We start from the raw sequence: 56,493 nt of genomic DNA on the forward strand, positions 1-56,493 counted from the left end.
CCGAGCGGTTCACCGGGCGGGCGCTCACTGAGGCGCTGCTGGCGCGCGGGGTGCTCGCCAAGGACACCCACGGCTCCACGATCCGGCTCGCCCCGCCGCTCACGATCAGCAAGGAGGATCTCGACTGGTCACTCGAGCGGCTCCGCGAGGCGCTGCGCTGAGCTGAGCTCAAGGGGCTCGGGTCCGCGCCGTTGGGCTCCTGCTTCGTGCCCGGCCGCAGGCCGGTGGGTGCCTTGCCGCGCCGTTCCCCGCGCCCCCCAGAACAGCAACCCGCCGCACGGGTTCTGCGCGTTCCCGGTCGCAGGTCGGTCGGTGGTTGCTCGCGCCGTTCCCCGCACCCCTCGGGGACCCGTCTGCCCCGACCGCGCCATTCCCGGCGCCAGACCGGTGGTCTGCTTGCCGCGCCGTTCCCCGTGCCCCTCGAACCCCCCGGGGTGACCCTGTCAGCGGGGGGTGGTGAGGAGGCGGAAGAGGGGGCGGGGGAGGTGGCGGAGGGCGGACATCACGGGGCGGAGGGCGGTGGGGGTCCAGACGGTTTCGGCGCGGCGGCGCAGGCCGGACTCGATGGCCGCGGCCACCGCCTCCGGGGTGGTGGACAGGGGCGCCTCGGGGCGGCCGGCCGTCATGCGGGTGCGCACGAAGCCGGGCCGCACGGCCATGACGTGCACGCCGCAGGGGTGCAGCGCGTCCCCGAGCCCCTGGGTGAAGGCGTCGAGTCCGGCCTTGCTGCTGCCGTAGATGAAGTTCTCCCGGCGGGCCCGCTCCCCGGCGACGGAGGTGAGCACGACGAGCGAGCCGTGCCCTTGGCGCTGGAGGGCGGCCCCGCACACCAGGGCGGCGGAGACGGCGCCGGTGTAGTTGGTCTGGGCGACCCGCACCGCCGCCATGGGGTCCTGCTCGTCGTGCGCCTGGTCGCCCAGGACGCCGAAGGCGAGCAGCACGGCGTCGATGTCGCCCTCGGCGAAGACCTTGCCGAGCACCTCCTCGTGGGAGGCGGGATCCAGGGCGTCGAAGACGACCGTGTCCACCTCGGCACCCAGGCCGCGCAGCCGCTCGGCGGCCGCGTCCAGGGCGGGGGAGGGGCGGCCGGCCAGGTACACGCGCCGGGTCCGCCGGGCGACCAGGCGGCGCGCGGTGGCCAGGGCGATCTCGGAGCTGCCGCCGAGCACCAGCAGGGACTGCGGCGCCCCGAACGCGTCCTTCATGAGCGAACTCCCTACGTCACAGGGGCGAGGGGCGCGGGCCTCACAGTGCCAGCCGCCGCGCCAGGTCGGAGGTGATGGCGCCCCGCGGGTCCAGGCGGGCGCGCAGCGAGCGGAAGTCGTCGAGCCGCGGGTACATGGCTGCGAGCACGTCGGGGCGCAGCCGGGAGTCCTTGGCGAGGTAGACCCGGCCGCCGGCGGCGGCGACCTGCTGGTCCAGCTCGTCCAGCAGCGGCGCCAGGCCCGGCAGCCCGGCGGGGATGTCCAGGGCGAGGGTCCAGCCGGGCATCGGAAAGGACAGCCAGCCGGGGTCGCCGTCGCCGAAGCGCTTGAGGACGGCGAGGAAGGACGGGCAGCCGTGGGCGGCCAGGCGCTCCACCACGGCCCGCAGGGTCTCCTCCTGGCCGTGCCCGACGACGAACTGGTACTGCACGAAGCCGGCCCGGCCGTAGATCCGGTTCCACTCGGGCAGGCCGTCCAGCGGGTGGAAGAAGGCGGCGAGGCGCTGCAGCTGCCCCCGGCGCTCGCGGGGCGCGGTGCGGTACCACAGCTCGTTGAACAGGCCGACCGTGGTGCGGCCGAGCAGCCCGTCGGGCAGCAGGCGGGGGGCGGCGGGCAGCCGGCGGGGGCGGAAGGCGAGCGGGTCGCGCCGGGCGCGCGGCGGCAGCGCTTCCAGGGGCGCGTGGTCGCCGCGGGTGAGTACCGCGCGGCCGGTGCGGGCGCCGCGCGCGAGCAGGTCGATCCAGGCGACCGAGTAGCGGTACCGGTGGTCGGTCGCGGTCATCCTGGCCATCAGGTCGTCCAGGTCGGCGGCCCGCTCGGTGTCCACGGTCATCAACGTGGTCCCCACGGACTGCAGCTGGATGGTCGCGGCCAGGACGACGCCGGTCAGCCCCATGCCGCCGGCCGTCGCCCAGAACAGCTCCGGGTCGTCCTGCGGGGTGACCACGCGGGTCTCCCCGTCGCCGGTGAGCAGTTCCAGGGCGCGGACATGGCGGCTGAAGGACCCGGACACATGGTGGTTCTTGCCGTGGATGTCGGCGCCGATGGCGCCGCCGACGGTGACGTACCGCGTGCCGGGGGTGACGGGCACGAACCAGCCCAGCGGCAGCAGCACCTCCATCAGGCGGTGCAGCGAGACACCCGCGTCGCAGGTGATGACGCCGCCCACGGCGTCGATCTCGTGGATGCGGTCCAGGGCGGTCATGTCCAGGACCGCGCCGCCCGCGTTCTGGGCGGCGTCCCCGTAGGCGCGGCCCAGCCCGCGGGCGATGGTGCCGCGCGCGTCTGCGGCCCGTACCGCCGCCACGGCCTCCTCGTACGTTCCCGGGCGCAGCAGCCGGGCGACGGTCGGGGCGGTGCGACCCCAGCCGGTGACGGGCGCGGTGGCCGGCGCGAGCGGTACGGGCATGTCCGGACCGTATCGCCGGAAGGTCGGTGAAATGCCCTTTTTGGTGAGAAAACTGAGCGACTGCCGGTTTTCTCACCGGAACGGGCGAGCGGAAGGCGTGAGGCGGGCGGCCGCACGGTAAGCATCCGCAGTCCGATGGCCGAATCGTACGATTTCGGGCGCCGCCCGCCGCCTGTCCGCGGGCGCGCCGCCCGCTCGCCCGGTCCGGCCGGAGAACCCTGTCGTGCGCCCAGCCGGCGCCCGGCGACCGCTGAGCCCGACGACTGCCGAGGAGGTGCGGCCGGTGCGTTCCCCGGATGGCCAGCTGCTCACCGCGCTGCGCGCCTGCGCCGCCGTCCCCTGCGCCGCCCCCGCCGCCAGGGTGCTGTCCCTGGCCGGCGAGCACGGCGCCCTCTGGCTCGCGGTGGGCGCCGCGGGCGCCGCGGCCGACCCCGACCGCCGCACCGCCTGGCTGCGCGCCACCGCCCTGGTGGCGACCGCCCACGTGGCCGCCATGGCGGCCAAGCGCCTGGTACGCAGGCCGCGCCCCCAATTGCCGCCGGGCACCGCGCCCCTGGTGCGCACCGCCGGCCGGCACAGCTTCCCCAGCGCGCACGCCTGCTCCTCCGCCGCGGCCGCGCTCGCCTTCGGCGCCCTGGCCCCCAGGGTGCCGCTGCGGCCGGCGGCGGCGGCGGTGTGCGCCTCGCGCCTGGTGGCCGGCGTCCACTACCCCTCGGACGTCGCCTTCGGCGCCCTGCTGGGCGCGGCCACGGCACGTCTCGGCCGCGCCTGGGCATTGGCGGCCCTCCCCGGCACCCCTGGCGGCGAGGACGGGCCCGGCATCAAGGGAGCCGGCCAAGGCATCGAGGCCCTCGACGCCCTTCACAGCGCCCTCCGCCGCCATGGCGTCCAAGGCGTCCGGACGCTCCAAGGCGCCCTCGCCGGAGGTGAGCCGCGATGACCGAGCCCGCCGCCGTCATCGAGCAGGCCGCCTCCGCGGCCCCGGTCACCGCCGGCTCCGGATGGTCGGTCGCCGCCGGGCTGGTGCGCACCGCCCGGCCGCGCCAATGGGTGAAGAACGGGCTCGTGCTGGCCGCGCCCTTCGCCGCCGCCCGCCCCCTGGACGCCTATGAGGCGATACGCCTCGCGGCCGTGCTGGTGCTCTTCACCGCCTGCTCGGCCGCCGTCTACCTGATCAACGACGCCCGGGACGCCGAGGCCGACCGGGCCCACCCGGTCAAGCGGCACCGCCCGGTCGCCAGCGGCCAGGTGCCCGTGGCCGCCGCCTATGCGGCCGGCCTGGTGCTCGCCCTCGCCGCGCCCGCAACCGCCGCGCTTGCCTGCAACGGCGACACCGCCGCCCTGCTCGCCGCCTATGTGGCCATGCAGCTGGCCTACTGCATACGGCTGAAGCACATGCTCGTGGTCGACCTGGTGATCGTCACCACCGGCTTCCTGATGCGCGCCATGGCGGGCGGGCTCGCCCTGGACATCACCCTCTCGCGCTGGTTCCTGATCACCTCCGGCTTCGGCGCGCTGTTCATGGTGGCCGCCAAGCGCTACTCGGAACTGGTCCTGATGAGCGGTCAGGACGGCGAGCTGGGCGCCTCGCGGGCGCTGCTCGGCTCCTACACGGTGGGCTACCTGCGCTTCGTGTGGCAGCTCGCCGCAGGCGTGGCGATCCTCGGCTACTGCCTGTGGGCCCTGGAGAGCGGCAGCTCCGCGCACGGCCTGCTGCCCTGGCGCCAGCTGTCCATGGTGCCCTTCACGCTCTCGATACTCCGCTACGCCGTCTTCGCCGACGCGGGCACCGCGGGCGAGCCAGAGGACGTGGTGCTGCGCGACCGGCCGCTGCTGGTGATCGCCCTGGCCTGGGGACTGCTGTACGTGCTCGCCGTGGCCGACTCGTGAGGCGTGCCGGGGCAGCCACCGCCTCGGGGGCACGGCGCCCGCGCGGCCTGCACCGCGAGCTGGCCGGCTTCGCGCTCGCCGGAGGCGCCGCCTATGCGGCGGACCTGGCCGCCTTCCTGTGGCTGCGCGACAGCGCGGGCCTCGGGCCGCTGACCGCCAAGGCCGTCTCCTTTGCCGCGGGGTGCGCCGTGGCCTACGCCGGCAACGCGCTGGGCACCTACCGCGACCGCGCCCCCGGCGGCCGCCGGGCCCGCCGCTACGGGGCCTTCGTCGCCGTCAACCTCGCCGGGGCCCTGGTACAGCTGGCCTGCCTGGCGTTCTCGCACTACGTCCTGGGCCGCACCGCGCCGCGCGACGACGTCGTCTCCGGGCTCGGTGTCGGCATGGCGCTGGCCACCGCGCTGCGCTTCTGGGGCACCCGCACCCTGGTGTTCCGCCGCCAGGACGCAGCGGGCGGTGACACGCAGGCAGGGCCCCGACACGCTGCGGGTGTGCGGGCCGCAAGCGAGGGTAACCGCGCGACATGGACTGGTTGACCCGGCTGCCGTGGATCGGGCCGCGCGTGGCACGGCTGATGCGCACCCACGCCTGGCGGGCCTTCGACCACCTCCAGGAGGTGCACTGGACCCGGCTGGCCGCCGCCATGACGTTCACCAGCTTCCTGTCGCTCTTCCCGCTGCTCGCCGTGGTGGCCGCGGTCGGCGCGGCCACCTTGTCGCAGAGCCAGCTCGACCGGCTGGAGCGGAAGATCGCCGACCAGATCCCCGGTATCGCCGGCCAGATCGACATCGCCGGGCTGGTGCGCAACGCGGGCACGGTCGGCCTGATCAGCGCCCTGTTGCTGGTCCTGACCGGCGTCAGCTGGGTCGGCTCGCTGCGCGACTGCCTGCGCGCGGTGTGGCGCAAGGACAACGAGGAGCGCAACCCGATCGTCGGCAAGCTGCTGGACGCCGGCATCCTGCTCGGCCTCGGCGTGGCCGTCCTGGTCTCGCTGGGCGCCTCCGGGTTCGCCACCGCCGCCGTCACCTGGACCGCCGACCGCGCCGGGATCGACCAGCACAGCCCCGGACGGGCGCTGCTCACCTTCGTCGGCTACCTGCTCGCGGTCCTCGCCGACTTCCTCATCCTGCTCTACCTGCTCACCCTGCTGCCGGGCGTGGACCCGCCGCGCCGCGCCGTGCTGACCGCCGCCCTGATCGGCGCCGTGGGCTTCGAGGTGCTCAAGGTCGCCCTCAGCGGCTACCTGCGGCAGGTCGCGGGCAAGAACATCTACGGCGCCTTCGGCACCCCCATCGCCCTGCTGCTGTGGTTCAACTTCATGGCCAAGCTGCTGCTGTACTGCGCCGCCTGGACGGCGACGCAGCACGGCCCGGCCGGTGTCAGCGGCGTCGGTGCGAGCGCAGCCCCCGCCGCTGACGGGGCACCCGGGACGGGCCCGCAGAGCGGCTCGCACCGCTGGCACCCACCGCGGACGGGAGCGGGCGACGGCGCCGTACGACGATGACCACCACGGCCAGCACCACCAGGGTCGCGGCGGTCAGGCCCACGGCCGCCCACACCCCGCGCGAGGAGGAGGACGCCGTGGTCTCGGCCGCCGCCGAGACCTTCGCGCCCTTGGCGGAGGCGCTGGGCGCCGGGGTGGCGGCGGTGCTCGGGTGCACCTTGCTCAGCGGCGGCACCAAGGTGCCCACCGGCTGCACCGTGGGCGCCGCCTTGAAGCCCCAGTCCAGCAGCGAGGACGCCTCGCGGTAGACGCGGTTGTGGCCCGGCGAGGGGTGCATCACCGTCACCAGCAGGGTGCGGCCGTTCCGCTGGGCGACACCGGTGTAGGTGGCGCCCGCGTCCGTGGTGTCGCCGTTCTTCACACCGGCGATGCCCGGGTAGGGCTTGAGGTCGTAGTCCCCGGCGAGCAGGCGGTCGGTGTTCTGGATCTGGAAGTGCTCGCGGACCGGCTTGCCGTTCTTCGCCTTCTTGTAGTCGCCGGGGAACTCCGCGGTGACCGTGGAGCAGTAGGCGCGGAAGTCGGCGTTCTGCAGGCCCTGGCGGGCGAAGAGGGTCAGGTCGTAGGCGCTGCTGGCCTGGCCGGGCATGTCGTAGCCGTCGGGCGAGACCACGTGGGTGTCGTCGGCCTGCAGTTCGTGCGCCTCGGCGTTCATGTCGGCCACGGTCGCGGCCACCCCGCCGTTCATCGCCGACAGCACGTGCACCGCGTCGTTGCCCGAGCGCAGGAAGACGCCGAGCCACAGGTCGTGCACGGTGTAGGTGAGGTTCTCCTTGATGCCGACCAGGCTGCTGCCCGCGCCCATGCCGGCCAGGTCCGAGGCAGCCACCTTGTGCACCTCGTTCTGGGGGAGCTTGGGCAGCAGCATGTCGGCGAGCAGCATCTTCAGGGTGCTGGCCGGGGCGAGCTTCCAGTGCGCGTTGTGCTCGGCCAGGATCGCGCCGGTCTCCGCGTCGGTGACGATCCAGGAGCGGGCGGTCAGGCCCTTGGGCAGCGCGGGCACCCCCGGGGCGGCGTTCACCTGGGTGCCCGGGAGGCCGAGCCGGTCGCCGCCGACCTTGGACATGGCCGCGGGCGGCACGGGCTGCTTGGGTGTGGCGGGTTTGGCGGGCGCCGCCTGGGCCGTGCCCGCCATCACGGTGCCGCCCAGGAGCACGGCCGCCGCCAAGGAGGCGAGCGCGGCCCGCGCGGCCCTGGGCGCTCTGGAGGCGCGCGGTATTCGCGCCGCCCGGTCGGCCGGCGCCTTCCGGGCCGTCCCGGGAGCCGCCGAGGACCGGGCGGCGCCGGGCACGGGGAGGCGGGTGCGGGCTCGGGTCAGGGCTGAGGACGCGGTCTTGGACACCCGGCGACCGTACCGGGCCGGGTACCGTGCCCGGTACCGGCCCGTGGGACACCAGTGACGTGAGACTGCGCACGCCCCCGGGCGCGGCCATGGGAACGGGCCGCCCATACTGGTACGTATGAAGCTCAGCCGCCGTGTCTCGTGGTTCCTGGTCGCCTTCGGCGCGTGGTCCTGGATGGTGTGGACCACCTTCGTGAAGAACCTCTGGAAGGACGCCAGCGGGCTCGCCTTCCACCACGGCGACCACTCCCACCCGACCGCCTACTTCTGGATCCACCTCACCCTGGCGATCGTCTCCACGATCCTGGGCACCGTCATCGGCGTCCTCGGCATCCGCGGACTGCTCGCCCTTCGCCGCAAGCCCGCGGCGGGCGCAGGAGAGGCGGACGGCGCCGCCGAGGCATCCCCGGCCGAGCGGGACGCGCTGACCCGCTGAGCGGCCGCCAGGGGGCTCAGCGGCGGCCTTTCCCGGCAGGGGCGGGCGGGGCCGGCAGGGGGGTGCGGCCGATGGCGGGCAGGATGAAGTCCTGGATGAGCGACGTGGCGTCGCGGACCAGCGGGCGGAAGGCCCGGTAGCGGCTGACGGCGATCACCCGGGCCACCAGCGGGGTGGAGCGGCGGACGAACTCGCGGGTGCGGGCGGTGTCCTCGGTGCGGTCGAAGACCCAGTACAGGACGACGGCCATCAGATGCAGCCAGAGCAGGTCAGGCAGCAGCTCGGCGAGTTCGGCGTCGAGCTTGGGCGCCAGGTCCGAGCCGCCCAGGACGTCGGCGAACAGGGCCACCGCGGTGGCGCGGGCGGGGTGCGACTCGTTGGAGAACGGGCTCAGCGAGCTGTCGGGGTCGGCCGCGGTGCGGAAGAACTGGGCGGCGAACCCGTGGTACTCGGCGGCGCAGTCCAGCCAGGAGGCCAGCGCGGTCTCCAGGCGCTCGGCGAAGTCGCGCATCCCCTCCATGCGGGCGGTGGCGTCGCGGGCGTGGTCCTGCGTCATCAGGTCGTAGAAGCCCTGTATCAGGAACTCCTTGGACTCGAAGTAGTAGTACGCGTTGCCGACCGAGACGCCCGCCTCCTGGGCGATGGCGCGCATCGTCGTCCTGTCGTACCCGCGCTCCTGGAACAGCCGCATCGCTGTGCCGAGGATCGCCGCCCGGGTCTGCTCGCTCTTGCCCGTCTTCGGGCGGGCCCGGCCGCCGGGCAGTTCCCCGGCGGCCACCGCCGCGGCGGCGTTCCCGGCACCCCCGGCGCCCCCGGTGCCGCCGCCCGGGACGACGGGGCCGGGCGCCGCGCCGCGGTCGTTCGTCTCCTCCACCCGTCGAGCCTATCCGGACCGGCCCCCTCCCAGCCCGCGCACGCGTCCGCACCGGCCGGCGGCCCCCCTCCTGCCGCCGGCCGTTGCGTGCCCGGTGCGCCCGGCCGTCGGAGGCGGTGGCCGAGCCAAAGTTGAACGTGTTCAAAACACTCCGACGCCTAGGAGGCTAGACCTGTTCTTGAACATGCTCAAGTCCTGACACATGCCCAGTTCGCCGATGCGGTAATCGAGTTGGTGCCCGTCGGGGAGTTCTGGGGCGCCCGCCCAGCGTGCGGAAAGGCCGACGAGGTTGTACGTCGTGGTCGGCTGCCGGGCTGCGGCCCGCGCACGCAGAAGGGCCCGGCTCCCACGGGGGGGAGGAGCCGGGCCCGGTCCTGGAGAGGGGTGTTGCGCTCTGCGGTGGAGTCTGCGAGGGCAGCGGGTTCAGTCGGAGGAGAGGGTCAGCTCCAGGTCGATGTCGCCGTCGCCGTCCTCGCCGCCGTCCGGGATCCGGACCGTCGCGGGGAAGGGCGGGTAGCCCTGGGTCAGAAGGGTGTAGCGGCCCGGGTAGAGGTTGTCGAAGGAGTAGGAGCCGTCCGCACCGGTGCTCAGGGTGGCGACCTCGTGGCCGTCGGCGTCCTGCAGGACCACCCGCACGTCCTGCACCGGGCGGCCGTCCGCGCGGCGGACGGTGCCGGCCAGGGTGCCGGTGCCGGTCAGCCGCAGGTCGCAGTCGACCGGGCCGGTGCCCGTCAGCACGCTCGCCGTCTGCGGGTGGTGCCCTGGGGCGTTGGCCACCAGGACGTACGAACCGCCGCGCGGGGCCGGCAGCGCGAAGGTGCCGTCCTGCCCGGCCTGTCCGCGGGCCACCTGCCGCCCGTCGGAGGCGATCAGCGTCAACTCCGAGTGCGGCACCGGCAGTCCGGCCGCCCCTGTCACCCGCCCCCGCACGAGGTGCCCGTCCGCCGAGCCGTCCGCCGCACCCTCCGTGCCCGCGGACCCGCCGACTCCCGCGCGGGCGGCGCCGATCGCCCCACCCGCACCGGGCCCGCCCGCCGCCAGGGAGCCCATGCCGGAAGCGGCGCCGCGCGCGTCGGCTCCCGCCACCGCAACAGCCCCTGCGAAGGCCCCGGCAGCAGCCTCCGTGTCGTCCTCCTCCGCCGGCTCCACCGCCAGGTGCGGCAGGCGGCGGTCGAGCCAGCGCGGCAGCCACCAGTTGGCCGGGCCGAACAGGTGCATCAGCGAGGGCACCAGCACCGTGCGCAGGATGAACGCGTCCAGCGCCACCGCCCCGGCCAGTCCGACGCCGAACATCGCCAGCACCCGCTGGCCGCTGAGCACGAAGGCGGCGAAGACGCAGATCATGATGACCGCCGCCGAGTTGATGACGCGGCTGGTCTCGGCCAGGCCCACTCGCACCGCGCGGGCGTTGTCACGGGTGTGCACCCACTCCTCGTGCATCCGCGAGACCAGGAACACCTGGTAGTCCATCGACAGGCCGAACAGCAGCGAGAGCATGATCACCGGCAGGAAGGCGTCCACCGGCCCGGCCCGTCCGGCGATCGCCCCGCCCCAGCCCCACTGGAACACCGCGACCAGCACGCCGAAGGAGGCCGCGGCCGCCACCAGGTTCATCACGGCCGCGGTCAGCGGCACCACCAGGGAGCGGAAGGCGAAGAGCAGCAGTACGAAGCCGAGCGCGATGATCACGCCGATGAACAGCGGCAGTTTGCCGAACAGGACCGTGGAGAAGTCCTTGAAGATCGCCGTCTGCCCGCCGACGTAGGCGCGCATGGTGCTGCCCCGCTCGGCCGCGGGCACCACGTCATCGCGCAGGTGGTCGATCAGGTCGGAGGTGGCCTTGTCCTGCGGGGAGGTGGTCGGCACCGCCTGCACCAGCGCGACCCCGGTGCCCGGCTTCACCGGCGCCGCGGCGGCGTAGGCGATGCCCGGGGTGGAGCGCAGCCGGGTCACCAGGCCGTTCAGCGCCGCGGTGTCGCGCGGCCCGTGCACCTCGGCGAGGATCGTCAACGGACCGTTGAAGCCCGGCCCGAAGCCGTCCGCCAGCATGTCGTACGCCTTGCGGGTGGTCGTCGTGGTCGGGTTGTTGCCCTGGTCGGAGGAGCCCAGGCGCAGCGAGAGCGCCGGGATCGCCAGCGTGGCCATCACGGCGACGGCCACCAGCGCCAGCCACCGCGGCCGGCGCTGCACGAAGGCCGACCAGCGCGCGGCCGGGCCCGTGGCGACCTCGGTGGAGGGCCCCTCGGCGGCCAGCCGGCGCCGCTGCCGGCGGCTGAGCACCCGCATCCCGAGCACACCGAGCAGCGCGGGCAGCAGCGTCACGGCGGCGGCCACCGTGATCACCACCGTCAGGGCGGCCGCCACCGCCACGCCGTCGAGGAAGGTCAGCCGCAGGGTGAACATGCCCAGCAGCGCGATGCACACCGTGCCGCCGGCGAACAGCACCGCCCGCCCGGAGGTGTTGAGCGCCGTGACGGCGGCCTCCTCCGGGCTCCGGCCGCGCAGGATCGCCTTGCGGTGCCGGGTCACGATGAACAGCGCGTAGTCGATGCCGACGCCCAGGCCCACCAGGGTGGCCAGCTGGGGCGAGAAGTCGGCCACGTCCATGCCGTGGCTGAGCAGGATGATCGCCGAGGAGGAGATGCCGATGCCGAACAGCGCGGTGACGATCGGCAGCAGCATCCCGAAGAGCGAGCCCAGCGCCAGGAAGAGCACCACCGCGGCGGCCGCGATGCCGATGCCCTCGGCGAGTTCGGGCACCGGCTGCTCGGCCTGCGCCGGCTTGTTGCCGCCGACCTCCACGTGCAGGCCGTCGCCCGCGGCGCTGTGCGCGGTGTCGATCAGCAACTGCGCCTGGTCGTTGGACAGGTCGTTGCCGAGCTTGGTGTAGGTCACCCTGGCGTACGCGGTGCGCCCGTCCTTGCTGACCTGCGCGGCGCCGGCCGGCGTGTACGGGCTGACCACGTCGCCGACGTCCTTCTGCGCGGCCACCTTCGCCAGCATCGGCGTGATCCGCGCCTTGACCGCCTGGTCGCGCACGGAGCCGGAGTCGACGTGCCACACCACGGTGTCCGCCTCACCGGACTGCTCGGGCACCGCCTTGTCCAGCAGGTCCAGCACCTTCGCCGACTCCGTGCCCTTCAGGGAGAAGGCGTTGGAGTAGGCGTCGCCGGCCGACCGGCCCGCCCCGCCCACGGCCAGCAGCGCGACCAGCCAGGCCGCGATCACCCACCACTTGTGCCGAAAGCACCAGCGCGCCACACCCGCCACGGTCCAAGCCCCCATCGCTCGACGGCGGCCCGCGGTTCCGGGCCCGCCTTGACTGGCCGGCAGCGGTCAGGTCCTTCGGAATGCCGGTCCGCCTTCAGCGTCGGCGGCACCCCTGGCCCGGACCAAGCCGAACCGCGTTCTCTCAAGGAACTCCAAGGTTCGGCCGCGCGTGACGGGCCGCGGGGCCCGGATACTGGTCCCCATGGACGCCACCGTGCTCATCGTCGAAGACGAACCCGGCATCGCGGACATCCTGCGGATCACCCTGAAGTACAACGGGTTCACGGTGTACGAGGCCGCCACCGGCCGGCAGGCGCTGGCCGCCGCCCGCGAGCACCGGCCCGACCTGGTGCTGCTGGACGTGATGCTGCCCGACGGCAGCGGCTGGGACGTCTGCCGCGCGCTGCGCGAGGAGCGCGCGGCCGAGCGCACGGACGGCGACCCCGGCGACCCCTCCGACCTCGGTGTGATATTCGTCACTGCCCGCGACGCCCCGCGCGACGTCGTCGCCGGACTGGCGCTGGGCGGGGACGACTACATCACCAAGCCGTTCGGCGTGGACGAACTGGTGGCCCGCGTCCACGCGGTGCTGCGCCGCACCCGCCGCCGCACCCCGCCGGCCGCCCGGGTGCTGCGCCACGGCGACCTGGAGATGGACGAGGCCACCTACACCGTCACCCGCGCCGGCAACCCGGTCGAGCTGACCCCCACCGAGTACAACCTGCTGCGCCACCTGCTGCGCAACGCCGGCCGCATCCTCACCAAGGAGCAGCTGCTGCAGCATGTGTGGCGGTACGAGAGCGCGGTGTCCTCCACCGTCGTGGAGACCTACATCTCCTACCTGCGGCGCAAGCTGGACCGGTGGGGCCCGCCGCTGATCGAGACCCGGCGCGGGGTCGGCTACGGCATCTGCCCGCCGCGGCCGGCCGCCGAAGGCCCGCGGTGAAGGGGCACCCGCGTCCGCGGCCGTGCGGCTTCTGGCCCCGCCCGCGGTCGCTGCGCGGCCGCTTCACCATCGCCAATGTGCTCTTCCTCGCCGTCGGCCTGGTGCTCGCCGCCGCGGCCAGCATCGCCGCCACCGACATGGTGCTCGTCGGGCAGATCGACGACTCGCTGAAGTCCTCCAACTCCGCGCTCGGCCGGGTCGGTGTCGGCACCGGCGGGATGCGCCAGCTGTGCACCCTCGCCAACCTGCTGCAGGTCGGCAAGGCCGACAAGGCCGGCAGCTCGGTCGCCGACGCCTTCCAGCAGGACCTGTTCGTGGTCCTCGACCGGCACGGCAAGCCGGCCGCGATGTGCAAGGGCCAGGGCGGCGAACTCGGCAAGCCGGTCAGCGCCGACCAGCACAGGATGGCCGACGCGGTGCCCGACCCCGCGCGCCTGGCCGGCTCCGGCAAGGCGTCCACCGTGCGGTCCGGCATGACCGAGTACCGCGTGATGGCCACCCGGCTGCCCGACGGCACGCTCCTGGTGCACGGCATCCGGCTCAGCGGCGTCAAGCACGCCCTCGGCAAGCTCCTGATCTGGGAGGCCGCCGCCGGAGCGGTGCTGCTCGCCCTGCTCGCCACCGGCTCGCTGACCGCCGCACGCCGGCGGCTGAGCCCGCTGGAGGACATGGTGGCCACCGCGACCGCGATCGCCGAGGGCGACCTCTCGCGCCGCATCCCGCGCTCCCGGCACGGCTCGGAGGAGGTCGAGCAGCTCAGCGCGTCCTTCAACACGATGCTCCAGCAGATCGAGAGCGCCCTGACCGACAGCGAGCAGGCCACGGCCCGGCTGCGCCGCTTCCTCGCCGACGCCTCGCACGAACTGCGCACCCCGCTCGCCTCGGTCCGCGGCTATCTCCAGCTCTACGAGAAGGGCATGCTGGCGGCCGACGAGAAGGAGCGGGCGCTGAGCCGGGTCTCCGCCGAGGCGCTGCGGATGAGCCGCCTGGTGGACGAACTCCTCGCGCTCGCCCGCCTGGAGGACCGCCCGGCTCTCGCCTTCGCCCCCGTGGACCTGGTCGCCCTGGTCCGCGACGCGGCCGCCGACCTCGCCGCCCAGCAGCCCGAACGGCCGGTGGAACTGCTGCTGCCCGACGGCTCCCCGGACCGCGCCCCGCTGCCCGCCGTCCACGGCGACGAGGCCGGGCTGCGCCAAGTGATCGGCAACCTGCTGAGCAACGTGCGCGTGCACACCCCCGCCGACTCCCCGCTCACCCTGGAGGTCGCCGCGGAGGGCGGGTCGCGGGTACGGCTGCGGGTGACCGACACCGGGCCCGGCCTCGCCACGGCCGAGGCCGAGCGCGTCTTCGACCGCTTCTACCGGGCCGCGCCCGCCCGCGCGGGCGACACCGGGGGCGCGGGGCTCGGCATGTCGATCGTCCAGGCGCTGGTCCAGGCGCACCACGGCACGGTGGAGCTGGTGACGGAGCCGGGCTGCGGCCTGACCGTCCTGGTCACCCTGCCCGCCCACGCCGAACAGCCGCTCCCGGCGGCCCCGTAGCGCGCCCCGCGCCGCCGTCCCAGGGGTCTCAGGTGTCTCAAGGGGCTCAGGGATCTTAGGGGTACGGCCGGCGCCGTGGCTCGACCGCGTTGTCGGTGCCTGGCCCTACGCTGCTTGCAGCGGGTTCCGTCCCCGGATCGTCCCGCCGGCCGGTGCCTGACCACCTGCCCGGGACGCAGACGGCCCCCGCTCACACGGGGGAGCAGGGGCCGTCACACATCGCGGGGCGAGCACCGCCTCGCCGGACGGGGTCCGGCGCAGCGCCCCGAAGCCCGCGGGGCCGGTAAGGGCCGAGCGGCGCCAGGGGCGTGTCAGGAGATCAGAAGCGGCGCGTGATCAGCGCGCGCTTGACCTCCTGGATCGCCTTCGTCACCTCGATGCCGCGCGGGCAGGCGTCCGTGCAGTTGAAGGTGGTGCGGCAGCGCCAGACGCCGTCCTTGTCGTTGAGGATCTCCAGCCGCTGCTCACCGCCCTCGTCGCGGGAGTCGAAGATGAAGCGGTGCGCGTTGACGATCGCGGCCGGGCCGAAGTACTGCCCGTCGTTCCAGAACACCGGGCACGACGAGGTGCACGCCGCGCACAGGATGCACTTGGTGGTGTCGTCGAACCGCTCGCGGTCCTCGGCGGACTGCAGCCGCTCACGCGTCGGCTCGTTGCCCTTGGTGATCAGGAACGGCATCACGTCCCGGTACGCCTGGAAGAACGGGTCCATGTCGACCACGAGGTCCTTCAGGACGGTCAGGCCCTTTATCGGCTCGATCGTGATCGGCTGGTCCGGGTTGACGTCCTTGATCAGCGTCTTGCAGGCCAGCCGGTTGCGGCCGTTGATCCGCATCGCGTCCGACCCGCACACGCCGTGCGCGCACGAGCGGCGGAAGGTCAGCGAGCCGTCGATCTCCCACTTGACCTTGTGGAGGGCGTCCAGGACGCGCTCCTTGGGGTCGACCTGGATCTGGTAGTCCACCCACTCGGAGTCCGCGGAGACCTCCGGGTTGAAGCGGCGGACCCGCAGCGTGATCGCGACCAGGTGGGCCGCGGTGTTCTCGGCGGCGTCCAGGGCACTGGAGTGCCCTTCGAGCGTCGGGGTGCTCATCAGTACTTACGCTCCATCGGCTGGTAGCGGGTCTGCACGACCGGCTTGTAGTCCAGGCGGATCGTCTCGGTGCCGGTCTCGTCGACCTCGCGGTACGCCATCGTGTGCCGCATGAAGTTGACGTCGTCGCGGTTGGGGAAGTCCTCGCGGTAGTGGCCGCCGCGGGACTCCTTGCGGGCCAGCGCGGAGACCGCCATCACCTCGGCGAGGTCGAGCAGGTTGCCCAGCTCGATCGCCTCCAGCAGGTCGGTGTTGAAGCGCCGCCCCTTGTCCTGGATCGCGACGTTGCGGTACCGCTCGCGCAGCTCGCCGATCTTCTCGACCGCGGTCTTGATCGTCTGCTCGGTGCGGAACACCATCACGTTGGCGTCCATGCACTCCTGCAGCTCGTTGCGCAGTTCAGCGACCCGCTCGGTGCCGGTCGACTCGCGCAGTCGCGTCACCTGCTCCTCCACGAAGGCGGCCGGGTTCTCCGGCAGCGGCAGCAGGTCGTGCGTGTGCGCGTACTCCGCGGCCGCGATGCCGGAGCGGCGGCCGAAGACGTTGATGTCCAGCAGCGAGTTGGTGCCCAGCCGGTTGGCGCCGTGCACGGAGACGCAGGCCACCTCGCCGGCCGCGTACAGGCCCGGCACCACCGAGGTGTTGTCGGAGAGCACCTCGCCCTGCACGTTGGTGGGGATGCCGCCCATCGCGTAGTGCGCGGTGGGCTGGATCGGGATCGGGTCCGTGTAGGGCTCGATGCCGAGGTAGGTGCGGGCGAACTCGGTGATGTCCGGCAGCTTGGCGTCCAGCTGCTCCGGCGGCAGGTGGGTGAGGTCCAGGTAGACGTGGTCCCCGTCGGGGCCGCAGCCGCGGCCCTCGCGGATCTCGGTGTAGATCGCGCGGGAGACGACGTCGCGCGAGGCGAGGTCCTTCATGACGGGCGCGTACTTCTCCATGAAGCGCTCGCCGTCCTTGTTGCGCAGGATGCCGCCCTCGCCGCGGGCGCCCTCGGTGAGCAGGATGCCCATCCGCCAGATGCCCGTGGGGTGGAACTGGAAGAACTCCATGTCCTCCAGCGGCAGTCCGCGCCGGTAGACCGCGGCCTGGCCGTCGCCGGTCAGGGTGTGCGCGTTGGAGGTCACCTTGAAGAACTTGCCGGTGCCGCCGGAGGCGTAGATGACGGCCTTCGCCTGGAAGACGTGGATCTCGCCGGTGGCCAGCTCGTAGGCGACCACGCCGGAGGAGTGCTTGACGCCGTCGACCTCGGTGATCAACTGGTCCAGGACGTAGAACTCGTTGAAGAACTCCACGCCCTCCTTGACGCAGTTCTGGTACAGCGTCTGGAGGATCATGTGGCCGGTGCGGTCCGCGGCGTAGCAGGAGCGGCGCACCGCGGCCTCGCCGTGGTTGCGGGTGTGGCCGCCGAACCGGCGCTGGTCGATCCGGCCCTCGGGCGTCCGGTTGAACGGCAGGCCCATCTTCTCCAGGTCGAGGACGGCGTCGATGGCCTCCTTCGCCAGGATCTCGGCGGCGTCCTGGTCGACCAGGTAGTCACCGCCCTTGATCGTGTCGAAGGTGTGCCACTCCCAGTTGTCCTCCTCGACGTTGGCCAGGGCGGCGGCCATGCCGCCCTGGGCCGCGCCGGTGTGGGACCGGGTCGGGTAGAGCTTGGTCAGGACGGCGGTGCGGCTGCGCTTGGTGGCCTCGATGGCCGCGCGCATGCCGGCACCGCCCGCGCCGACGATGACGGTGTCGTACGTGTGGATCTGCATGGGGGTCGCTTCCCTGTCGGGCCCTGGCCTAGCGGATGTTCGGGTCGAAGGTGAAGATCACCAGCGACCCGAGCACGATGGTGAACGCCACAGCGGTGAACAGAATCGTCTTCAGCCAGACGCGGGTGTTCGGCTGCTCGGCGTAGTCGTTGATGACCGTCCGCAGGCCATTGCCGCCGTGCAGCATGGCCAGCCACAGCATCGCCAGGTCCCAGTACTGCCAGAAGGGCGAGGCCCAGCGGCCGGCGACGAAAGCGAAGCCGACCTTGGTGACACCGCCGTCGAGCACGAGCTGGATCAGCAGGTGGCCGATCACCAGGACGACCAGCACGACGCCGGACAGCCGCATGAACAGCCAGCCGTACAGCTCGAAGTTGGTGCGCGTGGCGCGCGGGGTGCGCTTGGTGCGGGCCCGCGGGGGTTCGATCACCGGCGCGGGGTTGTCCGGACTGTAGGCGGCGCTGGAGCCGGTCAGCTGCAGCTCGTCGGCGGGGGAGACTTCAGTGGCCATGGGTCGTTCAGCTCCCGAACAGCACTCGTGCGGCGTGGCCGAGGACGGGGTAGATGGCGCCGAGCATCAGCACGATCCACAGGCCCATCACGGTCCAGAACATCTGCTTCTGGTAGCGGGGGCCCTTGGTCCAGTAGTCCACGGCGATGATGCGCAGGCCGTTCAGCGCGTGGAAGAGGATGGCGGCCACCAGGCCGTACTCCAGCAGGCTGACGATCGGCGTCTTGTAGGTGGACACGACCTTGTCGTAGTCCTCGGGGGAGACCCGCACCAGGGCGGTGTCGAGGACATGGACGAACAGGAAGAAGAAGATGAGGACACCGGTGACTCGGTGAGCCACCCAGGACCACATGCCTTCCCGGCCGCGGTACAGCGTTCCAGCCGGCACGAAAAATACCCTCCGGGAGCGGGACGGGGGCTGCCGGCTGTCGATTGCTTGCTAGTCGGTCACGCCCGGCCGGGTACGGTCCACCGGCCCCGGCCATCGTAGCGACGCGAAATGTGGGCGCTACCGCGGGGTCGGTCAGGTGTGATCGATCCCGCACGGTCGGGTGAACCCCGCGGCCGCGCCGCCGCGGGCCTGCGCCGGCAGGGCCGGGCCCGGCGCGTACGGCGCGGCGCCGCCGCCGGTGGCCAGCCGGGTCAGCCGGGCCCGGGCGAGCCGGCGCAACTGCTCGGCGGTGGTCACCGCCTCGGTGTCCGCGTCGTGGCCGAGCCGCACCCGCAGGGCGGCGAGCATCTCGTCCAGGGCCGCGGTGGGGTCGGTGCGGTCCAGCGCGATGACGAAGACGTGGCCGAACCTCGCCTCGTAGGCCGCGTGGGCGGCGCGCAGGGCGGTGTGCACGGCGAGATTGCCGCGATGCGGCAGCGCGGTGGTGGCCTCGCCGGCCAGCGCCTCGGCGAGGTCGGCGGGGGTGAGGTCGTACGCCGCCTCGTCGGCCGCGGCGAGCAGCGCCTCCACCGTGGGGTACGGGCGGTGGGCGGCCAGCCGGCGGGCCCAGGTGCGGGAGTGGCAGCAGGCGAGCAGGGCGGTCTCGGCGGCGGTGGGCGAGGCCCGGTTGAACATGGTGAGCATGGCGGGCGCCGCGGGCGGGGTGTCGCGGGACAGCGGGGCTCCTGGGATCGCGGTGCGGGTGCGCCGGTGCGCGGCGGTGGTCGGGACGTGGTGCCGCGGTGGCGCTCGGGACAGGGCGCGCGGCAACTCTACGGTCGCGCCCGGCGCGTGCGGCGGCCCGGGGGGAAGGATTCACCCGAATGTGGCGGGCGTGTCGGCATCCGTGTTGACGCGCGCCCTTCGCGGCGTGCCCGAAGTGTGCCGGTGCTCTGCCCGAACGGCCCCCGGGAGAGGCCCGAAGTGCCCGCCGGCCGACCGATTCCCGACCGTTCGGGCTGCGGGCGGCCGGCCGCGGGTCGGCCGCGGTCGTGCACGTGGCGGGGCCGAAGGCGACGGCCGGGGGCCGCCTCCCCCCACAGGAGCGTCCCCGGCCGCCGACATGTAGGGCGTATGCCGGTCCGAAAGTGTCACCGCCCGCCATGGGGCAGGATGGGACCCTGTGGGACGGCGGATCGAGGGAGATCCGACCGGGGATCCGACGGGGGTTCCGACGGGGGTCGGCGACGGAGCTTCGAGGGGGTGGTGCCACAGGTGGATCTCGACGCCGCGGTGACAGCGGCGCAGAGCGGGGACGAGGCGGCCTTCAGGGTCGTCTACCGCGCTGTGCAGCCGCAGTTGCTGCAGTACGTGCGCAGCCTGGTGGGTCCGGGCGACGCGGAGGACGTCGCCTCGGAGTCGTGGCTGCAGATCGCCCGCGACCTGCCGGAGTTCCGGGGCGGCGGAGCGGCCGTTCGCGGTTGGGCGGCGCGCATCGCGCGCAACCGGGCGCTGGACCACATCCGGGCCCGCAGCCGGCGGCCCGTGTCCGGTGCGGGGGTCGACGAGCTGGTCCAGTTGCCCGATCGGGCGGACACCGCGGGGGAGGCGCTGGACGCGGTCGCCACCGACGCGGCCCTGGCCGCCATTGCCGCCCTGCCCCGCGAGCAGGCCGAGGCGGTGCTGCTGCGGGTGGTGATGGGCCTGGACTCCACCAGCGCGGCACGGGTGCTGGGCCGTCGGCCCGGCTCGGTGCGGATGGCCACCCACCGCGGGCTGCGCCGGCTCGCCGAGCAACTGGCCGAGGCCGGTGGGGCGTCCGGGGCGGCGAAGGGGTCCGACCCGGCGGACCCCGGCGGGCCCTCAGGGCTGGGCGGACTGGGCGGTGCCGCCGTGCCGCGGGCCCGGCAGCCGGGCGGGCTGCGCGGGGCGGGGCCGGGACCGGGGGGCCCGGAAACCGCGGAGAACGCGAGAACGGCGGGAAATGCAGGTGATACAGGGGGCGGAGGGGGCAAGGGGGGAGCCGTGACGCGGGGGGATGTGACGTTTTCCGCGTCCAAGGCGCTGTGAGGAAGTGACATGAGCGACAAGGGACGACGTGACGGTACGAGGCCGGGCCCGCGGGCCCGGCCGGGGCTGCCCGGTGGGCGGCTCCCCTCGCGTGGCGGCCACTGGCTCACCGGGCAGGCGGCCGAACTCCTGCTGACCGGTGGGCGGGTGCAGCTCGCCGACGCGGAGGCGGCCGAGGCGGTCACCCGGCTGGCCCGGCTGCTGGCCGCGGCGGGTGGGCAGCAGGAGCTGCCCGGCGCCGGACCGCAGCCGGCCGGCCGCGGCCTGGACCCGGCCCGCGAGGAGGCCGCCCTCGCGGCGTTCCGTGCCGCACGCAGCGCGGCACACGCCGCCGAGGTGGGGGCCGCCGCGGTGCCGGCGGGTCCGTCCGGGGCAGCAGCAGCCGCCGCTGCTGCCTCGGACGGCCGGCGTCGGACCGCGTGGTTGCTTGCCGGGGTACGGGCGCCCCTGCACGCCCTGTCCGCTCTCTTCAGCGCGCCCCGCCCCCTCGCCCGTACCGCCAGGACCCGTGAACAGCCCGTGGAGCGGCGCCCGTTGCGGACGGTGCTGGCGGCGACGGCGTCGGTGGTGGCGCTCAGCGGCATCGCGGTGGCCGTCGCGCTGACCACCGGCCGGATCGGTGTGCCCGGCCACGGCTCGCACCCCGCCCCGCCCGCGGCCACCCGTCCGCCGGCCGCCGACACCCCGGGCGGCGGCGCCGCGGGCCCGGGCGCCGGGGCACCCGACCCCACCACGGCCGCGCCCCCCGCCGCGCATCCGCCGGCCGCGGGCCCCTCCCTGCACGGCTACGGGACCTGGTGCCTGCCGTACGCGGCTCCGTTCGGCCACGCGGGGTGCGGGAAGGACACGAAACGGTTCGGCGCGGGCTGGGGCGCCCCCTGGTACGGCCCGCACGGCCAGGACCACGGGAAGGGCCACGAGGACGGCAAGGGCCCGTCCACGGGGCACAAGGGTGGTTCCGGCAGTTCGAACGGGTCCGGTGAGGACTCCAAGGGCACGCAGGACGCCCAGGGGGACCAGGGAGACCAGGGGGATCAGGGCACGAAGCAGGGCAACGCCTACGGGAAGGCCAACGGCAAGAACGGGACCGCCAAGGGCAACGGCGCCGGGACCGGCGGCACGAACGGCACCAAGAGCAGTAAGGGGACCGGCAACAGCGCCAGCAAGGGCAACAGCGGCCAGGACGGCAAGCAGGACAAGGGCAAGGACAAGGGCAACGGCGCCGGGAAGAAGAGCACCCGCGCCGCCGTGAAGTAGCGGCATCTCCGGGCCGAATCCGGAACCGAAGCCCTGCCCGGCCCGGGCCGAGCCCGAACCGGAGCCGAACCTGCGCCGAAGCCCTGCCGAGCCCGAACGGGCCCCGGACCCGCGTCGAACCCGGGCCGAACGCCTGCCGAACTCCGGCCGTACCCGAATCGGCGCCGAACTCACGTCGAAGCGCTGCCCAGGCCGGCCCGAACCCGCGTCGGACCGCAACCGAACCCCTGCCCACCCCGGCCTGAACCCCCGCCGTCACCCTGAAGCCTCCCGCGCTCTGATCGCTCCCGGCGACCGGGCACGGTCAGCGCCGGGCACCGCCGTACTCCCGTGCCCGCACCGCCCGTTCCGGGCCGTTGCGGCACGGCGGCGGGCAGCCGTCGCGGGCCCGCCCCGGCCGGATTCCCATGCCCGGAGGCCGCTCCACCTGCCCGCACGGCCCGCGTACCGCCTCGGACCCCGGCCGCGCGGGCTGCCCGTTCCGGGCGGCGGGGCCCGCGCGGGCGACACACCGAACGTGTCCGCGATCCGGCGCCGTCCCGGCGCCTGTGACCTGGGGATTCACTCGGCGGACGACCCCGTTCGGGGGCTCGCGGGGGCGGCAGGCGCGTCCGGCGGGTGACACTTCCGGGCCGCCGTGCGCTGTAAGGAATGGGCCGACTGGTCATCGGCCCGGTGGACCCCGGTTCTCCCCGTATCGGCGTCCACGACACGGAGCGCGGCCGGGTGCTTTTCCCCCTGCCCGGCCGCGCTCATTCTCCGCGGGCCCCGCCGAGGACCGGCAGGCGGCCGCCGGGGAGCCGCCCCCGCCATGCGGGCACTGTGAGGAACCTCCCAGCCCCGTTCGTGCCTCGCGCCGCGCCGACGCCACTACAGTCCGTGGCGGGTCCCGACGTTTCCACGTCGGTAACAAACGCGAGTGGAGGCTTGAGCAATGGCGCGCGAGTCGGAGTCCGGTCTGCCGATCGAGCCGGTGTACGGCCCGGAGTCCTTGGCGGGGTGGGACCCCGCCGAGCGGCTCGGGGAGCCGGGCGGCTACCCGTTCACCCGCGGGGTGTACGCCTCGATGTACACCGGCCGCCCCTGGACGATGCGCCAGTACGCCGGCTTCGGCACCGCCACCGAGTCCAACGCGCGCTACCAGCAGCTGATCGCCAACGGCACCACGGGCCTGTCGGTCGCCTTCGACCTGCCCACGCAGATGGGCCACGACTCCGACGCGCCCCTGGCGCACGGCGAGGTCGGCAAGGTCGGGGTGGCGATCGACTCCATCGAGGACATGCGGGTGCTCTTCGACGGCATCCCGCTGGACCGCGTCTCCACCTCGATGACGATCAACGCGCCGGCCGCGCTGCTGCTCCTGCTCTACCAACTGGTCGGCGAGGAGCAGGGCGTGCCCGCGGACAAGCTCACCGGCACGATCCAGAACGACGTGCTCAAGGAGTACATCGCCCGCGGCACCTACATCTTCCCGCCCAAGCCGAGCCTGCGGCTGACCGCCGACATCTTCGCCTACTGCCGGGCGGAGATCCCGAAATGGAACACCATCTCGATCTCCGGCTACCACATGGCCGAGGCCGGTGCCTCGCCCGCGCAGGAGATCGCCTTCACCCTCGCCGACGGCATCCAGTACGTGCGGACCGCCATCGAGGCGGGCATGGACGTGGACGACTTCGCGCCGCGGCTGTCGTTCTTCTTCGTGGCCCGCACCACGATCCTGGAGGAGGTCGCCAAGTTCCGCGCGGCCCGGCGGATCTGGGCCCGGGTGATGCGCGAGGAGTTCGGCGCGAAGAACCCCAAGTCGCAGATGCTGCGCTTCCACACGCAGACCGCCGGGGTGCAGCTGACCGCTCAGCAGCCGGAGGTGAACCTGGTCCGGGTGGCGGTGCAGGGCCTGGCCGCGGTGCTCGGCGGCACCCAGTCGCTGCACACCAACTCCTTCGACGAGGCCATCGCGCTGCCCACCGACAAGTCCGCCCGGCTCGCCCTGCGCACCCAGCAGGTGCTCGCCTACGAGACGGATGTGACGGCCACGGTGGACCCCTTCGCGGGCTCCTACGTGGTGGAGAGGATGACCGACGACGTCGAGGCCGCGGCCCTGGACCTGATGGCCAAGGTGGAGGAGCTGGGCGGGGCGGTCAGCGCGATCGAGCGCGGCTTCCAGAAGACGGAGATCGAGAAGAACGCGTACCGGATCGCCCTGGAGACCGACTCCGGCGAGCGCACGGTGGTCGGCGTCAACCGCTTCAAGCTCGACGAGGAGGAGCCCTACGAGCCGCTGCGGGTGGACCCCGCGATCGAGGCCCGGCAGGCCGAACGGCTCGCCGCGCTCCGCGCCACCCGCGACCAGCCCGCGGTCGACCAGGCGCTCGCCGTCCTGCGCAAGGCCGCCCAGGGCACCGACAACGTGCTCTACCCGATGCGCGAGGCGCTGCGGCTGCGGGCGACGGTCGGCGAGGTCTGCAACGCCCTGCGCGAGGTGTGGGGCACCTACGTACCCACCGACGCTTTCTAGCCCTGGCGGCGGCAGGCCCGGCCGGGTGGTGCGCCCGGGGCTCAGCGGGTGGCGTAGGACAGGGCGGTCCCGCTGAGCAGGGACTCCATCGCGGCCAGCAGGGCGAGGGCGGACTCGGCGATGTCGCCGGGGGAGCGGCCCTGCTGGGTGCGGGTGCCGATCTCGCGGAACAACTGGTCCTGGACCCAGCCGAGTTGGGAAGCGATCAGGCGGGGCAGGGGGTCGCCGGGGCCGGCCCCGGTCTCGGCCGCCAGCGTCTCGGCCAGGGCGTCGACCATCTCGCCGGCGGTGGCGTCCAGCCGGGCCGACAGCGTGGGCTCGGCACGGACCATGTGCAGGAAGCGGCCGAAGCCCTGGGTGAGGCCCACCATGCGGTCCCCCTGGCGCAGTTCGGCGCGCAGGGCGGCGAAGACGGCGGCCGCCGCGGACTGGCCGGGCGCGCGGTCGCGCACCATCTGCACCATCCGCTGGGCGGACGCCTCCTCCGGGTAGAAGACCAGGTCCTCTTTGGAGGGGAAGTACGTGTAGACCGTGTTCACCGAGACCTCGGCGGTGCGCGCCACCTCGGCAATGGTCACCTGGGCGAAGCCGTGCTCCAGGAAGAGGCCGGTGGCCACCTCCGCGATGTGCCGGCGGGTCTGCCGTCGCTTCTCGTCACGCAGGCCGGCGGCGAGGATCGCCTCGGCGCGCGTCGGCTCTCGCACGCTCCCGCGGGTGATGTCGCTCACCCGACCATCGTAGGCCAGTGCGGGCGGGCCGCCCGGCCCGCCCGCGGCGTTGTCAACGGACCGTCAGCACCGGTGCCTTGTTGAGCAGCCGCTTCAGCCGGGGGGCGAACGGCTTCTCGATCAGGCGGTGCATGGCGTAGGCGAGCAGGAGCATGAGGACCACCGTGGCGGCGAAGACCGTCGTCGGTGCCCAGTCGGTGTGCTGGTTGAGCTTGCCGATGACCACCCAGCCCAGGTGCTCGTGCACCAGGTAGAAGGGGTAGGTCAGGGCGCCGGCGGTGGTGAGCCAGCGCCAGTTGAGGTTCGCGATCGGCGGCACCAGGGTCACCGCGATCACCGCCAGCATGCCGAGCAGCAGGACCACCTCCACCATCAGCACCGAGCGGTGGTGGAAGACGTCCAGGTGCTTGGGCGCGACCAGGGCCTTGACCTCCTCGCGCTGCCCGATCAGGTAGGCGCCGGCCACCAGGCCCCAGGACAGGGCGTCGTGGCCGAACCGGTGGATGAGGTAGAGCCCCATGCCGGCGACGAAGAAGGGCGCGTACTGCGGCATCAGCGCCAGGTTCAGGAAGCTCTCGCCGGAGGACTCGGCGTACAGCGCGGTCACCGTCCACACGGTGGCGAAGACCAGCACCCGGCGGCGGGTGGCGCCCGGCCAGATCACGCACAGGGCGAAGAGCAGATAGAAGCGCATCTCGGCCCACAGCGTCCAGCACACGCCGAGCACCCGCTGGGCGCCGGCCGGCATCTGGAACATGGTGAAATTCACCAGCAGGTCGCTGGTGGGCACCCGCTTGAGGCCGACGATCGCGAAAGCCACCGTGACGATGACCAGCGCCGCCCAGTACGCCGGGTAGAGGCGGGTGATGCGGGAGATCGCGAAGTCCTTCACCGAGCGGCCCCAGCCGCTCATGGATATGACGAATCCGCTGATCACGAAGAATATCTGGACGCCGAGCGGGCCGTAGGAGAACGCCCCGGACAAGTGCGGGAAAACATGGTCGGGGTCGCGGCCCCAGGCGGCGGAGATGTCGCCGCCGCGGCCGCCGTAGTGGTAGACGCAGACCATCAGGGCGGCCACCAGGCGCAGCCCGTCCAGGGCGCGCAGCCGGCCGCGGGTCCGCTCGCGCGGGCGGTCGTCCGGCGGCTGCGCCACCGCGGGCGCGGCGGCGCCGGTTTCGGCGGGGGCGCCCGCGGCCGGGGCGGGGTCGCCCGACCCGGCGGACTCGTCCGCGGGGGCGGGGAGATGAAGGGTCATCCGAGTGCTTTCTTCAGGGCACGGGCGCGACGGGCCACTCTGCGGACGGTTCCGTTGCGCGGGACGAACGCCAGCCGGGCCGGAATCCCGCCGGGCAGGCCGAGGGAGGTCAGGCGGCGGCGCTTGAAGTACGGCCAGGTGTCGGCGTCCAGATGCCGGCTGAGCCAGGCGGCGGCCTCGTCGCGCAGGTGCGGGTAGGCCCGCGCCTGCATGCAGAAGCCCACCGTGTGGACCAGCGGCGTCAGTTCGGCCGCCACCTTCTCGGGCGACGGCGGGGTCCATGCGCGGACCGCACCGGCGTCGCCCACATCGGGCAGGAGCGCGTGCACCAGCGTGACCGGCACCCGGTTGCTGTTCTGGTAGGGCGTCAGCCGTTCCAGCAGCAGCCTGGTGCCGGTACGGGCCACCGGGATGTCGTAGAGCACCGAGGCGGTCAGCAGCGCGGTGGAGAAGCAGCCGACCACCAGCGCCGGACGGGACCGCTGGTAGACGGCTTCGGCGAGCACCGGCGTGTTGAGCACGGTGAGTTCCGCGCCCAGCCGGCTCGCCTCGGCCCGCAGCGGCTCCGTCCACTCCGCGGGAGCGGTCGGGTGCGGCTTGAAGACGATCTTCTTGTGCCCGAGGGCGGCGGCGCCGCGCACCATCTTCAGGTGCAGCTCCTCCTCCTCGGCGGCGGTGAGGATGCCCAGCGCCGACAGGTACTGGCCGAGCAGCAGGGCCGCTCCGGCCGGCACCGAGTCCAGGGTGTCGCGGCCGCCCTCCCGGTCGGCCTCGGCGGCTTCTGCGGCCTCGGTCACCTCGGCGAGCACCTTGGTGAACTCCGCGGTCGGCACCACCTGGGAGGGCACGCCGTACTCGCTGAGCAGCAGCGGGGTCAGGCCCGGCACCAGGTCCAGGTGGAGCAGCCGGTCGATGCGGGTGTCCACCAGCAGGCCGATCTTGTTGCGGGTGGGCCCGTAGGACATCAGGCCGTCGGCGTAGACGGTGATCGGGGCGCCGGTGAAGACCTGCGCGAAGGTGAGCGCGGGGGCGACCTGGATGGACTCCACGACCAGTTCCAGGTCGTCGGTGCCCAGCAGCCACTCGCGGCGGAAGTAGCGCTCCCACATCGGCACGTCGTCGGGCCGCGGGACCCAGCCGGAGGGGTGCATCGGGCTGATCGCCTCGTTGTAGGAGACGACCGCGTCGAACCGGCTGCGCAGGGCGGCGAAGCCGGGTGCCCGGTCGGCGGGGGTGTGCGTCTCGGGCACGGCGGCGTTGTTGCTGACCACCAGGACGCGGCGGTCGGCCGCCGGCAGCGAGCCGGCGTCCAGGGCGGCGGCCAGGGTGGCGATGCCGTACAGGGTGGAGGCGAGGAAGAGCTGGGTGCGGGCCATCACGCGTTCACCGACCCGGCGTCGTCGCGGACCTCGGCGTCGGCGTCGCCGCCCGGTCCTCTGGCGGGCACCCGCCAGCGCAACCGGCGGATCTTGGCGCTGCGTTCGAGGTCCATGGAGTCCAGGGCCGCGGTCAGCACGTCCGCGGGCAGCCGGTTGAGGGCCGCGGCGGACTGCGCCTTGAGCCGGCGGGCCAGCGCCGGCTCGAACCGGTCGATGTTGTCCAGGTGGTGGGCGATGATCGCGCAGTAGGTGCGCACCGCCTTGGGCAGGAAGCGCTCCTCGTCGGGGTCGCCGGCGAGTTCGGCGATCACCTGGTCGAAGGAGCGGACGAAGTCCAGCTGCCGTTCGTCGCCGATCTGGGTGAGCGAGGTGTTCACCCCGCGCCGGTAGTGCACGCCGAGCAGACCCACCACCGCGCAGGATTTGGCCTCCCGGTGCAGCCGCCAGATCCACGGCCGGTCCTCGGCGGTGCGCAGGTGGGCCGGCATGTGCACCAGGCCCTGCTCCACGATCCGCCGGTGGTAGGCGCCGGCCCACGAGTAGGGGTAGTCCACCAGCGACGGGCGGTCGGCGGGCAGGATCGCCGAGCGCGGGTCGATCGGGGTGTTGCGGCGGCCGTGCGGGGCGCGGATGACGTTGCGGGTGCTGCCGGTGCACTGGACGTGGTCGGTGCGCAGGAAGTCCACGTCCAACTCGTCCATCGCGCGCACCAGTTGCGGCAGGTAGCCGGGGGCGAGCCAGTCGTCGCCGTCCATGAAGGTCAGGTACTCGCCCTGTGCCTCGTCGATGCCGGCGTTGCGCAGCGCGGCGACCCCGGTGTGGTCGCGGCGGATCACGCGCGCGCCCGGCAGTGAGCGGACCCCCTCGTCCAGCAGCTGGGGCGTCCGGTCGGTCGACCCGTCGTCCATGAGCAGGAACTCGAAGTCCGGCCGGGCATTGGCCTTGAGGCTGCGCAGCGCGTCGGGAACAAACGGCTGCACATTAAAAAAGGGCACGATGACGGAGAGCTTGACCACCCGCTCACCTTAGGGCGCACCGCGCCGCTGTACTTGGCCTGCCGCGGACATCCAGGTAAACGGAGAATGACGAGAAGGTGATATGGCTTCCGTACGGCCGACCGTGCGAAGTAGCGGCATTCTGTTTACCTTCCGTTGGCTTTCGATTAGCCCATTCCACCCACCCGCTTCCTACTGTGCTCGACGTGCCAGAACGTACGTCAGGACCCCTGCGGGTCACGGTGATCGCCGATTCGGACACCCGGTGGAAGTGGGGTGCGCTGACCGCGCGCCGGATCGACCCCGAGGCCCGGCTCGACGCCCGCCTGCTGCGCGGCCGGGCCACCCCGACCCCGCGGCAGCTGGCCGAACTCGGCATCCCCGCGGACTCGATGTCCGAGCACACCGCCGCCGAACTGCTCGCCGAGATCAGCTCGAAGACCTGCGACGTGCTCGTCGTCTCCTGCGTGGGCGGCACCGTCCAGGCCCTGCTGCACGGCTTCGACCGCGCCTGGCGCGAGGACGACCGCCGTCCCGTGGTCGTCACCGGCTACGTCGGCGTGGTCTACGAGAAGCTCGCCGACGGCCTGCTGCTGCGGGCCGGCGCCGACGTGGTGCTCGCCAACAGCGCCGACGACGCCCGGCGGTTCCGCGCGGTCTACGAGGGCGTCGGCCACCCGACCGGCTCCATCGTGGAGACCGCGCTGCCCTTCCTCGACGGCGAACGCTACCGGCCCGACGACAGCCGCCCGTTCACCGTCACCTTCGCCGTGCAGCCCTCCGTCCCCGAGGGCCGCGCCGACCGGCTGCACCTGCTGCGCCGCCTGGTCGGGCACGCCCGCCGCCACTCCGACCGGCAGGTGCTGGTCAAGCTGCGCAGCAAGCCCGGCGAGCACACCACGCACATCGAGGAGAACCCGTACCAGAAGCTGGTCAGCTCCCTCGACCCGCCGGAGAACGTCTCCCTGGTCTACGGCGCCATGGGCGAGGTCCTGGACCGCACCGACCTGCTGGTGACGGTGAGTTCGACCGCCGCCATGGAGGCGCTGCATCGCGGCGTGCCCACCGCGATCCTCACCGACCTCGGCATCCGCGAGGCGCTCGGCAACCACCACTTCATCGGCTCGGGCTGCCTGGCCTCCTGGGACGAACTCGACGACGGCGTGCTGCCCAAGGCCGACCCGGACTGGACGGCCGCGCACGGCGTGGCCACCGGCGACCCCTACGCCGACCTGCGGGCCCGGGTGAACGGCCTGCTCGCCGCCGGCCGGCTGCCCCGGCTGTCCCCTTACTACACACTGCGCACCGCGCCCGGCTACCTGCCCGGCGTGCTCGCCCGGCACGGCCTGGACCCCGAGGGCCTGCCCGCCGCCCGGCTCGCCCCGCGCGAGACCGGCCCGATGCGCCGCGCCGCCCGCGACCTGCTGCGCAACTCCGCCCGCACCGCCTACCGGCAGGGCGTCCAGCGCGTCGCCCCCGCCATCCGCCGCTGGGGCCAGCTGTGACGCCGGCCGGGACGCCGGCCACGGCACGGCCACCAGCACACCCGCACCGTCGAGTACGTCGAGTAGGAGCCGTTCGATGACCAGCCCTGACCCCCGGACGGGGGAGCCGGAGCAGCCGGCAGGCAACCGCACCGTGGTGGCGGTGATCCCCGCCCGGGGCGGCTCCAAGGGCGTACCCGGCAAGAACGTGGCGACCGTGGGCGGCGTGCCGCTGGTGGCCCGGGCCGTGCGCGCCTGCACCGGCACCCCGCGGGTGACGGCCACCGTGGTCTCCACCGACGAGCCGGCGATCGCCGAGGCCGCCCGCTCGGCCGGCGCCGAGGTCGTGCTGCGCCCGGCCGCGATAGCGGGCGACACCGCGACCAGCGAGGCCGCGGTGCTGCACGCGCTCGACGCGTACGAGAGCTCCAGCGGCGCCACCGCCGACGTGGTGCTGCTGGTCCAGTGCACCAGCCCCTTCATCTCGGTGGAGGACATCGACGGCGTGGTCGCCGCGATCACCGAGGGCGGCGCCGACACCGCCCACACCGTCGCCTCCTTCCACGGCTTCGTCTGGCGCGAGGACACCGGCCCCACCGGCGCCTTCGGCGTCAACCACGACAAGTCCGGCCGCCCGCGCCGCCAGGACCGCCCGCAGGATCTGCTGGAGACCGGCGCCGCCTACGGCATGCGGGTGCCCGGCTTCCGCGCCGCCCGGCACCGCTTCTTCGGCCGCACCGCCCTGGTGCACACCGACCCCGCCCGGGTGCTGGAGATCGACGAGCCCGCCGACCTGGCCCGCGCCCGCGCGCTCGCCCCGCTGCTGGACCCGCACCCGGCCACCCCGTCCCGGGAGGACGTGGACGCGGTCGTCCTGGACTTCGACGGCACCCAGACCGACGACCGGGTGGCGATCGACGCCGACGGCAACGAGTCGGTGACCGTCCACCGCGGCGACGGCCTGGGCATCGCCGCCCTGCGCAAGGCCGGCGTGCCGGTGCTGATCCTGTCCACCGAGACCAACCCGGTCGTCGCCGCCCGGGCCCGCAAGCTCCAGGTCCCGGTGCTGCACGGCATCGACCGCAAGGACATCGCGCTCAAGCAGTGGTGCGAGGAGCAGGGCATCGCGCCCGAGCGGGTGCTCTACGCCGGCAACGACGTCAACGACCTGCCGTGCTTCGGCCTGGTCGGGTGGCCGGTCGCCGTCGCCGGCGCGCACGACGTCGTGCGCGCGGCCGCCCGCGCCGTCACCACCGCCGACGGCGGCTTCGGGGCGATCCGCGAGATCGCCGCCTGGCTGCTCGGCCCCACGCTGTCCCGCTGACCGCATCCCCCCTGTCCCGAAACCCGTAGTTAAGGAACACGCCGTGACCACCACCCTCCCCGCCAACCTCCGTGCCGTCGGCTCGCGCCACATCGGCAACGGCCAGCCCGTGTACGTCACCGGCGAGATCGGTATCAACCACAACGGCGACCTGGAGAACGCGTTCGCGCTGATCGACGCAGCCGTCGCCGCCGGCTGCGACGCCGTCAAGTTCCAGAAGCGCACGCCGGAGATCTGCACCCCGCGCGACCAGTGGGAGATCGAGCGCGACACCCCCTGGGGCCGGATGACCTACATCGAGTACCGCCACCGCGTCGAGTTCGACGAGGAGGGCTACCGGGCGATCGACGAGTACTGCCGCAAGCGCGGGATCGACTGGTTCGCCTCCCCCTGGGACGTCCCCTCGGTGGAGTTCCTGGAGAAGTTCGACGTCCCGGCGCACAAGGTCGCCTCGGCCTGCCTCACCGACGACGAGCTGCTGCAGGCGCTGCGCGCCACCGGCCGCACCGTGATCCTGTCCACGGGCATGTCCACCCCGAAGCAGATCCGGCACGCGGTCGAGGTGCTCGGCAGCGACAACATCGTGCTCTGCCACGCCACTTCGACGTACCCGGCGAAGCACGAGGAGCTCAACCTGCGGATGATCAACACCCTGCAGTCGGAGTTCCCGAACGTGCCGGTCGGCTACTCCGGCCACGAGGTCGGCCTGCAGACCACCCTGGCGGCCGTCGCGCTCGGCGCCGTCTTCGTCGAGCGCCACATCACCCTGGACCGCGCCATGTGGGGCTCGGACCAGGCGGCCTCCGTGGAGTCCCAGGGCCTGGAGCGCCTGGTCCGCGACATCCGCATCATCGAGACCTCGCTGGGCGACGGCGTCAAGAAGGTCTACGAGGGCGAGCTGGGCCCGATGAAGAAGCTGCGCCGGGTGCCGGGCGTCATCGCCGAGGCCGAGGCCACGGCGTCCGCCGCCGGCTGAGCGAGGGCGGCTCCCCGCACCCCGGGACCACGGGCGCCCGCCCCCACCGGGCAGGCGCCCGTCCGACCCCCGGGGGCGCGGGGAACCGCGACCAGCCGCCGACCCGCCCGCCGCACCCCGGTGGCCGCACGGCGCACCGGACGGGGCCGCCCCGCAGGGCCGCCCGCACCCAGGAAGGGAACCCGCATGGCGAAGCCGCCGCAGGCCGTCGCGCTGGTGGAGTCACCCGTGCAGCTGCTCAACGTGCTGGAATGGGCGCACGCGCGCCCGCCCGCGGCCGAGCCGCTGACCATCGTGGTGCTCTCCCCGTCGGACCCGACCAGCCGCGGCCAGCTGCGCCGGATGGCCGAACTCGCCCGCGACGAGGGCGCCGTGGTGCGCTGGTACGAGGCGCGCGGCGCCCGCGGCGGGCTGCTGCGCACGGCGTTCGCGCTGGCCCCGACCCTGACCCGGGTGCGGCAGCTGGTGATCGGCGACCCGTTCTCCCGCCTGGTGCAGGTGCTGCTGCCGCTGTGCCGCGCCGCCAAGGACATCGTCGTCGTGGACGACGGCACCGCCACCATGGAGTTCACCGAGATCGTCGCCCGCGGCGGGCAGTTGGTGCGCTGGCACCGCAGCGGCCGGCGCCGCTCGCCGGCCGACCTGGCCTTCGGGCTCTTCTCGGTCGCGGCCCGCCGCCGGCTCACCCCGGGCGGGCGCCGCCGCATCGAGCTGTTCAGCGCGATGCCGGCCACCCTCCCCGAGGGCATGGAGCTGCGGGAGAACCGCTTCGCCTGGACCCGCGGCCGGTTCGGGCCACCGCGCACGCTCGCCGGCACCGACCTGATCGGCACCTCGCTGGTGGAGACCGGCGTGGTGGACCCCGAGCGCTACCTCACCGTGGTCCGCTCGCTCGCCGAACGGCACGGCGCCCGGCGGTACTTCGCACACCGCAGGGAGGCGCCGGAGAAGCTGCACCGGCTCGCCGCCGAGACCGGCCTGGAGATCGTCCGGCCCGACCTGCCGCTCGAACTCGTCGCCCGCCGCGGGCCGATCGGCCGCTCGATCCTCTCCTTCCCCTCCACGGTCGTGCACACGCTGCCGCTCGCGCTCGCCGGCACCGGCGTCAGCATCGTCGTCTGCGACATCGACCAGGAGTGGCTCACCGCCGCGGCCTCGCCGCGCGCCCACACCTTCCTCACCGACATCACGCACTCGGCCCGCACCCTGCACGGCCTGACGTAACCGCAAGGCCCGCCAGGGCCGTTGACCGGGACCCCGGGGAACCCTGCACGAGGCGGTACCCCCTACGGCCACCCCCGCGTAACCTGGTGATCATCTTCGTAGGGTCGTATGCGGGGATGGCGGAGGCTTTACAAGGGTCCGCGCGGATCGCCGTGGTGGCGATGGGTGCGCTGGACGGCGACTCCAGGGCGTTGCGGGTCGCGGCGGCCGGTCGTGCCGCGGGCTACCGGGTGACCCTGATCGGCCGGGAGCCGGCCACCACCGTGCCCGAAGGCGTGGACGTGCGGCTGGTCGCCGTGCCGTCCGTGCTCGGCGGGCACCGCGAACGCCGCCCGCGCCCCGGGCTGCGCTGGCCGCTGGCCTACCGCAGCGCCGAGACCTACCGGCGCCGGATCGCGCTCAGCCAGGCCCGCCGTTCGCTGCTGGCCACCCGCGCCGCCGAACTCGACATCGTGCACCGCCCGTTGCCGCTGCTCGCGCTCGCCCGCTGCGGCCACGCGCTGGCATCGGCCCGGCACGCCGTGCGCGACGGCTGGACCCGGCTGCGTGCCGCCCAGCACCGCGCGGCCGTGCACCGCAGGCGGCACCCTCACACCCGGCTGGACAACCTCGCCGCGGAACTCGCCCGGCTGCTGCTCGGCCGCCGCGCCTGGCGCCGGCTCGACCCCGGCCTGCTGGACGAGGAGATCGCCTACGGCCCCGTGCTCGACGCCGTCCGCCCGCACCTGGTGCACGCCCTCGGCCACCGCGCGCTGGCCCTCGCCATCAGGGCGGCGCTGCGGGCCGAGGGCGCCGGGCACCGCGTCGAGGTGGTCTGGGACGCGCCCCCGCGCATCCCCGCCGCCACCCGCAGGGCTGCCGTCGCCGACGACGCGCTGCTGCGCAGCTTCGCCCGCGAGGCCGATGGCGTGGTCACCGTGGGGGACCGGCTGGCCGGCGAACTGCGGGCCAGGCACGGCCTGTCGGCGCTGCCCGCGGTGGTGCGCAACACCCCCGAGCCGACTGCGGCCCCGGTCCCGCGCGAGAGCGGGGTGCGCGCCCGCTGCCATCTCGCCGCCGACGTACCGCTGCTGGTGCACGTCGGCCCGGTCACGCCCGACCGCGGCGCGGCCACCGTGATCGAGGCGCTGCCCAAGCTGTACGACCTGCACGCGGCCTTCGTCGTCCCCGACCCGCAGGACGCCGACCTGGCCGCGCTGCGCGAGCGCGCCGCCCAACTCGGGGTCCACGCACGGCTGCACGTGCTGTCCTACGTGCCCGTGCCGCAGGTGCCCGACTTCCTGTCCTCGGCCGACATCGGCGTCCTGCCGGTGCACCAACTCCCGCACCACCAGACCGTGCTGGCCACCCGCTACTACGAATACGCCCACGCCAGGCTGCCGGTGGTCGTCTCCGACGTGCGGGCGATGGCCGCGGCCACCCTCGAACTCGGCAACGGCGAGGTGTTCCGGGCCCGCGACACCGCGGACTTCGTCCGCGCGGTGGGCGCGGTGCTCACCAACCCGCGCCGCTACCGCAAGGCGTACGACCGCGCCGACGTCCTGCGCCAGTGGTCCTGGCCCACCGAGTCCGCCGCGCTGATCGACCTCTACGGCCGCCTCCTGGGGCCACGGCATTAGGTGTTCCGTCCGGGGAGGTTGTGGACGGGACACCCGGGCCCCTCCGGGCGGCATCAGGGCAGAAGTGGCCCGCGCGGCCGTAAAAACCTGACAGTGCTTGTATAAGTGCTGTTACATTGGCTCCATGGCAACCGACGAGACCCCCGAGCCGGACGACCCCTCCGAGGAAGGGCTGTGGCGGCCCCTGTGGGCCCTGTTCCGGGAGATGGACGGCGACATCGCGCGGCTGTACCGCGAGGCCGAGATCGAAGGGGTGCGGACCACCTGGGTCGGCGAGCTGCTGCGGCTGGACCGGCGCGGGCCCATGACGATCAGGGAGCTGGCCGACTCCATGGGCCACAGCCACTCCGCGCTCAGCCAGAAGGTCGCCGCGATGCGCGCGGCAGGTCTCGTGGACACCCTGCCGGGGGAGGACGCGCGCACCAAGCGGGTAACGCTCACCGACCGGGCCCGCTCCGTGGTGGGCCGGCTGGCCGCGGAGTGGCGGGCCACCGAGCGGGCGAGCCGCGAACTGGAGGCCGAACTCCCGTACCCGCTCAGCCAAGTGGTGCAGGACATGCGCCAAGCGCTGGAGCGGCGCAGCTTCCACGACCGGATCGCCGCCCTCCTCGCCGAGGACCCGCAGTGGCGGTGAGACCGCCGGCCGCCCTCCTCGTCGACACCCGGCCGCTGCGGGCCTCCCCGGCCTTCCGCCGGCTGTGGATCGGCCGCGGCATCTCCGGACTGGGCGCGCAGATGACCCTCGTGGCGGTGATGTACCAGGTCTGGGAGGCGACCGGCAGCACCGTGTGGACCGGCGCCGTCGGTCTCGCCCAGGCCGTGCCGCTGGTGGGGCTCGGACTGCCCGCCGGGGCGGTCGCCGACCGGGTGGACCGGCGGCGGCTCTACCTCACCATGGCCGCGGGCCAGGCGGTCTGCTCGGCGGCGCTGGCCGTCCAGGGGCTCGGCGGGCGGCTGCCCGCGGCCGGGGTGCTGGGCGTGCTCGCCGCGCAGTCCGCCCTGGGTGCCTTCTCCGGGCCCGCGGCCGGCACGTTCGTCCCGCGGCTGCTGCCGAAGGAGCACCTGGCCGCCGGGCTCGCCCTCAACCGGGTCGCGTTCCAGACCCAGATGCTCGCCGGGCCGGCGCTCGGCGGTCTGGTGATCGGCGCCTGGGGTGTCGGCGGCTGCTACCTGCTGGACGCGCTCTCCTTCACCGCCGGCCTGTACGGGGCCTTCGGCCTGCCGCCGATGCCGCCCGAGGGCGAGCCGTCCCGGCCCGGGCTGCGCGGCGTCGGCGACGGGCTGGCCTTCCTCGCCCGTACGCCCTCGGTCCGGGGCGCGCTGCTGACCGACTTGGCCACCATGGTGCTGTCGATGCCGATCAGCCTCTTCCCGCTGGTCAACGCCGAGCGCTTCGGCGGCGACCCGCGCACGCTCGGCCTGTTCACCACCGCCGTCGCGGTCGGCGGCGTCCTCGCCTCCCTGCTGTCGGGCGCCTTCACCCGGCTGCCGCGCCCGGGCCTGGTGATGCTGGCCGGCTCCGCCGGCTGGGGTGTTTCACTCACCCTGTTCGGCCTGGTCACCCGGCCCTGGGCGGCGCTCGGCCTGCTCGCGGTGGCCGGCGCCGCCGACACCGTGGCCGTGGTCTCGCGCGGCACGATCGTGCGGCTGCACACCCCGGGCGCGATGCTCGGCCGGGTGGGAGCCGCCGAGCAGATCGTCGGCCAGGCCGGGCCCGATCTGGGCAACATGCGGGCCGGACTGGTGGCCCGGACCAGTTCGGGTACGACGGCGCTGGTGAGCGGCGGCCTCCTGTGCCTGGCCGCCATCGCCCTGGTGGCCGCGTCCACCCCCGGCCTGCGGGGCGTCACCGGTGCCCGGCCGGACCCGGCCGGCCCGGACCCGGCCGATCCGCCCGCCGAGCCAATGGCCGAGCCCGCCCCGCCCCTCGCCGTACCGCCGTCGCGCGAGGGAGCCGTGCCCCCGTCCGGCACTTCCCCGCCACCCGCTCGGCCCGGCCCGCACACCGCTGCAACCGACGGGTCGTAAGGTGGTGGTGTCCTCACCGGAGAGGCAGGCCACGGGCAACCGCCCGCGCCGGTCGGGGATGTGACGCCGCGCCCGGAGAACCCGTCCGTAAGGCCGCAGGCGCCCCCGCGCGGGCCCCCTTCCGCCGACCGACCGCGGCGGCCCGGTCCCGGCGCGACCTGACGCGGGCACAGCGCCCGAAAAGGGCAGGCATACCCTCGCGGGCGGTCCCCCATGCGCCGAACGGGCGACTTCCCTGCGGCCGCTGCCCGGTATTTTTTCCCGATCATGCAGGAGGAGCCGGTCGTGGGGCATACCCTGACTGAGGTGAACGAGTCACCAGCAGCGCCGTCCGGCGCGCCCGCGAAGACCGCAGCAGCCCGGCCCGAGCCGGAAGGCGCCGCGGCCCCGCCCGGGCACCCCGCGGCCCCCGAGCTGCCCGCCGTCCCCGCGGAGTTGCACGCCGAGCTCGTCGCCTTCCGCCGCGACCTGCACCGCCACCCCGAGGTGGGCCGGCAGGAGTTCCGCACCACCGAGCAGGTCAGGGCCCGCCTGGAGCGGGCCGGCCTGCAGCCGCGGGTGCTGCCCGGCGGCACCGGCCTGGTCTGCGACATCGCCGCCCCCGGCGACGACCGCCCGCGCCTGGCGCTGCGGGCCGACCTGGACGCGCTGCCGGTGCCGGACACCAAGGCCGTGGAGTACCGCTCCACCGTCCCCGGCCGCGCCCACGCCTGCGGCCACGACGCGCACACCACGATCGTGCTCGGCACCGGCCTGATGCTCGCCGCCCTGCTGGCGGAGGGCCGGCTGCCCCGCCCGGTGCGGCTGGTCTTCCAGGCCGCCGAGGAGATCATGCCCGGCGGCGCGCTGGACGCGGTCAAGGCCGGGGTGCTGGAGGGCGTCGAGCGCATCCTCGCGGTGCACTGCGACCCGAAGGTGGAGGTCGGCCGGATCGGCCTGCGGGTGGGCCCGATCACCTCGGCCGCGGACAAGCTGAAGCTCTCCCTGGAGGGCCCCGGCGGGCACAGTGCCCGCCCGCACCTGACCACGGACCTGGTGATGGCCACCGCCAAGCTCGCCACCGAGCTGCCCGCGGTGCTCGGCCGCCGGGTGGACCCCCGCTCGGGCCTGAGCATCGTGTGGGGCCGGATCGAGGCCGGCCACGCGGCCAATGTGATCCCGCAGCACGCCGAGCTGGAGGGCACCGTGCGCTGCCTGGAGCTGGCCGCCTGGCACGACGCCCCCGACCTGGTGCACGAGGTGATCGACCAGGTCGCCTCCATGTACCGGGCCAAGTGCGAGATCACCTACCAGCGCGGTGTCCCCCCGGTGGTCAACGAGGCGGACTCGGTCGAGCTGCTGCGCGACGCGATGACCCGCAGGCACGGCGCCCACGCCATCGAGGACACCGAGCAGAGCCTGGGCGGCGAGGACTTCTCCTGGTACCTGGAGCACGTGCCCGGCGCCCTCGCCCGGCTCGGCGTGCGCCCGGTCGGCGACGGCGCCGCGCGCGATCTGCACCAGGGCGACTTCGACATCGACGAGGGGGCGCTGACCGTCGGCGTGGAGCTGTTCACGGCCGCTGTGCTGCTGTCCTGACAGCGGGTGAGGCCCCGGTCACGGGGCCGTCACCTGGTCGAAATGCGTCGATCCGATAACGGGTCTTCATGCGGCCTTTACCTGTCATCTACGCGCGTTAAGCTCCGGCTTAGCCAGCGCCGGACGGGGCGCTTTCCAGACCGAAGGGGACCCTCTTGCGCCGGGTATCCAAGATCGCTGCCGCGGGCGTGGTGTCCGCGGCCCTCGCGCTGACGGCCACCGCGTGTGGCAGCAGCACCACCTCCGACAGCGGATCGAGCGGCTCCTCGTCGAGCAGTGGTTCGGGCGGCAAGGGCGTCGGCATGGCCTACGACGTCGGCGGGCGCGGCGACCACTCCTTCAACGACTCGGCCGCCCGCGGCATGGACAAGGCCGTCAAGGAGTTCTCGCTCGGCTCCAAGGAGCAGACCGCCAGCCAGGACGAGACCGAGTCCGACCGCGAGGAGCGGCTCGACCAGCTGGCCGGCGCCGGCTACAACCCGGTCATCGCGGTCGGCTACACCTACGGTGACGCCGTCACCAAGATAGCCAAGAAGTACCCGAAGACCACCTTCGCCATCGTGGACTCGGTCGTGGACGCCCCCAACGTCGACAGCATGACCTTCGCCACCGAGCAGAGCTCCTACCTGGCGGGCGTGGCCGCCGCGCTGAAGACCAAGACCGGCAAGGTCGGCTTCATCGGCGGCGTGCACAACACCCTGATCGGCACCTTCCAGGCCGGCTTCGACCAGGGCGTGAAGGACACCAAGCCCTCCGTCCAGGTCACCGACCAGTACCTGTACGAGACCGACTCCAAGGGCTTCGCCGACCCGACGGCCGCGGCCGGCAAGGCCAAGGGCATGCTCGACAAGGGCATCGACGTGATCTACACCGCGGCCGGCCTGTCCGGCGACGGCTCGATCCAGACGGTGGCCGGCAAGCCCGGCACCTGGGCGATCGGCGTCGACTCCGACCAGTACCAGGACCCGGCGCTGGCGAAGTACAAGAACCAGATCCTCACCTCCGCGGTGAAGAACGTCGACGTGGCCGTCTACGACCTGATCAAGTCCGTCCACGACGGGTCGCCGAAGGTCGGCACGAACACCTACAACCTCGCCAACGGCGGTGTCTCGCTGGCCACGTCGGGCGGCTTCCTCACCGACATCCAGTCCCAGCTGGACACCGCGAAGCAGAAGGTCGTCTCGGGCGCCATCAAGGTCAAGTCCACCCCGTGACCCGCGGCCGGTAACGCGCGTTCGGATCTGCAGGCTCGGCGGGGGGTTGCTGCGGCACCCCCCGCCGGGCCTTCTTTGCGCGATACCTTCGGCCCCGCACGCCCCCGCCCGAGCCTTTCCCTTCAGGAGAGTGCGCCATCAACGCGTCCACGAGTCCCCCCGCGGCCGTCGAGCTGCGCGGCATCACCAAGCGCTTCCCCGGCGTCGTCGCCAACCACGACATCGACATCACCGTGCGCAGCGGCACCGTGCACGCCCTCGTGGGCGAGAACGGCGCCGGCAAGTCCACCCTGATGAAGATCCTCTACGGCATGCAGAAGCCCGACGAGGGCACCATCGCGATCAACGGCGAGCAGGTCGTCTTCGGCGACCCCGGCGACGCCATCGCCCACGGCATCGGCATGGTGCACCAGCACTTCATGCTCGCCGACAACCTGACCGTGCTGGAGAACATCGTGCTGGGCAGCGAGAAGCTGCACGGCATCGGCGGCCGGGCCCGGGCCCGGATCACCGAGATATCCGACGCCTACGGCCTGGGGGTCAAGCCCGACGCCCTGGTCGAGGACCTCGGCGTCGCCGACCGCCAGCGGGTGGAGATCCTCAAGGTCCTCTACCGCGGCGCCCGCATCCTCATCCTCGACGAGCCCACCGCGGTCCTGGTGCCCCAGGAGGTCGACGCGCTCTTCGAGAACCTGCGCGGCCTGAAGGCCGAGGGCCTGACCGTCATCTTCATCTCGCACAAGCTCGGCGAGGTGCTCTCGGTCGCCGACGAGATCACCGTCATCCGCCGCGGCACCACCGTCGGCAGCGCCGACCCCGCGCACACCACCACCAAGCAGCTCGCCGAGCTGATGGTCGGCAGCGAACTTCCCTCGCCGGAGACCCGCGAGTCCACCGTCACCACCGAGCCGATGCTCACCGTGGCCGGCCTGCGGATGGCCGCGGTGGACCCGGACGGCGTGGAGCGGGTGGTGCTCGACGACATCGGCTTCACCATCCACAAGGGCGAGGTGCTCGGCATCGCCGGCGTCGAGGGCAACGGCCAGGCCGAACTCGTCGAGGCGATCATGGGCATGCGGCAGCTGGACGCCGGCACCCTGCGCCTGGACCAGGCCGACATCACCGCCGCGCCCACCCGCAAGCGCCGCGAGGACGGCATCGGCTACATCCCCGAGGACCGGCACCGGCACGGCCTGCTGCTGGAGGCCCCGCTGTGGGAGAACCGCATCCTCGGCCACGTCACCGAGCCGCCCAACAGCCGCGGCGTCCTCATCGACCCGACCGCCGCCCGGCGCGACACCGAGCGGATCGTGCGCGAGTACGACGTGCGCACCCCCGGCATCGAGGTCACCGCGGCGTCGCTGTCCGGCGGCAACCAGCAGAAGCTGATCGTCGGCCGGGAGATGAGCCACCTGCCCAAGCTGCTGATCGCCGCCCACCCCACCCGGGGTGTGGACGTCGGCGCACAGGCGCAGATCTGGGACCAGATCCGCCAGGCCCGCCGCGAGGGCCTGGCGGTGCTGCTGATATCCGCCGACCTGGACGAGCTGATCGGCCTGTCGGACACCTTGCGGGTGATGTACCGCGGCCGGCTGGTCGCGGACGCCGACCCGGCCACCATCACGCCCGAGGAGCTCGGCTCGGCCATGACCGGCGCCGCCTCGGGCCACCTCGCGCACCAGCCGGCCGCCGGCTCGGAGCCGTCCGGGGGAGAGGACCGATGAAGAAGTTCGACAGGGACCGGGTGCTGCTGGCCGTCGCCGCACCCGTGCTGGCCGTGGTCGGGGCGCTGATCGTCACCGCCCTGGTGCTGCTGGCCACCGGCAAGGACCCCTTCCACGCGTTCAACGTGATGGTCAACTACGGCGACAAGTCCGACAGCCAGGTCTACATCCTCAACAAGGCCACCACGTACTACCTGGCCGGCCTCGCGGTCGCCGTCGGCTTCCGGATGAACCTGTTCAACATCGGCGTGGACGGCCAGTACCGGCTGGCGGCGTTCTTCGCCGCCGCGGTCGGCGGCGCCGTCTCGGTGCCGGGCATCATCCAGATCCCGCTGATCATCGTCACCGCCATGCTGGTCGGCGCGGCCTGGGCGGCGATCGCCGGCGTGCTGAAGGTGACCCGCGGGGTGAGCGAGGTGATCTCCACGATCATGCTCAACTCGATCGCGGGCATCGTCATCGGCTACTTCCTGCAGGGCGGCCGGCTCGGCGTGCTCGACAAGGACGCCAACATGGTGTCCACCAAGCCGCTGCCGTCCTCCGGCCACCTCTTCAACTTCCAGACCGCCACCGACCCCGTCGACGGCTTCATCGTCTTCGCGGTGCTCGCCGGCGTCCTCTACTGGTTCCTGCTCTCGCGCACCCGGTTCGGCTTCGACCTGCGGGCCGTCGGCCGCTCGGAGTCCGCCGCCGAGGCCAGCGGCGTCAGCGTGAAGAAGATGGTCATCACCAGCATGCTGATCTCCGGCGGCATGGCCGGCCTGGTCGGCATGTCCACGCTGCTCAACGAGTCGCACGACTACGGCACCGACTTCCCGACCGGCATCGGCTTCACCGGCATCGCGGTCGCCCTGCTCGGCCGCAACAACCCCATCGGCATCGCCATCGGCGCCCTGCTGTGGGCCTTCCTGGAACGCGCCTCCGGCGGACTGGAGTTCCAGGGCTACGACAAGGAGATCGTCGGCGTGATCCAGGGCGTCATCGTGCTCGCGGTGGTCATCGCCTACGAGATCGTCCGCCGCTACGGGCTGACCCGCCAGCAGCGCAAGGTCGGCGCCGAACTCGCCGCGGCCGCAGGCCGGCAGGAGACCCAGGAGGTCGCCGCGTGAGCACCACCGCCATCCAGACGCCGCCGCCCGCCGCGGCGCCCCCCGCCAAGGAGCCCGGCCGCGGCCGGGTCCGGCTCAGCTGGCCGGTGGTCCTGCTGATCATCGCCGGCGCCCTCATCGTCGTCTCCGCGGTGCGCGCGATCACCGGAGCCGAGGACGTCACCTCCTCGGGCCAGATGGCCGGCGCCCTGTCCGGCGCGGTGCCGATCGGCCTCGCGGGCCTGGCCGGCCTGTGGTCGGAGCGGGCCGGCGTGGTCAACATCGGCCTCGAGGGCATGATGATCCTCGGCACGTTCTTCGGCGCCTGGGCCGGCTGGCAGACCAACCCCTGGCTCGCCGTCCTGGCCGGCGTCCTCGGCGGCGCGCTCGGCGGCCTGGTGCACGCCATCGTCACCGTCACCTTCGGCGTGGACCACATCATCGCCGGTGTCGCGATGAACATCCTGGCCACCGGCGTCACCCAGTACCTCGCCAAGCGGCTGTTCAACGTCGGCGAGGCGGCCCAGAAGGGCGGCACGCCCAAGCAGTCCCCGCCGATGGACGACGCCAAGCACTTCACCGTGCCGGGCCTGTCGCACTGGCTGCACACGGTGGAGACCCACCACTGGTTCCTCGTCTCGGACCTGGCCGGCATCATCGGCGGCCTGGTCACCAACATCTCCTCGATCACCCTGCTGGCGATCGTGCTCTTCGCCGCCACCTTCTTCATCCTGTGGCGCACCCCGTTCGGCCTGCGGCTGCGCTCCTGCGGCGAGAACCCGGTGGCCGCCGAGTCGCTCGGCGTCAACGTCTACACCTACAAGTACGCTGCCGTGGTGATCTCCGGCGCGCTGGCCGGCCTCGGCGGCGTCTTCCTCGCCATCGGCACGCACTTCTACCTCGAAGGGCAGACCGGCGGCCGCGGCTACATCGGCCTGGCGGCCATGATCTTCGGCAACTGGCGGCCGGGCGGCCTCGCCATGGGCGCCGGCCTCTTCGGCTACGCCGACAGCCTCCAACTGCGCAACGGCGGCCCGTCGGTGCACGCGCTGCTGCTGCTCATCGCGGTGCTGCTGGTCGCCATGGCGGCCTGGAAGTTCTACCGGGGCGCCCGTATCGCCCCCGCGGTCTCGCTCGCCTTCGCGGTGCTGCTGACCGTGTGGTACCTGACCACCGACTCGGTGCCGGACGAGGTCGTCCAGGGCACCCCGTACGTGGTCACGCTGCTGGTGATGGGGCTGTCCGCGCAACGGCTGCGGATGCCCAGGGCGGACGGCGTCCCCTACCGGAAGGGACAGGGCGGATGACGGACGGGCGCGGACCGCGCACCGGGGCCGGGGGCGCCGCAGGCGCCCCGGCCCCGGCCGGGGTGGACTGGGCGGCCCTGCGGGCCGCCGCCCGGGAGATCATGGCGCGCGCCTACGCGCCGTACTCCCGGTTCCCGGTCGGCGCGGCCGCGTTCACCGACGACGGCCGCACCGTCGTCGGCTGCAACGTGGAGAACGCCGCCTACGGGGTGGCGCTGTGCGCCGAGTGCGGCCTGATCTCCGCGCTGCACGCCTCGGGCGGCGGCCGGCTGACCGCCTTCACCTGCTGCGACGCCCGCGGCGACCTGCTCATGCCGTGCGGCAGGTGCCGGCAGCTGCTGTGGGAGCACGGCGGCCCCGACCTGCTCGTCGACACCCCCCGCGGGGTGCGGCCGATGAGCGACGTGCTGCCCGACGCCTTCGGGCCCGACGACCTCGAACGCTAGGAAGTTCCGCTCTCATGGACGCCCTCGACGCCATCTCCGTGATCCGCGCCAAGCGGGACGGCGGCCGGCTCACCGACGCCTCGATCGACTGGGTGATCGACGCCTACACCCGCGGCGCGGTCGCCGAGGAGCAGATGTCCGCCCTCGCCATGGCGATCCTCCTCAACGGCATGGACCGGGCCGAGATCGCCCGGTGGACCGCCGCGATGATCGCCTCCGGCGAGCGGATGGACTTCTCCGGGCTCTCCCGGCCCACCGTCGACAAGCACTCCACCGGCGGTGTCGGCGACAAGATCACCCTGCCGCTGGCCCCGCTCGTCGCCGCCTGCGGGGCCGCGGTGCCGCAGCTCTCCGGGCGGGGCCTGGGTCACACGGGCGGCACCCTGGACAAGCTGGAGTCCATCCCCGGCTGGCGCGCCTCGCTCAGCAACGAGGAGATGCTCGACGTCCTGGACTCGGTCGGCGCGGTGATCTGCGCCGCCGGCGACGGGCTGGCGCCGGCCGACAAGAAGCTCTACGCGCTGCGGGACGTGACGGGGACGGTGGAGTCGATCCCGCTGATCGCCTCCTCGATCATGTCCAAGAAGATCGCCGAGGGCACCGGGGCGCTCGTCCTCGACGTCAAGGTCGGCTCCGGTGCCTTCATGAAGAACCTGGACGACGCGACCGAACTGGCCCGCACGATGGTCGGATTGGGCACCGACCACGGGGTGCGCACGATCGCGCTGCTGACGGGGATGTCGGCGCCGCTCGGGCGCACCGCGGGCAACGCGCTCGAAGTCCGCGAATCCGTCGAGGTGCTGGCCGGCGGCGGCCCCGCCGACGTCGTCGAACTCACCCTCGCGCTCGCCCGCGAGATGCTGGACGCCGCGGGGCTGCCCGACGCCGACCCCGCCAAGGCGCTGGCCGACGGCTCCGCGATGGACGCCTGGCGCCGCATGATCCGGGCCCAGGGCGGCGACCCCGAGGCCGCGCTCCCCGTGGCCCGCGAGCAGCACGTCGTCACGGCCTCCGCGACCGGTGTCCTCACCGAGCTGGACGCCTACGCGGTGGGCGTCGCCGCCTGGCGCCTGGGCGCGGGCCGGGCCCGCAAGGAGGACTCCGTCCAGGCGGGAGCGGGCGTCGAACTCCACGCCAAACCGGGCGACTCGGTGGTGTCCGGCCAGCCCCTCCTCACCCTCCACACCGACACTCCCGACCGGTTCGCCGCGGCCGAGCAGGCCCTGGCCGAAGCGATCCGCATCGGCCCGGCCGCCGACTTCACCCCCGCCCCGACCGTCCTCGCCCGCGTCGCCTGAGGCCCGCCCCGCCGCCCGGGTCCTGCCGCTGTGACGGGGATCACCCGAGGTCGTGGGCGTGTCGGGGTGCGGAGGGGAACCGGGGAGGTGGGCCCGGGCGTCATGGTGGGCGTGCGGCAAGAAGGCGACGGCTTCGTTCCCAAGGTGCGCGCGGCCGGGCTCGTGCTCACCGCGGGGTACCTCGCCTTCATCGGCTGGCTGCTGCTGCGGCCGCACTACGTGCCCTGGGTCGCCGCGCCCAACCTCCAGCCGCTGCGGACGATCCGCGACGACCTCGGGATGGGCCCGCTGGAGGCCGCGCGGCGGATCGGCGCCGGGCTCGGGCTGCTCGCCCCGCTCGGGGTGCTGCTGCCCATGGCCGGCGGCCGTGCCGACACCTCCGGCTTCGCCTCCTTCGCCCGCACCGTCTTCGCGGGCCTGATGGTCTCCCTGTCGGTGGAGTTCGCCCAGACCATGGTCCCCGGCCAGCTCTTCGACGTGGACGCGCTGCTGCTCAACACCCTCGGGGTCGCCCTGGCCCACCTGCTCGTCGTCCCCGCGGTACGGCGCCGCGCCCGCGAGGCCCGCGCGATCCCGCCCCCGGCCCGCGAGCCGGTCACGGCGGCGGTGCCGTAAACCCTGGTACCGCCCCTACGGAAGAAGCCGCGCCCGTGAACAGGGCGCGGCTCCGGGGGAGTTCCGCTACGGGGCAGTCGCGGGTCAGCCGCCGAGGATGCCGCCCGCCGCCGGGAGGCCGCCGAGCAGGCCGGTGACGGGGGCGACCTGGTTGCCGGACAAGTGGTTGCCGGAGGGCAGCAGGTCGGTCGGGTTGGCGGGCAGCGCCGAGGCGCCGTTGGACACCGCGGTCTGGGCGCCGGCGAGCGAGGAGGCGCCGCCGGGGACGAGGCCGGTGGCCGAGCCGACCGGGGCGAGGGCGTCGGGAGCGGACAGGCCGGCGGCGGAGGCGGTGCCGGCGGCTGCCGCCGCGGCGGCGAGGCCCAGCGCGGCGACCGTGAGAGTCTTCATGGTTCGGGTCTGCATGACGACGGAACGTAGTCAGCGGCACACGACCCGTGCAACCGGCGTGGCGCGGCCGCGATCATGCCCGCGGCCGCGCCGGCGCGCCGCCCGTCCTAGCCGCGGTGCGGGGCGGAACCGCTGGCCACGGGGCCTGCGGCGGTGCCGGGCGCGAAGAGCCACTCGGCCTTCAGCTCGGCGTATCCGGGCTTGATGACCTCGTTGATCATGGCGAGCCGTTCATCGAAAGGGATGAACGCGGACTTCATCGCGTTGACGGTGAACCATTGCATGTCGTCGAGCGTGTAGTCGAAAGCCTCGACCAGGTGCCCGAACTCCTCGCTCATGCTGGTGCCCGACATCAGCCGGTTGTCGGTGTTGACGGTGACCCGGAAGTGCAGCCGGCGCAGCAGGCCGATGGGGTGCTCGGCGTAGGAGGCGGCGGCGCCGGTCTGCAGGTTGGACGTCGGGCACATCTCCAGCGGGATGCGCTTGTCGCGCACGTAGGAGGCGAGCCGGCCGAGTGCGACCGAGCCGTCGTCGGCCACCGTGATGTCGTCGATGATCCGCACGCCGTGGCCGAGCCGGTCCGCGCCGCACCACTGCAGCGCCTGCCAGATCGACGGCAGGCCGAACGCCTCGCCGGCGTGGATGGTGAAGTGGTTGTTCTCCCGCTTGAGGTAGTCGAAGGCGTCCAGGTGCCGGGTGGGCGGGAAGCCCGCCTCCGCGCCGGCGATGTCGAAGCCGACGACGCCCTGGTCCCGGTAGCGGTTGGCCAGTTCGGCGATCTCCTGGGAGCGGGCGGCATGCCGCATCGCGGTGAGCAGGGCGCCGACCCGGATGCGGTTGCCTCCCTCCCGGGCCCGGCGCTCGCCCAACCGGAAGCCCTCGTTGACCGCCTCGACGACCTCCTCCAGGCTCAGCCCCGCCTCCAGGTGCTGCTCGGGGGCGTAGCGCACCTCGGCGTAGACCACGCCGTCCGCGGCGAGGTCCTCGGCGCACTCGGCGGCGACCCGGACCAGCGCGTCGCGGGTCTGCATGACAGCGCAGGTGTGCGCGAAGGTCTCCAGGTAGCGCTCCAGGGAGCCGGAGTCGGCGGCCTCGCGGAACCAGGTGCCCAGCCGGTCGGCGTCCTTCTCGGGCAGCGCGTCGTAGCCGGTCTCGCGGGCGATGTCCACGATCGTGCCGGGGCGCAGGCCGCCGTCGAGGTGGTCGTGGAGCAGGACTTTGGGGGCGCGGCGGATCTGTTCCGGCGTCGGGCGGCCGGGGGTGGCGGTCTGCATGGATGAACTCTAGTCCCTACGCGCGTAGACATGGCGTACGAGCTGACTATTTTCCGCCCGGACATTCAACGCACACCCTGTTGTCTGCGATCGTTGCGCCATGGCTTCGCAAGCATTACCGGCACGTGGCGCGCGGCTCGGGCGTCCGGTGGCGCCGGGGCGCGCGTTCGTGCCCCGGCAGCGCGAGCACGACGCCGGGCCGACGGTACGCGCGGTGGTGCTCGCCCTCCCCGGCGGGGACGCGCTCAGCACCCGGCGGCGATCGCCCATGGCCGCGGCCGTCATGTGGCCGCTGGCCCGGTACCTGGTGCGCGCCGGCGCGGCCGACGGTGTGGCCGCGCACGTCGTCCACTACCGCTTCCGCGGCTGGAACGGAGGGCACGCGCACCCCGCGGAGGACGCCGAGTGGGCCGTCGGCGAGGCGGTACGGCGGTACGGGGACGTGCCGGTGGGACTGGTCGGGCTCGACATGGGCGCGCGGGCCGCGCTGCACGCGGCCGGGCACCCCGCGGTCGGGGCCGTCGTCGCGCTCGCGCCCTGGCTGCCGGAGGGGCCGGAGCCCGAGCCGGTCAAGCAGCTCAACGGGCGCAGCGTGCTGATCGTGCACGGCACGGACGACGGGGCGACCGATCCCGAACTCTCCTACGGGCTTGCCGAGCGGGCGAAGAAGGTCAACCGGGAGGTGTGCAGGTTCGAGGTGCACTCCGACGGGCACGGCCTGCACCAGCACCGGGCGGAGGTGTTCGCGCTCACCGCGGACTTCCTGCTGGGCGCCCTCCTGGAGCGCCCCTACTCCCGCCCGGTCGCCGACGCGCTCGCGGCGCCGCCCCCGCTGGGCCTGCGCATGCCGCTCGCCGCGGGCTTCGGCCGCTCCCTGTCGTAACGGGGACGCGCGGGACCCCGCGGCGGGGAGCCGGCACCCCGTGGGCCGCCGGCGGGCTCAGAGCGGGGTGCCCGCGTCGTCGGCTCCGGTGCGCAGGTCCGAGGTGCAGGAGTAGACGCGCAGGCCGTCGTTCTTGGCGGGGCCGCCGATGACGACCTGCTGGTCGGGGGAGACCACCGGGTCCGCGGTCAGGGTGCAGACCAGCTGGCCCAGGGCGAAGGGCGGCAGGGCGTCGGGAGCCTCGTTGAGGCGCAGGGCGTCGCGGGGGTCGCCCGCCCGGGCACCGGTGACCCGCAGGTCGGAGGGGACCGCCGTGGAGAAGCCGGCCCTGCCCTCGTCCGTCATCGGGCTCGCCTGGAGCTGGGCGACCAGCTCGCTGACCCGGGTGAACCAGTCGATCCGCGCGTCCCGCAGCACCATGCTGCGGCTCACCGGGGCCACCTGCATGCTGCACACCAGGAACACCTGCCGCGTCACCGCGTCCGGCTCGGAGTTCGCCGGGGCCTTGGGCGCCGTGCAGGACACCCGCGAGGGCGCCGGGCCCGCGTCCACCGGCACCGAGGTGGTGCGGATGCCGCAGCCGGCCAGCAGCGGCGCCAGCATCCCCGCGGCGGCCAGCCCGTACCCGTACCCGCGCAGCCGCGCCCTCATCGCCGTCCCCCCGTGGTGCCGTTGCCGCCCGGGGCGGCGCTGTCCGCCCGGGTCGCGCCCGAGGCGCCCTGCTCGGTCCGCGGCCGCACCGGCAGCCGCAGCGTGAACAGGGCCCCGCCCTCGGGGCCGTTGGCGGCGGAGATGTCGCCGCCGTGGATGTGCGCGTTCTCCAGCGCGATGGACAGGCCCAGGCCGCTGCCCTCGGAGCGGGCCCGGGAGGCGTCCGCCTTGTAGAAGCGGTCGAAGACGTGCGGCAGCACCTCCTCCGGGATGCCGGGACCGCGGTCGGAGACGCTGATGACGATCTCGCCGTCCGCGCCGCCCTCCCGGCGCAGCGTCACCCGCACCGGGGACCCGCCGTGCTTGAGCGCGTTGCCGATCAGATTGGCCATGATCACGTCCAGCCGGCGCGGGTCGATCGTGGCCAGTACCCCGCGGGGGGCGTCGAGTTCGACCGAGTCCAGCCAGGCCCGCGCGTCCATGCAGGCCGTGATCATGTCGGCGACGTCGACCTCGTCCACCCGCAGCTTGGCGGTGCCGGCGTCGAAGCGGGTGACCTCCATCAGGGTCTCCACCAGCTCGTTGAGCCGCCGGGTCTCGCTGACCACGAGCCGCACCGCGGGGGCGATCATCGGGTCGAGCGCCTCCGCCTCGTCCTCCAGCACATCGGTCACCGCGGTGATCGCGGTCAGCGGGGTGCGCAGCTCGTGCGACATGTCGGCGACGAAGCGGCGGCTGGCGGCCTCGCGCGCCCGCAGCTCCTCGACCCGGTTCTCCAGCTGCTCGGCCGCGTTGTTGAAGGTCCGGGACATCTCGGCGAGTTCGTCGGTGCCCGACACCTTCAGGCGGGTGTTCAGGTGGCCCTCGCCGAGCCGCTTGGCGGCCTCGCCCAGCCGCCGCACCGGCCGCAGCACCGCGGAACCCGCGGCCTGCGCCAGCAGGGCGGCGCCGATCAGGGCGAGCAGGGTGGCGATGCCGAGGGACCAGGCCAGCGAGTTGAGGTCCTTGCGCTCGGCGTCCAGCGACTTGAGCATGTAGCCGGTCGGGCCGCCGCCGTTGATCCGCGCGCCGGCCACCAGGTAGGGGTGGCCCTGCAGCGAGATCCGCTCCCAGTGCAGGTGGTAGCGGTTGTCGTCGGAGGTGTGCCGGGTGTTGACGGCGCGGCGCAGAGAGGCCGGCACGTCGTCCAGCGAGAAGGAGTCGCGGTCGGAGGTGACCGTGCAGGGGCCCTCCGGCGTGCTGTCGGTGAGCAGCACCTGGTAGGTGTCCGGGCTGCCGATCCGGCTGGCGGCGGTCTCCAGCGACCGGCAGGCGGGCCGTACCGGCAGCGAGGCGGCGTTGCGTTCAAGGGAGTCGCGGAAGTCGTCCAGCGCGCTGTTCTGCGCCCTGGTGAGCACCGCGTCCCGGTTCAGCCAGTACGCGATCCCCGACACCGACACGGCGGCGGTCAGTGCCACCAGGGCGAAGACGGCTATGAGCCGCAGTCTCAGGCTCGTCCAGCGCAGGAAGCCGAACGCGCCGCCGTGCTCACGTTTCACTGAGGAGTGTCCAGGCGGTAGCCGACGCCCCGGACGGTGCGGATCAGCGTCGGGGACGAGGGGACGTCCTCGATCTTGGCCCGCAGCCGCTGCACGCACGCGTCCACCAGGCGGGAGTCGCCCAGGTAGTCGTGCTCCCACACCAGCCGCAGCAACTGCTGGCGGGAGAGCGCCTGGCCGGGCCGGCGGCTCAGCTCCAGCAGCAGCCGCAGCTCGGTCGGGGTGAGCTGCAGGTCCTGGCCGTCCTTGGTGACGGTCATCGCGCTGCGGTCGATCACGATCGAGCCGAAGGCCGCCGAATCGGTGCTGTCCCGCTCGCCGCGGCGCAGCACGGCGCGGATACGGGCGTCCAGCACGCGCGGCTGCACCGGCTTGATCACGTAGTCGTCGGCCCCGGACTCCAGACCCACCACCACGTCGATGTCGTCGCTGCGCGCGGTCAGCAGGATGATCGGCAGCTGGTCGGTGCGCCGGATCCGCCGGCACACCTCGAAGCCGTCGATCCCGGGCAGCATCACGTCCAGCACGATCAGGTCAGGACGCTGCTCCTTGAGCAGCTTCAGCCCGTCCTCGCCGGTTGCGGCGGCCACCACGCGGTGGCCCTGGCGGGACAGGCCGAGTTCGAGACCGGTGCGGATGGCGTCGTCGTCCTCGATCAGCAACAGGAAAGGCACGGGCGCCATTGTTGCCTACCGGTGCCGGAGGGTTGAAGCACGGGGAGAGCACGGGGTGCACGGCGGGGCGTGGGTGCCGGTCGGGACGGGCGGTGCGGGTGCTCGTACGCGTCCCTGCCGGGGGTGCCGCAGCAGGGACCGGCCGCCGCCTTCCAGGGGGATCGACGGGCCCCGGGCTCTGTGACGGGCTTGTGACACTCGACAGACAGCGCCATGAAACTGGCCCGGCAGTCTTGTGCCCATCGAAATGAAGAGCGCACTGCCACACCGGTAGTGACGCCGGGGGCCAGGCGGCAGTTCCACCCATGGGGGCGCGAAGATGAACGCACTGCAGAGCAGCACCACCACCGCAGCGCACGTCGCGCACACGCACCCCGGCCTGCGGGCCGCCGAGATGTCCGGCGCCGGGGGCGGACGGGGGTACGTCCGCGGCGCCGGCCGCACCTCGGAGCGCAGGACCCGGCCGGTGCACATAGCACCCGTCGAGACCGTCGAAACCGGCGGGGCGCAGGCCGCGGAGGCGGCCGAGGAGCGCACTTCGGCGCAGCGGCCGGCTTCCGCCGAGGCGGAGGCCGCGTTCACCGCGTACGTCCAGGAGCGGCGGGCCTCGCTCTACGCGACCGCCTACCACCTGACCGGGGACCGGTTCGCGGCCGAGGACCTGTTGCAGAGCGCGCTGTTCTCCACGTACCGCGCGTGGGACCGGATCAGCGACAAGGCGGCGGTCGGGGGCTACCTGCGGCGCACCATGACCAACCTGCACATCAGCGCCTGGCGGCGGCGCAAGCTCAACGAGTACCCGACCGAGGAGCTGCCCGAGACGGTCGGCGACACGGACGAGATGGGCGGCACCGAGCTGCGGGCCGTGCTGTGGCAGGCGCTCGCCCGGCTGCCCGAGCAGCAGCGGACGATGCTGGTGCTGCGCTACTACGAGGGCCGCACCGACCCCGAGATCGCCGACATCCTCGGGATCAGCGTCGGCACGGTCAAGAGCAGCATCTGGCGCTCGCTGCGGCGGATGCGCGAGGACGAGGCGCTGAGCTTCGGCCGCGACAGCGAGGACGCGTTCGGCGAACTTGTCGCGTGACGGGGCGGCTTCTCGCCGTCAGGGTTCCCGTCTCGTCGCCGACAGCCGACCGGTGACCGGTTGCGCGCGCAGTTCCTCCCCCAGAACTTCGCCTGGGAGGTACCCCCAGCGCCCCTTCGGATACGCGTCTGCCCGACGGGGTCCGATGCCGTCGCAAGGCCGGTGGCCTCTTCTGGGGGTGCCCCCTCTGGGGGAGCCGTTCCCCGCGCCCCTGAAAGGCTTGCCTTTTGGGGTGCAGGGCGAGGGGTATCACCTGAGGGGCGCGGGGAACTGCGCGACAAGCCCATTGCCGGGCTGTAGCCGGGAACGCGGAGAAGCCCCTACGGCGGGATGCCGTTTCTCAAGGGTGCGGGGGTACCCCGCGAAGCGCCTACCGGGTGGCACCCGGCGACGGGACGGGAACCCCCGCGGCGGGAAGCCGCACCCCCGCTGCGCGGATGCGCAACAGCGCTTCGGGCTGGTCGCAAGGGGCGCAGCCGAGAGCGGTGTGCTGGGCCACGATGGAGCGCTCGGCGCGCATGAGGTGGTAACCGCGGCGCAGAAGGAAAGGCACCGACTTGCGTCCCTCGCGCAGATCGCGGACGAAGCGGCGCCGCGCGGTCGTGGCCGGCCGGCCACGCAGGCAGATCGCGTCGGCGAGCAGGCCGAGTTCGCCGCACCGCCGGACGATCTCCGCCGCGAAGATGCCCTCGGCGACGAAGAGCGGTGAGCCCCCGAGGTCGAGCCGGGTGCGACCGGTGACGGCGCTGGCGGAGATGTCGTAGACGGGCGTGGCCGCCGTACCCGTTGCGCACAGCTCGCGGATCGCCTCGACCGCGGCCTCGGCGTGCCAGGAGCGCGGGTCGTCCCAGTCGGTCGCGGTACCGGCGCCCAGCCGCGGCAGCGTCGGGTCGGTGCCGTCCTTGTAGAAGTCGTCGAGCGCGAGCACGGGCAGCCCCGTACGCGCGGCGAGGGAGGACTTGCCGGAGCCGGAGGGCCCGGCCAGCAACACCACACGGGCGATGGATGAACTCACGGACAACCATTCTCCCGCACACCTCGTCCGGGGGATGCCCCGCGGTCGGGGAACTACCTGGCGCACCCGCTGCGTTACACTCAGTGACAAGATCGCCGACAGGTCACGACAGGAACGCCATGCCCTCCCTGCGCACCGCCCTCACCCTCACCGCGGCCGCCGCCGCGGCTGCCATTGTCCCCGCCGCCGCTGCCGTCGCCGCGGAGCCGCTGCCGACGCAGAGCGCCACCGACGCGCTGCCCACCGCGGGCCTCACCTCGATGCTGCCCACCCAGTCGGTCACCGGCGCGCTCGCCGACTCCATCGCCCCGGTGCGCGACCTGACGATCGACCCGCTGAGCAACACCCCCGTCGACCCGCTGACCAATGGCATCGGCTCCCAGGTCGCCGACTTCCAGCCGGTCTCCACCACGGACCTCACCGCCCCCCTCACCACCGGCGGCTCCCTGGGCACCCTCCCCCTGACGGGCCCCGTGACCGCCCTCCTCCCGCACTGACCCCGGAGGCACGGCCCCTCAGAGCCGGCTGCCGGCCTTGGGTCGTGCTTGGCGACCGGGATGCGGGAGAGGATCGCGAGGCAGACATCCGAGGTAGTGTGGATAATATGACCTCTGCCTACGAGGATGTGCCCTTCAGTGAACTGCTGCATCATCCCGCTGCCACCGCAGGTCGGCTTGCGGCAGTGCGGGCGCTGCGGCTGCGGCGCCGGGACGCCGAGGACCTGGCCCTGATGAGCGTGGCGCAACTGGAGCAGGACGCCGTGGTGGTGGATTTCTCCGCACGGCTGATGGCAGGGCTGGTGCGCTCGGGGAACTCCCTGGCGCTCCGCCAGGCGCTCCCCGACGCCCTGCCCTGGGCCACTTTCCTGCCGGATGACGACGTGGACACGCTCTTGGCCGAGTTGGTGGCGACGGTCCAGGGCGCGGTGGCCCTGGACAATCTCGCACCCATAGCGCTTCTCCTGACCCAATGGCGGCACACAGCCGAGGTCCACGCCGATCCGGCCCTCCACGCTCTCCTCGTGCGCGAGCCCGACGGAGACTTCGGCCCCGTCCCCGCCCCGGGTTCTGACGCGTGAGTCCGAAGCGTGGCGACCGCGCCGCCCCACCGCCGCTCACCGGGGAGTACGACCTCCGCTTTGCGAACGCCGAAGCCGCTGTCGGGTGGGAGCAACTCTCCCAACAAGCTGCGGCCAATCTCCGGCGGGCCTTCGATCGTATTCGGGCCGTCCCAAGGGGTGAGGGGCACACGGAGCGCCATCACCGGCTCAAAGGCGCGCTTGCATCGGGCACGTTCAAAGGGCAGGAGATGGAGCGCTGGCAGTACGAAGTGACGGCGGCCCGGGCGCATCTGGTACCTCATCGACGATGAACGACGCATCGCATGGATCACCTATGCGGGTACCGGCCACCCCAAAGCGACCGACTGAAGCTGTTGTCCTCAGCGTTCACACACCCATCGGGTGCCAGACCGTCTTCGTCTCCAGCCAGGTCAGGAGGCGGGACGTGCCCGGGTCGGCGGTCCAGTCCTCGGGGGTGGGGGAGGGGCGGCGGACGCGTTTGAGGTTGTCCGCCGCGGCTTCCTCGAGGGCCGCGGCCAGCTCCGGGGACGCCCCGGTGAGGTCGATCGCGTTGACGTCCTGGTGGGCGGCGAGCGGGGTGGCGATCTCGGCGGTGCGGCCGGAGAGGATGTTGACCACGCCGCCGGGCACGTCGGAGGTGGCCAGCACCTCGCCCAGCGAGAGCGCCGGCAGCGGCGCCCGCTCGGACGCGACCACGACTGCGGTGTTGCCCGTGGCGATCACCGGGGCCAGCACCGAGACCAGGCCGAGCAACGCGGAGTCCTGCGGCGCCAGCACCGCGACCACACCGGTCGGCTCGGGTGTCGAGAAGTTGAAGTAGGGCCCGGCCACCGGGTTCGCCCCGCCGGCCACCTGCGCGATCTTGTCCGTCCAGCCCGCGTACCAGACCCAGCGGTCCACCGCCGCGTCCACCGCGGCCGCCGCCTTGGACTTCGACAGCCCCTCCGCGTCGGCCACTTCGCGGGCGAACTGCTCGCGCCGCCCCTCCAGCATCTCCGCGACGCGGTACAGCACCTGCCCGCGGTTGTACGCGGTCGCGCCCGACCAGCCGGGCACCGCCTTGCGGGCGGCGACCACCGCGTCCCGCGCGTCCTTGCGCGAGGCGAGCGGCGCGTTCGCCAGCCAGCTCCCGTCCTTGGCGCCGTCCTTGCCCGCGCCCTTGGCGTCCGCCACCTCGTACACCCGGCCGCTCTCGGAGCGGGGGAACTTCCCCCCGACGTACAGCTTGTAGGTCTTGAAGACGCCCAGCCGCGTCTCGCGTGCGTCACGTGCGTCAGACATCGAGGTACGCCTCCAGGCCGTGCCGGCCGCCTTCCCGGCCGTAGCCGGACTCCTTGTAGCCGCCGAACGGCGAGGTCGGGTCGAACTTGTTGAACGTGTTGGCCCACACCACCCCGGCCCGCAGCTTGTCCGCCACCGCCAGGATGCGCGAGCCCTTCTCCGACCAGATGCCCGCCGACAGCCCGTACGGGGTGTTGTTCGCCTTCTCCACCGCCTCGGCCGGGGTGCGGAAGGTGAGGACGGAGAGCACCGGGCCGAAGATCTCCTCCCGGGCGATCCGGTGCGCCTGCGTCACGCCGGTGAACAGGGTGGGCGCGAACCAGTAGCCGGAGCTGGGCAGTTCGCACGGCG

50 protein-coding genes and 2 pseudogenes (2 of these 52 running past the window's edge) are annotated in these 56,493 nt (G+C 73.5%); 30 read left to right on the forward strand and 22 right to left on the reverse strand.

The window, feature by feature from the left end; all coding sequences use genetic code 11:
- Positions 1-161 carry the end of an ornithine--oxo-acid transaminase gene (gene rocD, locus BLR33_RS21555; RefSeq protein ID WP_093786188.1) on the forward strand. 1,081 nt of this gene lie to the left of the window's left edge, so only the last 161 of its 1,242 coding nucleotides appear in the window; the start codon falls outside the window, past its left edge; it ends in the stop codon at positions 159-161.
- A gap of 282 nt (positions 162-443) precedes the next feature.
- On the opposite strand, the gene BLR33_RS21560 is transcribed toward rocD, so the two are convergent.
- Positions 444-1,205, reverse strand: coding sequence for a decaprenylphospho-beta-D-erythro-pentofuranosid-2-ulose 2-reductase (locus BLR33_RS21560; RefSeq protein WP_093786189.1), 762 nt, complete (start codon positions 1,203-1,205; stop codon positions 444-446).
- 40 nt (positions 1,206-1,245) lie between these two features.
- Positions 1,246-2,613, reverse strand: a complete 1,368-nt coding sequence (locus BLR33_RS21565) for an FAD-binding protein (protein WP_093786190.1) — start codon at positions 2,611-2,613, stop codon at positions 1,246-1,248.
- Between the two features lie 283 nt (positions 2,614-2,896).
- Between BLR33_RS21565 and BLR33_RS21570 the strand changes: the two are divergent.
- The 4 genes and pseudogenes from BLR33_RS21570 to BLR33_RS21585 all read left to right on the forward strand — a co-directional run.
- Positions 2,897-3,385, forward strand: a pseudogene (locus BLR33_RS21570) (phosphatase PAP2 family protein); the annotation flags it as partial.
- Positions 3,386-3,549: 164 nt separating this feature from the next.
- Positions 3,550-4,503, forward strand: coding sequence for a decaprenyl-phosphate phosphoribosyltransferase (locus BLR33_RS21575; protein WP_093786192.1), 954 nt, complete (start codon positions 3,550-3,552; stop codon positions 4,501-4,503).
- Positions 4,500-5,039, forward strand: a complete 540-nt coding sequence (locus BLR33_RS21580) for a GtrA family protein (protein ID WP_245771555.1) — start codon at positions 4,500-4,502, stop codon at positions 5,037-5,039. The genes BLR33_RS21575 and BLR33_RS21580 overlap by 4 nt, the downstream gene beginning before the upstream one ends.
- Positions 5,027-5,959 (forward strand): annotated as a pseudogene (locus BLR33_RS21585) (YihY/virulence factor BrkB family protein); the annotation flags it as partial. The gene BLR33_RS21580 and the pseudogene BLR33_RS21585, both read left to right, overlap by 13 nt.
- Here the strand turns inward: BLR33_RS21585 and BLR33_RS21590 are convergent.
- Positions 5,883-7,346, reverse strand: coding sequence for a D-alanyl-D-alanine carboxypeptidase family protein (locus BLR33_RS21590; RefSeq protein WP_245771556.1), 1,464 nt, complete (start codon positions 7,344-7,346; stop codon positions 5,883-5,885). The pseudogene BLR33_RS21585 and the gene BLR33_RS21590 sit on opposite strands and share 77 nt — an antisense overlap.
- A 118-nt stretch (positions 7,347-7,464) precedes the next feature.
- Here BLR33_RS21590 and BLR33_RS21595 point away from each other — a divergent pair, with 118 nt between their 5' ends.
- Positions 7,465-7,782: an SCO4848 family membrane protein gene (locus BLR33_RS21595; RefSeq protein WP_093786194.1), complete on the forward strand. Its 318-nt coding sequence runs from the start codon at positions 7,465-7,467 to the stop codon at positions 7,780-7,782.
- Between the two features lie 16 nt (positions 7,783-7,798).
- On the opposite strand, the gene BLR33_RS21600 is transcribed toward BLR33_RS21595, so the two are convergent.
- Both BLR33_RS21600 and BLR33_RS21605 read right to left on the reverse strand, forming a co-directional pair.
- Positions 7,799-8,560: a TetR/AcrR family transcriptional regulator gene (locus tag BLR33_RS21600; RefSeq protein WP_407639708.1), complete on the reverse strand. Its 762-nt coding sequence runs from the start codon at positions 8,558-8,560 to the stop codon at positions 7,799-7,801.
- A 519-nt stretch (positions 8,561-9,079) separates the two neighbouring features.
- Positions 9,080-11,941, reverse strand: a complete 2,862-nt coding sequence (locus BLR33_RS21605) for an MMPL family transporter (RefSeq protein WP_093786195.1) — start codon at positions 11,939-11,941, stop codon at positions 9,080-9,082.
- 187 nt (positions 11,942-12,128) lie between these two features.
- Here BLR33_RS21605 and BLR33_RS21610 point away from each other — a divergent pair, with 187 nt between their 5' ends.
- Together BLR33_RS21610 and BLR33_RS21615 are read left to right on the forward strand one after the other, a co-directional pair.
- Positions 12,129-12,872, forward strand: a complete 744-nt coding sequence (locus BLR33_RS21610) for a response regulator transcription factor (protein WP_176930368.1) — start codon at positions 12,129-12,131, stop codon at positions 12,870-12,872.
- Positions 12,869-14,413 (forward strand): sensor histidine kinase, encoded by a 1,545-nt coding sequence (locus BLR33_RS21615; protein WP_093786196.1) that lies wholly within the window; start codon positions 12,869-12,871, stop codon positions 14,411-14,413. The genes BLR33_RS21610 and BLR33_RS21615 overlap by 4 nt, the downstream gene beginning before the upstream one ends.
- A 319-nt stretch (positions 14,414-14,732) precedes the next feature.
- On the opposite strand, the gene BLR33_RS21620 is transcribed toward BLR33_RS21615, so the two are convergent.
- The 5 genes from BLR33_RS21620 to BLR33_RS21640 all read right to left on the reverse strand — a co-directional run bounded on the left by BLR33_RS21620 (position 14,733) and on the right by BLR33_RS21640 (position 18,846).
- Positions 14,733-15,506, reverse strand: coding sequence for a succinate dehydrogenase iron-sulfur subunit (locus tag BLR33_RS21620; protein WP_093786197.1), 774 nt, complete (start codon positions 15,504-15,506; stop codon positions 14,733-14,735).
- Positions 15,506-17,260, reverse strand: a complete 1,755-nt coding sequence (sdhA, locus tag BLR33_RS21625) for a succinate dehydrogenase flavoprotein subunit (protein ID WP_093786198.1) — start codon at positions 17,258-17,260, stop codon at positions 15,506-15,508. Before sdhA ends, BLR33_RS21620 begins: the two co-directional genes overlap by 1 nt.
- 28 nt (positions 17,261-17,288) lie before the next feature.
- Positions 17,289-17,771 (reverse strand): succinate dehydrogenase hydrophobic membrane anchor subunit, encoded by a 483-nt coding sequence (locus tag BLR33_RS21630; RefSeq protein ID WP_093786199.1) that lies wholly within the window; start codon positions 17,769-17,771, stop codon positions 17,289-17,291.
- A gap of 7 nt (positions 17,772-17,778) precedes the next feature.
- Positions 17,779-18,159 carry a succinate dehydrogenase, cytochrome b556 subunit gene (gene sdhC, locus BLR33_RS21635; RefSeq protein ID WP_093786200.1) on the reverse strand — a complete coding sequence of 127 codons (381 nt, stop codon included), beginning with the start codon at positions 18,157-18,159 and terminating at the stop codon, positions 17,779-17,781.
- 135 nt (positions 18,160-18,294) lie between these two features.
- A complete protein-coding gene (locus BLR33_RS21640) occupies positions 18,295-18,846 on the reverse strand; it encodes a 2-oxo-4-hydroxy-4-carboxy-5-ureidoimidazoline decarboxylase (RefSeq protein WP_093786268.1) in 552 nt (183 codons plus the stop codon).
- A 570-nt stretch (positions 18,847-19,416) separates the two neighbouring features.
- Here BLR33_RS21640 and BLR33_RS21645 point away from each other — a divergent pair.
- From BLR33_RS21645 to BLR33_RS21655, 3 genes are all read left to right on the forward strand, one after another.
- Complete coding sequence (locus BLR33_RS21645; protein WP_322987177.1) at positions 19,417-20,211, forward strand: RNA polymerase sigma factor; 795 nt, start codon at positions 19,417-19,419, stop codon at positions 20,209-20,211.
- Between the two features lie 9 nt (positions 20,212-20,220).
- Positions 20,221-21,468, forward strand: coding sequence for a hypothetical protein (locus BLR33_RS21650; protein ID WP_093786201.1), 1,248 nt, complete (start codon positions 20,221-20,223; stop codon positions 21,466-21,468).
- Positions 21,469-22,402: 934 nt separating this feature from the next.
- Complete coding sequence (locus tag BLR33_RS21655; protein ID WP_093786202.1) at positions 22,403-23,983, forward strand: acyl-CoA mutase large subunit family protein; 1,581 nt, start codon at positions 22,403-22,405, stop codon at positions 23,981-23,983.
- 41 nt (positions 23,984-24,024) lie between these two features.
- On the opposite strand, the gene BLR33_RS21660 is transcribed toward BLR33_RS21655, so the two are convergent.
- From BLR33_RS21660 to BLR33_RS21675, 4 genes are read right to left on the reverse strand one after another with little or no spacing between them, the layout of a single operon-like run.
- A complete protein-coding gene (locus tag BLR33_RS21660; protein WP_245771558.1) occupies positions 24,025-24,711 on the reverse strand; it encodes a TetR/AcrR family transcriptional regulator in 687 nt (228 codons plus the stop codon).
- Between the two features lie 52 nt (positions 24,712-24,763).
- Positions 24,764-25,969: an acyltransferase family protein gene (locus tag BLR33_RS21665; RefSeq protein WP_093786203.1), complete on the reverse strand. Its 1,206-nt coding sequence runs from the start codon at positions 25,967-25,969 to the stop codon at positions 24,764-24,766.
- Positions 25,966-27,345 carry an alpha-2,8-polysialyltransferase family protein gene (locus BLR33_RS21670; RefSeq protein WP_093786204.1) on the reverse strand — a complete coding sequence of 460 codons (1,380 nt, stop codon included), beginning with the start codon at positions 27,343-27,345 and terminating at the stop codon, positions 25,966-25,968. Before BLR33_RS21670 ends, BLR33_RS21665 begins: the two co-directional genes overlap by 4 nt.
- On the reverse strand, positions 27,345-28,364 hold the full coding sequence (locus BLR33_RS21675; RefSeq protein WP_093786205.1) for a glycosyltransferase family 2 protein: 1,020 nt from the start codon (positions 28,362-28,364) through the stop codon (positions 27,345-27,347). Before BLR33_RS21675 ends, BLR33_RS21670 begins: the two co-directional genes overlap by 1 nt.
- Before the next feature lie 185 nt (positions 28,365-28,549).
- On the opposite strand from BLR33_RS21675, the gene BLR33_RS21680 reads away from it, so the two are divergent.
- The 15 genes from BLR33_RS21680 (at position 28,550) to BLR33_RS21750 (ending at position 46,268) form a co-directional block, all read left to right on the forward strand.
- Positions 28,550-29,848 (forward strand): DUF6716 putative glycosyltransferase, encoded by a 1,299-nt coding sequence (locus tag BLR33_RS21680; RefSeq protein WP_093786206.1) that lies wholly within the window; start codon positions 28,550-28,552, stop codon positions 29,846-29,848.
- A 76-nt stretch (positions 29,849-29,924) separates the two neighbouring features.
- A complete protein-coding gene (locus tag BLR33_RS21685) occupies positions 29,925-31,151 on the forward strand; it encodes an acylneuraminate cytidylyltransferase (RefSeq protein ID WP_093786207.1) in 1,227 nt (408 codons plus the stop codon).
- 43 nt (positions 31,152-31,194) lie between these two features.
- A complete protein-coding gene (locus tag BLR33_RS21690) occupies positions 31,195-32,127 on the forward strand; it encodes an N-acetylneuraminate synthase family protein (RefSeq protein ID WP_093786208.1) in 933 nt (310 codons plus the stop codon).
- A gap of 186 nt (positions 32,128-32,313) precedes the next feature.
- Positions 32,314-33,351, forward strand: a complete 1,038-nt coding sequence (locus BLR33_RS21695; protein ID WP_093786209.1) for a hypothetical protein — start codon at positions 32,314-32,316, stop codon at positions 33,349-33,351.
- Positions 33,352-33,467: 116 nt separating this feature from the next.
- Complete coding sequence (locus BLR33_RS21700) at positions 33,468-34,970, forward strand: glycosyltransferase family 4 protein (protein WP_093786210.1); 1,503 nt, start codon at positions 33,468-33,470, stop codon at positions 34,968-34,970.
- Positions 34,971-35,094: 124 nt separating this feature from the next.
- On the forward strand, positions 35,095-35,604 hold the full coding sequence (locus BLR33_RS21705) for a MarR family winged helix-turn-helix transcriptional regulator (RefSeq protein WP_245771559.1): 510 nt from the start codon (positions 35,095-35,097) through the stop codon (positions 35,602-35,604).
- On the forward strand, positions 35,595-36,998 hold the full coding sequence (locus tag BLR33_RS21710; protein ID WP_407639706.1) for an MFS transporter: 1,404 nt from the start codon (positions 35,595-35,597) through the stop codon (positions 36,996-36,998). The genes BLR33_RS21705 and BLR33_RS21710 overlap by 10 nt, the downstream gene beginning before the upstream one ends.
- A gap of 306 nt (positions 36,999-37,304) precedes the next feature.
- Complete coding sequence (locus tag BLR33_RS21715) at positions 37,305-38,576, forward strand: amidohydrolase (protein WP_245771560.1); 1,272 nt, start codon at positions 37,305-37,307, stop codon at positions 38,574-38,576.
- 155 nt (positions 38,577-38,731) lie between these two features.
- The gene (locus BLR33_RS21720) at positions 38,732-39,790 is read left to right on the forward strand and encodes a BMP family lipoprotein (protein ID WP_093786212.1); all 1,059 of its coding nucleotides are present in this window, start codon (positions 38,732-38,734) and stop codon (positions 39,788-39,790) included.
- 137 nt (positions 39,791-39,927) lie between these two features.
- Positions 39,928-41,514, forward strand: coding sequence for an ABC transporter ATP-binding protein (locus BLR33_RS21725; protein ID WP_093786213.1), 1,587 nt, complete (start codon positions 39,928-39,930; stop codon positions 41,512-41,514).
- A complete protein-coding gene (locus tag BLR33_RS21730; protein ID WP_093786214.1) occupies positions 41,511-42,623 on the forward strand; it encodes an ABC transporter permease in 1,113 nt (370 codons plus the stop codon). Before BLR33_RS21725 ends, BLR33_RS21730 begins: the two co-directional genes overlap by 4 nt.
- Entirely contained in the window at positions 42,620-43,909 is a 1,290-nt protein-coding gene (locus BLR33_RS21735; RefSeq protein WP_093786215.1) for an ABC transporter permease, read from the forward strand. Before BLR33_RS21730 ends, BLR33_RS21735 begins: the two co-directional genes overlap by 4 nt.
- Entirely contained in the window at positions 43,906-44,355 is a 450-nt protein-coding gene (locus BLR33_RS21740) for a cytidine deaminase (protein WP_093786216.1), read from the forward strand. Before BLR33_RS21735 ends, BLR33_RS21740 begins: the two co-directional genes overlap by 4 nt.
- Before the next feature lie 14 nt (positions 44,356-44,369).
- Positions 44,370-45,653: a thymidine phosphorylase gene (locus BLR33_RS21745; protein WP_093786217.1), complete on the forward strand. Its 1,284-nt coding sequence runs from the start codon at positions 44,370-44,372 to the stop codon at positions 45,651-45,653.
- 105 nt (positions 45,654-45,758) lie between these two features.
- Positions 45,759-46,268: a VanZ family protein gene (locus BLR33_RS21750; protein WP_407639709.1), complete on the forward strand. Its 510-nt coding sequence runs from the start codon at positions 45,759-45,761 to the stop codon at positions 46,266-46,268.
- Positions 46,269-46,352: 84 nt separating this feature from the next.
- Here the strand turns inward: BLR33_RS21750 and BLR33_RS21755 are convergent, their stop codons facing one another.
- Positions 46,353-46,658 carry an ATP-binding protein gene (locus tag BLR33_RS21755; protein WP_245771561.1) on the reverse strand — a complete coding sequence of 102 codons (306 nt, stop codon included), beginning with the start codon at positions 46,656-46,658 and terminating at the stop codon, positions 46,353-46,355.
- Positions 46,659-46,765: 107 nt separating this feature from the next.
- Positions 46,766-47,932, reverse strand: coding sequence for an adenosine deaminase (locus BLR33_RS21760; protein ID WP_093786219.1), 1,167 nt, complete (start codon positions 47,930-47,932; stop codon positions 46,766-46,768).
- 100 nt (positions 47,933-48,032) lie between these two features.
- Between BLR33_RS21760 and BLR33_RS21765 the strand changes: the two genes are divergently transcribed.
- Positions 48,033-48,815, forward strand: coding sequence for an alpha/beta fold hydrolase (locus BLR33_RS21765; protein WP_093786220.1), 783 nt, complete (start codon positions 48,033-48,035; stop codon positions 48,813-48,815).
- Between the two features lie 57 nt (positions 48,816-48,872).
- Here BLR33_RS21765 and BLR33_RS21770 read toward each other — a convergent pair whose 3' ends face one another.
- From BLR33_RS21770 to BLR33_RS21780, 3 genes are read right to left on the reverse strand one after another with little or no spacing between them, the layout of a single operon-like run.
- Positions 48,873-49,466 carry a hypothetical protein gene (locus BLR33_RS21770; RefSeq protein ID WP_093786221.1) on the reverse strand — a complete coding sequence of 198 codons (594 nt, stop codon included), beginning with the start codon at positions 49,464-49,466 and terminating at the stop codon, positions 48,873-48,875.
- Positions 49,463-51,004: a sensor histidine kinase gene (locus BLR33_RS21775; RefSeq protein ID WP_245771562.1), complete on the reverse strand. Its 1,542-nt coding sequence runs from the start codon at positions 51,002-51,004 to the stop codon at positions 49,463-49,465. The genes BLR33_RS21770 and BLR33_RS21775 overlap by 4 nt, the downstream gene beginning before the upstream one ends.
- The gene (locus tag BLR33_RS21780; protein WP_103886769.1) at positions 51,001-51,678 is read right to left on the reverse strand and encodes a response regulator transcription factor; all 678 of its coding nucleotides are present in this window, start codon (positions 51,676-51,678) and stop codon (positions 51,001-51,003) included. The genes BLR33_RS21775 and BLR33_RS21780 overlap by 4 nt, the downstream gene beginning before the upstream one ends.
- Positions 51,679-51,997: 319 nt before the next feature.
- Between BLR33_RS21780 and BLR33_RS21785 the strand changes: the two genes are divergently transcribed.
- Positions 51,998-52,765: a SigE family RNA polymerase sigma factor gene (locus BLR33_RS21785; protein WP_093786224.1), complete on the forward strand. Its 768-nt coding sequence runs from the start codon at positions 51,998-52,000 to the stop codon at positions 52,763-52,765.
- Between the two features lie 370 nt (positions 52,766-53,135).
- Here the strand turns inward: BLR33_RS21785 and BLR33_RS21790 are convergent, their stop codons facing one another.
- Positions 53,136-53,780 (reverse strand): uridine kinase family protein, encoded by a 645-nt coding sequence (locus BLR33_RS21790; protein ID WP_245771563.1) that lies wholly within the window; start codon positions 53,778-53,780, stop codon positions 53,136-53,138.
- A 119-nt stretch (positions 53,781-53,899) separates the two neighbouring features.
- On the opposite strand from BLR33_RS21790, the gene BLR33_RS21795 reads away from it, so the two are divergent.
- Complete coding sequence (locus BLR33_RS21795) at positions 53,900-54,277, forward strand: hypothetical protein (RefSeq protein WP_093786226.1); 378 nt, start codon at positions 53,900-53,902, stop codon at positions 54,275-54,277.
- A 107-nt stretch (positions 54,278-54,384) separates the two neighbouring features.
- Complete coding sequence (locus BLR33_RS21800) at positions 54,385-54,858, forward strand: hypothetical protein (RefSeq protein ID WP_093786227.1); 474 nt, start codon at positions 54,385-54,387, stop codon at positions 54,856-54,858.
- Between the two features lie 369 nt (positions 54,859-55,227).
- Here the strand turns inward: BLR33_RS21800 and BLR33_RS21810 are convergent, their stop codons facing one another.
- Together BLR33_RS21810 and BLR33_RS21815 are read right to left on the reverse strand one after the other, a co-directional pair.
- Positions 55,228-56,142: an aldehyde dehydrogenase family protein gene (locus BLR33_RS21810; RefSeq protein ID WP_093786228.1), complete on the reverse strand. Its 915-nt coding sequence runs from the start codon at positions 56,140-56,142 to the stop codon at positions 55,228-55,230.
- Positions 56,135-56,493: the end of an aldehyde dehydrogenase family protein gene (locus tag BLR33_RS21815; RefSeq protein ID WP_093786229.1), read on the reverse strand. Its footprint extends 1,081 nt past the window's final position; 359 of the gene's 1,440 nt are visible here — the last part of the coding sequence; the start codon falls outside the window, past its right edge; it ends in the stop codon at positions 56,135-56,137. Before BLR33_RS21815 ends, BLR33_RS21810 begins: the two co-directional genes overlap by 8 nt.

It is taken from the genome of Actinacidiphila guanduensis (assembly GCF_900103985.1).
GTDB classification, from domain to species: domain Bacteria; phylum Actinomycetota; class Actinomycetes; order Streptomycetales; family Streptomycetaceae; genus Actinacidiphila; species Actinacidiphila guanduensis.

What these genes read in the sequence shown, in the direction of transcription:
- BLR33_RS21560 (WP_093786189.1), bottom strand. Translation starts at nt 1,205, where the DNA reads ATGAAGGACGCGTTCGGGGCGCCGCAGTCCCTGCTGGTGCTCGGCGGC.
- BLR33_RS21565 (WP_093786190.1), bottom strand. Translation starts at nt 2,613, where the DNA reads ATGCCCGTACCGCTCGCGCCGGCCACCGCGCCCGTCACCGGCTGGGGT.
- BLR33_RS21575 (WP_093786192.1), top strand. Translation starts at nt 3,550, where the DNA reads ATGACCGAGCCCGCCGCCGTCATCGAGCAGGCCGCCTCCGCGGCCCCG.
- BLR33_RS21595 (WP_093786194.1), top strand. Translation starts at nt 7,465, where the DNA reads ATGAAGCTCAGCCGCCGTGTCTCGTGGTTCCTGGTCGCCTTCGGCGCG.
- BLR33_RS21605 (WP_093786195.1), bottom strand. Translation starts at nt 11,941, where the DNA reads ATGGGGGCTTGGACCGTGGCGGGTGTGGCGCGCTGGTGCTTTCGGCAC.
- BLR33_RS21610 (WP_176930368.1), top strand. Translation starts at nt 12,129, where the DNA reads ATGGACGCCACCGTGCTCATCGTCGAAGACGAACCCGGCATCGCGGAC.
- BLR33_RS21620 (WP_093786197.1), bottom strand. Translation starts at nt 15,506, where the DNA reads ATGAGCACCCCGACGCTCGAAGGGCACTCCAGTGCCCTGGACGCCGCC.
- sdhA (WP_093786198.1), bottom strand. Translation starts at nt 17,260, where the DNA reads ATGCAGATCCACACGTACGACACCGTCATCGTCGGCGCGGGCGGTGCC.
- BLR33_RS21630 (WP_093786199.1), bottom strand. Translation starts at nt 17,771, where the DNA reads ATGGCCACTGAAGTCTCCCCCGCCGACGAGCTGCAGCTGACCGGCTCC.
- BLR33_RS21640 (WP_093786268.1), bottom strand. Translation starts at nt 18,846, where the DNA reads ATGCTCACCATGTTCAACCGGGCCTCGCCCACCGCCGCCGAGACCGCC.
- BLR33_RS21650 (WP_093786201.1), top strand. Translation starts at nt 20,221, where the DNA reads ATGAGCGACAAGGGACGACGTGACGGTACGAGGCCGGGCCCGCGGGCC.
- BLR33_RS21655 (WP_093786202.1), top strand. Translation starts at nt 22,403, where the DNA reads ATGGCGCGCGAGTCGGAGTCCGGTCTGCCGATCGAGCCGGTGTACGGC.
- BLR33_RS21665 (WP_093786203.1), bottom strand. Translation starts at nt 25,969, where the DNA reads ATGACCCTTCATCTCCCCGCCCCCGCGGACGAGTCCGCCGGGTCGGGC.
- BLR33_RS21670 (WP_093786204.1), bottom strand. Translation starts at nt 27,345, where the DNA reads ATGGCCCGCACCCAGCTCTTCCTCGCCTCCACCCTGTACGGCATCGCC.
- BLR33_RS21685 (WP_093786207.1), top strand. Translation starts at nt 29,925, where the DNA reads ATGACCAGCCCTGACCCCCGGACGGGGGAGCCGGAGCAGCCGGCAGGC.
- BLR33_RS21695 (WP_093786209.1), top strand. Translation starts at nt 32,314, where the DNA reads ATGGCGAAGCCGCCGCAGGCCGTCGCGCTGGTGGAGTCACCCGTGCAG.
- BLR33_RS21700 (WP_093786210.1), top strand. Translation starts at nt 33,468, where the DNA reads ATGGCGGAGGCTTTACAAGGGTCCGCGCGGATCGCCGTGGTGGCGATG.
- BLR33_RS21705 (WP_245771559.1), top strand. Translation starts at nt 35,095, where the DNA reads ATGGCAACCGACGAGACCCCCGAGCCGGACGACCCCTCCGAGGAAGGG.
- BLR33_RS21730 (WP_093786214.1), top strand. Translation starts at nt 41,511, where the DNA reads ATGAAGAAGTTCGACAGGGACCGGGTGCTGCTGGCCGTCGCCGCACCC.
- BLR33_RS21740 (WP_093786216.1), top strand. Translation starts at nt 43,906, where the DNA reads ATGACGGACGGGCGCGGACCGCGCACCGGGGCCGGGGGCGCCGCAGGC.
- BLR33_RS21745 (WP_093786217.1), top strand. Translation starts at nt 44,370, where the DNA reads ATGGACGCCCTCGACGCCATCTCCGTGATCCGCGCCAAGCGGGACGGC.
- BLR33_RS21755 (WP_245771561.1), bottom strand. Translation starts at nt 46,658, where the DNA reads ATGAAGACTCTCACGGTCGCCGCGCTGGGCCTCGCCGCCGCGGCGGCA.
- BLR33_RS21760 (WP_093786219.1), bottom strand. Translation starts at nt 47,932, where the DNA reads ATGCAGACCGCCACCCCCGGCCGCCCGACGCCGGAACAGATCCGCCGC.
- BLR33_RS21765 (WP_093786220.1), top strand. Translation starts at nt 48,033, where the DNA reads ATGGCTTCGCAAGCATTACCGGCACGTGGCGCGCGGCTCGGGCGTCCG.
- BLR33_RS21770 (WP_093786221.1), bottom strand. Translation starts at nt 49,466, where the DNA reads ATGAGGGCGCGGCTGCGCGGGTACGGGTACGGGCTGGCCGCCGCGGGG.
- BLR33_RS21785 (WP_093786224.1), top strand. Translation starts at nt 51,998, where the DNA reads ATGAACGCACTGCAGAGCAGCACCACCACCGCAGCGCACGTCGCGCAC.
- BLR33_RS21795 (WP_093786226.1), top strand. Translation starts at nt 53,900, where the DNA reads ATGCCCTCCCTGCGCACCGCCCTCACCCTCACCGCGGCCGCCGCCGCG.
- BLR33_RS21800 (WP_093786227.1), top strand. Translation starts at nt 54,385, where the DNA reads ATGACCTCTGCCTACGAGGATGTGCCCTTCAGTGAACTGCTGCATCAT.
- BLR33_RS21810 (WP_093786228.1), bottom strand. Translation starts at nt 56,142, where the DNA reads ATGTCTGACGCACGTGACGCACGCGAGACGCGGCTGGGCGTCTTCAAG.